We start from the raw sequence: 57,250 nt of genomic DNA, 5'->3' as shown, positions 1-57,250 counted from the left end.
GGACGCTGGGATGATCCCGGCGCCCCGCTCATAGGATAGAGATGGAGTTTTTTGCGGGTCGGTTCAGACCACAGCTTTTCTCAGCACGTCCCGCAAAAAGGGATTGAGGATGCGCAGATAGGTCCCCTTCATCCCGAGGGACCGACTGTCCACCAAACCGGCGCTTTGAAGTTTGCGCACGGCGTTGACCACTACGGAGCGGGTGATCCCGCCTTCGTCGGCCACTCGGCTGGCTACGATCACGCCGTCGTCGCCCTTGAGCGCGTTCATGATCGACATGACCGCCTGCACTTCGGAATACGACAGGTTATCGAAAGCGAGTTGCGCCATCATGCGCTTGCGGGCTTCCTCCTGCCGCTGAATCTGTTTCGCGCGAAGAATCTCCATGGCCACGATGGTTGCGGCGTATTCCGCCAAGATAATGTCTTCGTCGGTAAACTTTCGATCCAGTCGGGCAAGCAACATCGTTCCCAGGCGTTCTCCCCCGCCGACCACCGGAACGATCATGATGTTCTTCTGACGGAACGTCTCGTTTTCTTCTTCGGAAAACACATATAGCTTCTCTTTGTTCTGAAGGTTGACCGCCGTTTCGCTGAAGCTGAGCAATGTGTCGTTGAATGCGCCGGGGAACCGCCCGTCGACATTCATGATGCGTTCCCATTCCGCAGTCAGGGCGTACTCGGCCATGCCGTAACCCAGAATCTTGCCGCTTTTGCTGACCACGTAGACGTTGGCCCGCAAGGTTTCACTCAGGAGTTCCGACATCTCTTTAAAATCAATGGACTCGGCTGCCGATTTCTGCAACAGCACGTTCATTCGATGAACCTTTTCCAACATGCTACCCACTGTGATCCACTCCTTTATAAAATCTCATTTTCTTTTCGGCGAAGTGTCGGGGGAGATACAAGCCCGATCTATCGAAAGTCTTGAAGACTTCGCGCCAACGATTTCATACAGTATTATAACACAAATCGACAAAATGAATTTGAATATATTGTGTACAATTTTCTGCGCCGCTATACGATGACATCAAATTGTCCTAAGGATCTCATGACGAGGAACCTGCGAGGAGGTTGAGGCCGATGTCTTGTATTGACCGCTACGACTGTCCCATTCATTGGTTCACGCATCCCGACTGTCCGGTTCGCCCGTTTCGTTGGCAAAGGGATTGGAAACAAGAGGGTCTTCTTTGCCCCCGCCCGGAGTTGCGACAAAGTGCGAAGGCGAATCCCGATTCCCCCTTCTCCGACGACTCGCCCCGCTCGGGCAGGCCGTAGTGGGGTCGCGTATCTATATCATGCCACCTGGGCGGGTTTCCAACCCGCGCGGCTCAGACCAAACTTGTATGAGGAACAAACCCCGAGGATATAAATGACGATGGACGACCATTTGAACGCGCGGGCGGTGAGAACGATGAAAAATGAACCTCGTGAAGAGCTGGAAGGGTGGATTCTGGGCGTGGACGAGGAGGGGGCGGTGCATCTGCCTGAGCCGGTGATGAAGGCCCTCGGAATTGAACCCGGCGATCCGGTAGAATGGTCCATTACAGGGGATGGGTTGGAGCTGCGGAGGGGGCGCTTTTGACCCCCGCCCCCGGCGCTCTCTCGCGTCCTTTCGCTTTTTTCGATTATAATGGGAAACGAGAGGGGCGGCCTCTCGCATCAAGAGGAGAGCGGCGTGGGGAGGGGACATCGTGAAGGCCCAAAAACGACTGATTCAAGGCGCCAGCATGCCCTCTGTGTCGCGCAGTTTGTTTGAGGCGACTCAGGAGGTCATTCAACAAGCGTTAAAGAAACTCGGATATTCAGATGCCACATACGAGCTGCTTCGGGAACCCCTGCGGGTTTTAACCGTCCGCATCCCGGTTCGCATGGATGACGGTTCAGTGAAAGTGTTCACCGGTTACCGTGTTCAACATAATGATGCGGTTGGCCCGACCAAGGGGGGAATTCGCTTTCACCCCGATGTGACCGAGGAGGAAGTGAAGGCCCTGGCATTATGGATGTCCCTGAAAGCAGGCATTTTTGAACTGCCTTTCGGCGGGGGAAAAGGTGGCATCGTGTGTGATCCACGGACCATGTCCTTGGGAGAACTGGAACGTTTATCCCGGGGATATGTCCGGGCGGTGAGCCAGATTGTCGGGCCCGCGAAGGACATCCCGGCGCCGGATGTGTACACCAATGCCCAAGTGATGGCTTGGATGTACGACGAATACAGCCGGATCCGGGAATATGATTCTCCATCCTTTATCAGCGGTAAACCGATCGTACTCGGGGGTTCGAGGGGGCGGGAGAAAGCCACGGCTCTCGGTGTGGTCATCGCAACCCGGGAAGCGGCGAAGACTCTCGGGATGGAACTTGCTGGATCCCGGGTGATCGTCCAAGGATTCGGGAATGTGGGTAGCCATGTCGCAGAGATCTTGCACGCAGAAGGGGCAAAGGTGGTGGGGATCAGTGACGCCGGGGGCGCGCTGTATAAGCCCGACGGCCTCGATATTCCCCATTTGCTCGATCGCCGGGATTCTTTCGGCATGGTGACGAACTTATTCAAGAATGAACGCATCCCGAACGAGGAATTGCTGACAAAGGAATGCGATATCTTGATTCCCGCGGCGATTGAAAATCAGATCCGGGAAGACAATGCCGACCAGATTCGGGCCCGGATCGTGGTGGAAGCGGCGAACGGCCCGACGACTCTGGAAGCGACCCGCATTCTCGACCGGCGAGGGATTCTCGTGATTCCTGATATCTTGGCCAATGCCGGGGGGGTAACTGTTTCGTATTTTGAATGGGTGCAGAACAACCAGGGGTTTTATTGGACCGAGGAGGAAGTGAACCGGCGGTTGGCCCAGATGATGGTGGCAGCCGTACATAAAGTGTTGGGCATGGCGAAAAGTCATCAGGTTGATACCCGGTTGGCGGCCTACATGGTCGGGATTCGGCGGTTGGCGGAAGCGGTACAACTGCGCGGGTGGGTTTGACGATGGGCGTGGAATCGGTGGCTCGGTTGATCGCCGGGCATCTGTTGGATATCGGTGCTGTATTCTTGCGCCCGGAGGAGCCTTTTGTCTGGACATCGGGGATCCGCTCGCCGATTTATTGCGATAACCGTCTGATCATCTCGTATCCCCGGGTGCGGGAGGCTGTTGCCGACGCCATGGTGGAAGAAATTCGCCGGCGCTGGCCGGAGGCGCAGGGAGTGGCCGGCACGGCCACGGCGGGGATCCCCCATGCAGCCTGGGTGGCCGATCGCCTTCGTCTCCCCATGGTATACGTCCGGGATAAAGCGAAGGGACACGGTACCGTCAACCGGGTTGAAGGACGCCTTGCTGCGGGGTCCAAAACGGTGGTGGTGGAAGATTTGATTTCCACTGGAGGCAGCGCACTCAGTACCGTGTCTGCCCTTCGGGAGGTCGGTTATGTTCCCATGGGGGTGGCGGCGGTGGTTACCTATGAGTTTCGTGAAGCCAAGGAAGCCTTTGCCCGGGCCGGGGTGCCGTGGTTTGCGTTGACCGATTACTCCACGTTGATTGAGCTGGCCACGGAGCGTGGATTTGTCACCGAGGATCAGCGAAGGATTTTAGAGGAATTTAGGTCAGACCCACACCATTGGCCTCCCTCTCGCCCTCCACAGTTTTCCTGAGACCAAACGGGAAGGGGAAGAACGTTGTCGACAACACCGTCGAAAGAACTGGAAGTCGTACCGAACCCGCACCCGGATCGGGACTATGAAGTCCGGATCGAGTGTCCGGAGTTTACAGCCCTGTGTCCGAAAACCGGACAACCCGATTTTGCCGTGATCTATTTTCGCTATATTCCGGGGCCGTCGATCGTCGAGCTGAAATCTTTAAAACTGTACCTCTGGAGTTTTCGCGATGAAGGGCATTTTCACGAAGACGTGACCAACCGGATTCTGAAGGATTTTGTTGCGGCGGCCCAGCCGCGTTGGTTGGAGGTTATCGGTGAGTTCAATGTCCGGGGGGGAATCTACACCACCGTGAGGGCAGTTTACCAAGATCCAGGGTGGACGCCGGATCCCTCTGTCGCCCAGAGCCTGGCTGCCCCTGCTTGGCCCCGGCGGCGCAGTGGTTGATGCAACAGGGCGGAGTTGAACAAAAAAAGGCCGCGAAGGATTAAACCTCGCGGTCTTTTGATGTCTGTGCTTGCTGTACAGTAGGTGTCTCCTGTTTGTCGTCAGTACTGGTCACATCCCGCACCGAATCTTTGAATTCCCGCAGCCCTCGTCCTACGGCCCTGCCGATCTCCGGGAGTTTGCTCGGACCGAAAACCACCAAGGCAATGATGAGTATCAGAATCAAACCGGGAAAACCGATGTTTGACAGCATGGCGTTCACCTCCCGGGCCATCGCCACTCATAGGCTTATGTTTAGGATATACCCAAAAATCCCGGCTGACAACCGTTCCGGAGGGTGGAAACTGTCGATTTTACGACACATCCCGTTGGTCTTTGCGTCGCGGGGGAGTACAATGACAATGGGCGAACCGGTGGGAAGGAGCGTGAGCATCGTGCGGGTGAACGTGTTATGGTTTGCGGAGCTGGCAGATCGAATGAACGAGCGGGAGACCGTGATCGAACTCCCCGAAGGAGTCGCAGTCCGGGATCTCCGGGATCGGGTCGGGGATCAATTCGGTCATATCGCCGATCTCTTGGACCGCTGCATGGTGGCGATCAATGGGGAGTACGCCGGGCCGGAACGCGTCCTGAAATCGGGGGATCAGGTGGCGTTTATTCCGCCGGTCAGTGGAGGCTGAGGTTGATGTCGGAAAGGATGCTGCGGGAGGAACGGTTTCGGGTCGTGACGGAACCCATCGACGTTTCTGAGGTCATCTCCTGGGTGACCGGCCCGGACATGGGGGCAATCGTTCCGTTTCTCGGGACGGTTCGGGAATGGACGGAGGGGAAACGGACTTTGTATTTGGAATACGACGCCTATGTGGGGATGGCCAGGCGGACGCTTTTTCAGATCGGTGACGAGATCGAAAGCCGTTGGCCCGGAGCGAGGGCGGCCATTGTTCATCGGATCGGCCGTCTAGAGGTCGGGGATATCGCCGTGGTGGTGGCGGTGGCGTCCCCGCACCGGGAGGACGCTTTTGAGGCCAGCCGATACGGCATCGAGCGCATTAAACAGGTTGTGCCGATATGGAAAAAAGAACATTGGGAGGATGGTACGGCCTGGATCGGGCACCAATCCGGACCGAGGTGATACGGGGAATCCCCACCCGGGGTTGGGGCATCCTAACACGGGAAATTTCATTCGCTGGAGGAAGACGGCATGGGAGAACAAACGTTTCGCGAAGGTCTCGAAGACGTGGTTGTGGCCGAATCGCAGATCTGCTTTATTGATGGGAAAAAAGGTCGGTTGATCTATCGCGGATACGATATTCACGATTTGGCGACTCATTCCACCTTTGAGGAAGTCGTGTTTCTGTTGTGGCATGGTCGATTGCCGAAAAAGAGTGAGCTGGATGATCTCAAGGCCCAGTTGCACCGACATCAATCATTGCCTGAGCCAGTGGCTAAGGCCATGAGCAGCTTTCCGCAATCGGCGTCCCCTATGGAGGTGTTGCGGACCACCGTCTCCTTGTTATCGACGTATGACGCCGAGGCGGGAGAAACTTCCAGGGACGCGAATCTGCGAAAAGCGGCCCGGCTGGTGGCACAGTTGCCGACCATTGTCGCGGCCTGGGAGCAGCTCCGTCATGGCCGGGATCCCATCGCTCCCCGGGATGACCTATCGATCGCGGGGAATTTTTTGTATATGCTGTTTGGTGAAGAACCGAGCCCCGCCCATCAGCGGGTGTTTGATACGGCCCTGATCCTTCACGCAGACCACGAACTGAATGCCTCCACCTTCTCTGCCCGGGTGACCGCCGCAACCCTCTCCGACCTGTATTCGGCCATCACCTCGGCCATCGGCACGCTTAAGGGCCCCCTTCATGGAGGGGCCAATGAACAGGTGATGAAGATGCTTCTGGACATCGGGGAGGTCGACCGGGCGGAATCTTGGGTGAAACAGGCTCTGGCTGAGAAAAAAAAGATCATGGGTTTCGGTCACCGCGTCTACCGAACGGAGGATCCCCGGGCGACCCATTTGCGCAAAATGTCCGAGCAGATGGGGAAAGAGGCCGGGGATCTAAAATGGTACGAGATTTCTCAAGCGGTGGAACGGGTGGTGCGGGAAGAGAAGGGTTTGTACCCAAATGTCGATTTTTACTCTGCTTCTACGTATTATTCCATGGGGATCCCCGTGGATTTATTCACGCCGATCTTTGCAGTGAGCCGAATTGCCGGGTGGACGGCCCACGTGCTGGAGCAGTACGAACACAACCGGCTCATTCGTCCCCGGGCGGAATATGTCGGGCCTCAGGACCTGACTTACGTGCCCTTGGATCAGCGTTAAAACTCAAGGCTATCTCGATGCACCTGGAGCCCCAGATGAAAACCCCCCACAGCGCCAAGTGGGGGGTTTTTGTGACCGATAGAATACCGTTCGTTATTGCCGGCCAGCAAGTTGCTGTTCAGCCAAGGCAACGAGTTTTCGCGTGATGTTTCCTCCGATGGCACCGGTATCCCGGGTCGTCATCGTTCCCCAATACCCGTCTTGGGGGGTTGCGATCCCCAACTCGGAAGCCACTTCATACTTCAGCTGGTCCAGGGCTCGGGTCGCCGCCTGCACGACCAGGGCATTTCGTTTCTGTCCTTGAGCCATCTCGTTCACCTCCTTTGGTGGTGTGATCTTATTGTTCCCGGGGTCTACGGGCCTAGCCTAACACTTTCTTCCTCTTCTACAAAAGTTGTTTGCGTCACGGCGTGCAAGATGCACATCAAAAGTGGAGATCTCTTCTCACCATCGCACCCCGGGGAGGTGTTATCGCATAGGGTGGGAAAAAGGAACAGGAAGGAGGGACCGCCGATGGACCCCTGGTGGGTACCTCTCGCCAATCAGCTGGTGTTGTTCGTGTTGCAGTTTTTGGCGGCCCTGGGTTTGGCCTTGCTTCACCTGGCCGGGCGGAAGGTGGCCGATTATCTTCGGATGCACGCGACGAAGGCACAGAGGGATTTGCTGGCTTGTCTGGCCGCCGAGGCCTTTTCCTTTGCTGAAACCGTGTATAGGGACTCCGATGGTCCGGCTAAACTGGAACAAGCTATGGGATATCTCAGCCAGCGTCTGCGCCAGCACGGGGTGACGGTTACGCCCGAGGAAATGCGGGCTGCCGTGGAACAAGCCTGGCTTCAGGACCGCCGCAATCACGGGCCCGGGACCCTGAAACAACAGCGTCCCGAGACGGTACCGGCGGGGGACTTGCCGGGAGGAAGCGGGAATGGCTCCCCGACCCCTCCGGGAAACGGCGGGTCGGTGAATCCCGTACCGGGGTGGGCCATTGCTTATGATCCCCCCGGTGGACAGGCCGGACCGCCCGGACTCAAGCTAAGAAACTCTGTCAACAAAGGAGGACAGGGGCTCGCGTGAGTCCCTGTCCTCGGGGTTGGGCCATGAACGTGTTAATGGACGCCCTGGGAAATGCCGCTCAGCGCTTCGCCGGCCTCGTCCTGGTGAATCGCCGTGACCGCCAAGTCCCCGATGGCCACCATGCCCACCAGTTTGCCCTGGTCCACCACGGGCAGCCGGCGGATTTGATGCTGAGACATCAGGTCGGAGGCTTGATGCACATCCATATCCGGGGTTCCGGTGATGGGGTTGGTGGTCATGCAGTCTTTAACCGCCGTGGTGGCGGGATCTTTCCCCGCGGCGATACATTTTAAGACGATGTCCCGGTCTGTGCAGATACCCACCAGTTTATCTTTGTCCACTACTGGCACCGACCCTACGTTGATATCGTTCATCACCCGGGCGGCGTCCTTACAGGTGGAAGCCGGGGATACGTAGGACACTTGGGTGGTCATCAGGTCTTTTAGCTTCATGGATTCATCCCCTCCCGCTTTTAATATGTCCTCCCCACCCGGCAAAATTACATGCCGCTAAGCCCGCGAGGGCGGTGGCTGCCTCCCAGGGAAGGGTGCGGCCCGCAGGGTCGAACCATGTGGCGGTTCCGGGCCACCAAAGGGCGATCACCGGATGCACCAGGAAGAAAATGCTCATGATCAATACGTACCATACCGCTGCGGCATCCCCGAAACGACAGGCGACCATTCCCCCGATACCCATGACGATCAGGGGGACGTTCCGCAGGCAGAGGCCTGCGCCAAAGCACAACCAGGCGAGCAGTCTCCCGCCGAAAACCGGACCTGGCAATCGCCGCCCCTCCTTTCGATCGGCTGTCGTCCTATTTCTATACGGACGAACGCGAGACTAGACGCGGGACCGGGGAGCAGAGCTGGCGGGTCGCCCATAGGGTCTCCTCCTTGTCTGGATCGACAAAACAGGTTAGAGTAGGGGCAGCGACGTGATGCGGGTGAAGCTCGAGGGAAAGGGCGATGGAGGGTTTGAAGGAAAAACGCACGGCGGCTCAGCATTTTGTCCACGGCACCTTGTTCCTGAGTGCGGCCGTATTCTTTTGTAAATTGCTCGGGCTCATTTATATCGTACCCTTGCAGCATCTGATTGCCGATCGGGGTGTCGGGATCCATAACGCCGCTTACCCGATTTATAATATTTTTCTTCAGATCTCCACCGCCGGTTTGCCCTTGGCCATTTCGAAATTCGTTTCCGAGTACAATGCGAAAGGCGATTACCGCACGAGCGAGCGCCTATACCGGGCACTGTTGGTCATGATGTGGTTCAGCGGCCTGCTGTTTGCCGCGATCCAATATTTTGGTGCCCCGGCCTATGTACGATATTTTGCCGGGGACAACAAAGACGTGATCCCAGCCGTTCAGGCCATGGCCCCGGCTCTGCTCGTATTCCCGGTAATCGCCATTATGAGGGGATATTTTCAAGGATGGCAAATGGTAGAACCAACTGGCTACTCCCAGGTGGTGGAGCAGGTCGTGCGGGTGGTGACGGTTCTTGGCATCGCTTATGCGATGAGCAAGTGGGGGGCCCCGGTGGAACAGATTGCCGCCATCAGCACCCTGGGGGCTTTCACCGGCGGGTTGGCGGCCTTGTGGTGGTTGGTGGGGACCTCTCGTAAGCATCGGCCCGGCGTGCGGGCATTGCTCCGGAAAAGCATGGTGTCCACCGCCGTGCCCATTGGACGGCTTCTCGCCCGGGTGGTGGTTTACGCCATACCGATCAGCTTGGGAGCGCTGGTGGTTCCGCTGTTTAATCAAGCGGATGTCTCCACCGTCACGATGTCTCTGGTTCACCAAGTGGGCCTTTCTCAAGATGAGGCGATGGCCCAATTCGGCATTTTGAGCGGGCGGGCGCAGAAAATCATCGCCATTCCCGCCACGTTTGCCACGACGGTGGCGCTGACGATCATCCCGCTTGTATCCGAGGCGTATGCAATAAGAAATTATGCGGGGGTTCAGAGGTTCGCCGCTTTATCTTTGCGCGCCTCTATTCTCATCGCTTTGCCCGCCGGGGTGGGACTTGCCCTTTTAGCGGGTCCGACCAACATCTTGTTGTTTGGGAACGATGCCGGCACTGCCGCCATTGCCATCCTGGCGCTTTCCACCGTTTTCAGCACTCTCGAATCGGTTTCCTCAAGCGTCTTACAAGGGATGGGGATGACCGTCCGCCCGGTGGTGAATCTCTTTATCGGCTTGATTCTTAAAGTGGTACTAAACCTGTGGTGGGTCCCTTTGTGGGGCATCGGAGGTGCCGCGGCGGCGTCGGTGGTCTCGTATTGGGTCGCTGCCGAATTGAATCTTTACCAGATGAAACGGTTGACTTCCCTGCGCCTATCTCCCATTGCCCTCTGGGGAAAGCCAATGTTGGCAACGGTAGGCATGGTGGCTGCCGTCCAATTGTGGCAGTGGGTTTTCGGGGGATGGATGGGGGATCATCACTCTCGATGGGTGTTGGCTTTGGAACTGGGCAGCGCAGTGATGATCGGCGTCGGGGTGTTTGCGGTGTTGGCTGTTCTTCTCGGGGCGGTGGCGCCAAAGGAAGTCGAGTCCCTGCCCCGGGTCGGGCCTGCGGTGGCGCGGCTGCTCCGTACGGTGGGACCGCGGGGGGTTCAGCGTTAAGGAGCCGAGAAATCGGGCACAGTAATACCGGGAGGTGGCGTCAAAATGAATGAACGCGTACCCGCCGGGCAAAAGGCCGAACAGGATGCCAGGTGGCGGGAGACTCCCTTGGATTACTGGAGTATCTACGTCGACCCCGCAGCCTTGTCGGGGCAGCAGTGGGTCGACAATCCACGAGACCCTGGGTCGCAAAGAGAAGAGAACGAGGAGACCCGGGAGGATATAGAGCGGAGGCTTCAGAGAGGGGAATTGTTCATGCATCCAGTCCGGGACGTCACCCACCGAAACGAGTAAAAACCACAAAACGGGGGTCATCCCCCCGTTTTTTTTTTCGCCCAGGGTCCCTTATCTTTTTGTCTGTTTCCGTTCCTCCCGCTCCCACTGAACCAAGTTGGGGTAGGGATTAACCGGCCATTCTTCGCTGCCTGCGTCGATGTACATGCCGTAATGAAGATGGGGAGGGAATTTTCCCGATGTGCCTTTTCGACCGTATCCAGAGCTTCCCACATACCCGATGACCTGTCCGGGTTTGACGATTTGACCGATGGACAGGCCTTTTGCGTATCCCGAGAGATGGGCGAAATAATGGTAAGTGTTGTCGACATCCCTAATGCCGATTCTCCATCCCCCGTAGGGATTCCATCCTTTTGTTTCCACATATCCCCAGACGGTGCTGCGGACCGGGGTGCCGTAGGGTGCAAAAAGGTCGGTCCCCACGTGGATCCGGCGTCCTCCCCATCCCCGGGCCTGACCCCAAGTATTGCGATAAGTATATGAGCTTCGCAACGGGAGGGGAAAGGCGTGCCGGGACATTTCCGCAGGGGTGTGGGTGGCGAATAAGGTTGAAAACAGCGTGATCCGTTCGACGATGACACTGTCCTCGTACCATTGCCAGAGGCTGCGTCGAATTTCCGGGGTGGCGGTCCCTCCGTTTCGGGACAGCCAGTCCAGCACCGAGCAGGTGCGGTCGCGGGCACTCCGGATATCGCATCGCCCGTCCCCATCCCCATCTCGTCCCACGCCATCAAACACGAAAATGGAAGGTGCGTCCTCAAGACCCGGGTTACCGAGACCGAGCCACAGCGGCCGATCCGGGCCGTTGAGTTGGGTAAATTTACCGATATGAATATGGCTTTCATAGGCCCACACCGCCTGCACCCAGGCTTTCGGCACCCGGTAGGCCCTGGACCACTGTTCGACAGGCGCTTCCCGGACGAAGGCCGGGCTTTGTCGGGTGGCCACCGGACCTCCCACCTCCGCCTCAGCCGTGGCGACTCCAGCGGCAGGGCGAACACTCGATAGAGACATCAGCAGGGTGCAGACCATGAGGAATCGGCGCCCGGTCATCAGGACATCCCGCCCTTCGCATCAGTACTCGTCATTCCGCGTCAACTCCCCGATGAGCTGTTCAGGCGTCTCCCGGTGAAGGTACTTCGTAATGCGGGCATGTGAGGGGTCGGCGATATCAAAATAAAAATATTTCACTCCCCGATAGTGCCGGCGCACCGGTTTTTTTCGCACGAAAAACGTCCTCCTCTCCGGTTTGGTTGCCCGGGGCAGTGCTGGTCTTTTGTAGTATGGTTCACAACGGTAAAGAATGTGTTAGGGAACTTTTGTCTTTCCCTTGCCTGGCAAAAGGTGTCCTCGGTACAATGAAAGAGGAATCGATCAACCGTTCGGTTAGCGAAGGGTGGACGTTGACAGGGGGACTCTGCGATCATGTTACATCTCGGGCCGCGGAACGATGTTTTTTTTGACCTTCTCGAAAAAGAAGTGGCGAATCTGTACGAAGGGGCGCGGCAGTTACTCAGTTTAGTGAACGATTACACCGATCCCCAAACAAAGGTGGATCGCCTGCTAGAAATTGAACATCGAGGAGATGACATAACCCGGGAGATCATCGAACGACTCAATAAGACCTTCATCACGCCCATCGAACGAGAGGACATTTCGGGCCTTGCTTTTACCATTGACGACGTTCTGGACATGGTTGCCGGGGTGGGAGACCGCATGCTTTTGTATGAAGTAGGCCACCCGACCCCTGAGGTGGTGGAGATGTGCAAAGATATGGAGCGGGCGACGGGGGCCCTGGTCAAACTGATACACGAGATGCGAAGGCTGTCTTTTGATTCGGTTCGTTCTTTATGCGAGGAAGTGAAACGCTGGGAGATGGACGCGGACCAGCTGTATCGGCGATCGGTGGCCAAGCTGTTAAACGAACCGGGATATGATCCAATCTATGTAATTAAATGGAAAGAGATTTATGAGAAACTTGAAGATGGTATGGATTTTTGCGAAGATGTCTCGAATTTGGTCGAAGGAGTCATTTTAAAGAATGCCTAGTGCCGACATCGCTCTGGTCGCTGTGGTTGTCAGCCTCGCTCTTATTTTCGACTTCATCAATGGGTTTCACGACACGGCGAACGCTGTGGCGGCGTCGATTTCGACCCGGGCCCTAAGACCCCGGACCGCGGTGGTTCTGGCGGGGCTGATGAACCTGCTAGGGGCGCTCATGTTCACGGGAGTGGCTCAGACCGTCGGCAAAGAAATCGCCAATCCCTTTGTTCTGAAAGACGGCCTTTGGATCATCGCTTCTGCGATGATTGCCGGCATTGGCTGGAATCTCGCCACGTGGTATTATGGCCTCCCCAGCAGTTCTTCCCACGCCCTCATCGGTTCTGTCGCAGGGGCGGTGCTTTCTTCTCACGGCCTGGATGCTCTACACTGGTCCGGTTTTCTGCGGATTATCCAATGGCTGATCCTCTCGCCCGTCCTGGCCTTGGTTTTCGGTTTCGCCTGGATGACCAGTCTCTTGTGGTTGGTGCGAAACGTGGCACCGTCCCGGGTGACCCGGGGTTTCCGTCGAGTTCAGGTCCTTGCCGCAGCGTTTCAGGCGTTCATGCACGGGACCAACGATGCTCAAAAAACCATGGGTGTCATCACCTTTGCCTTAATCTCCGCCGGCCACCTCCAAACGGCGGAGATTCCCTTGTGGGTGAAGCTGGTTGCAGCCACATCGATGGCGCTGGGCACGTCGGTAGGAGGGTGGCGCATCATTCGGACGGTGGGGCGTGGTATTATGAAGATGCAGCCGATTAATGGCTTTGCCTCCGATTTAACCTCATCTCTGGTCTTGTTGTGGGCGACGATTGCGAAACAGCCGGTCAGCACCACCCATGTCATCGCTTCGGCCGTGATGGGCGTAGGAGCGGCCAAGGGGGTTGCCAAGGTGAAATGGGGTGTCGCCGGGAAGATCGTGTCCGCCTGGGTGGTCACTTTGCCGGTCAGTGCCCTTCTGGCCGCATTGGTGTATCAAATCCTGGCATTGCTCATCTACATTCCCCGTTAGTCGGGCCGGGTGTTCGTGAACCGGTGGACCAGACCGGGATTGAAATGGAGAGGGGATGGTCATGATCGTCACGGTGGTCGGGCGCGCCAAGGAGAATGCTTTCGTGTATACCGACGCCGAGAATGATGCACAGCTGACGGTGGCCCGATTGTCGGTGGAGCCCTTCCTGTTAGAGGGGCACCGGGTGGAGGAGGTATTGTTGCTCCTTGCTGAAGGCGATTCGGTGCAAAGGGACAGATGGTATCAAGTATCCGGCCGAATCGCCCGGCGGCGGCTCGTCACTCGATCGGGGAAAACGCCCCGACTGCCCATCTGGGAGGTCCGGGTTTCGAGTCTCCAGCCTTTGAACGAAACAGAGAAACGCCCCCAATCCGACGGCTGACCGGATGGGGGCGTCTTGTATTCAAAGGAAACGCCTCAGATGTGCAACGCTCGCAGGCGTCGCACCCTCTCCTCGATGGGGGGATGGGTGCTGAACAGGCCGGCGATGGTCGAGCCCTTCAAGGGGTTGACGATGTACATGTGAGCGGTGGATGGGTTGACGAAAGACGGAATCTGTTGAGCGGCGGCCTCCAATTTCAAAAGGGCCGAAGCCAAGCCGTCAGGTGTTCCGGCGATCCTCGCCCCGGTGGCATCTGCCTTGAACTCCCGGGCCCTCGAGATCGCCAGTTGAATCAACGTGGCCGCGATGGGAGCCAGGATCGCCATAAACAGCCCGCCGAGGAGCCCTGGTCCCTCCTCGTCGTCCTGCCGACCAAAACCGCCAAACATCGCCCCCCACTGAATGGCGTTGGCGATCCAGGTGATGGCACCAGCCAACATGGCCGCCATACTGCTGATGAGAATGTCGCGGTTGCGCACATGGGCCAGTTCGTGAGCCAGGACGCCCTCCAGTTCGTGGGGTGTCAGGAGTCTCAGGATCCCTTCGGTGACAGCCACAGCGGCGTGTTGCGGGTTGCGGCCGGTGGCAAAGGCGTTGGGCTGGGGCGACGGGGTGATGTACACCCGAGGCATCGGCAACCCGGCCCGATCCGCCAGCCGTCGAATCATGGCGTGGAGCTGGGGGGCTTCCGATTCGGGTAGCTCTCGCGCCCCGGACATGTGCAGGGCGATGGAATCACTGAAGAAGTAGCCCACAAAATTCATGGCCACGGCCAGGATCAAGAACATCAGCGCCCCGGACGGTCCCCCCACCCATCGACCCAACAGGACCAGCAGGACCGTCAATACACCCATCAAAAACCATGTTTTCAGCGAATTCATCCGCGGCACCTCACAGGTTTAGCCATTGAGAATCGTAGATAAACAGCAAAAGCGCCTGAGCCAGGGACAGCCCTTGTGCCAATGCGCGTTGAACTGTCGTTCGCTGAAACGAATCGGACAATCGAGTGGCGCATTGGCGAAGTTCGGGACGGAGATCGGACAGTTCGGTTTCGAGCTGTTTCATCAACTCCTGCAACTTTTCCATTCGGTGTACCGTGTCGGAGGGAGGGGTTTGACGGTCCATGGCATCGAGCCGGTCGCGAATCTCCTCCAGGGTATACTTCCGCTTTTTCAACTCCTGGATGTATAGGAGGCGCTTGAGCGCGTCTTCCCCGTATAGCCGGTAATTGCCCTCGGTTCGCTCCTCGGGAGTCACTAACCCCATGCGGGTATAAAAATCTACCGTCCGCCGGCTGACCCTCGCTGCTTTCGCCAACTCTCCAATGCGATAGAGGCCGTCCGATTGCATCGAGTCCCTCCTTTCGAAGGTTGATTTTTGATAAGCGACCTTCCAATCTTATTGTACGAAAAGATAACCGTACAGTCAAACGTAACGCAGACCGTTTCGCCCCGGGGGTCCCAAGCGAAAGGGGGACTGGCCCCCGCATTTCTGTTAGAATAAAGTCGCGCCGGTGTGGGCGAATATCACGAGAGAGGGTCGAACCTGAATGAATTCCCTCCTTACATATGTATCGAATCTGGATCGCCGGGTATTCACCATTGACAATTTGCCGGAGGAAGTCATCGCGGTCGTTTTTGCTTATGTCAGCCGCAGTCCGAAGGGGTTTCGGGAGAATTTGGCCAAGCTCCTGGAGGAAGGGCAGTTACAGGGGGTGCGGGCTGTCTCCGGGGATGCCGGGGCGGAACGAGCGCAGAAAATTGCTGGAGATTTTCACGAGCGCTGGGTCATCGGGTATGGGCATTCCAGTGTAGCCGAACATGCTGTCGTCCATGTTGGTATTGAGGGGATCAGTCGGTTGGCCTCGGCGGAATTGGAGTTGGGGTCGCGATTTAATAGCTTTACCGAGTATAGCCAGCGGTATCAGCGCCCTCGCCGGGGGGCGGTCTACTTCCCTCCCGAATTACAGCGCGATCCCGAGGCCCTGAACCTGTACAAAGGCCTGCAGGACCGAGCCTTTGACGTTTACGAAGCGTTGTACAAAGGCTTGGTGGGGGAGTTTGCCCGACGGGTTCCCCGCCGGGACGGTGAGTCGGAACGGTCCCATCGGATTCGAGTTGAGAAGGCCGCTTTTGAGGACGCCAGGTACGCGCTCACCCTGGCCACTTTGACGAATTTGGGTCTCACTGGGAACGGGCGGGCACTTCGGGATGCCATTGTTCATCTTTTGTCCGGTCCCTACGCGGAATGCCGGGATTTGGCGGTGGAACTCGCTCAGGAGGTGGCGGGTCGATTACCGACGCTGTTGCGGCACATTTCACCCAGTGACTACCTTCGCGGTTTGGCGCGGACGTGGGCAGTCGGGACGCATGGGCAGGACAGCGGTGGCGCGAGAAGTGGCCCCGAAGTCGAGTGGTTATCGCTGCCGGACTATCGGGAATCGCTGGTGGCCCTCGTTACGGGGTTGTGGCTGGCGCATGGGGGATACGATTTTGAAGAAGCTCGCCGCCGGGCCGAAGGGATGGACTCGGAAGATTTGGAGGACATGATTCGGTTGTCATGGGAAAAGTTAACGGTTCATGACCATCCTCACGGGGCGTTTAAAACAGTGGTGTACCGGATTCTTCTCCGGGTTTCCGAAGCGAATTGGCACCAACTGCTTCGACACAATCGCGGGGCGGATTTTACCTACGGGGTTCCGGGAGGTGCGGGCGGGTGGGTTATCCCTCCTCGGGTGGAAGAAGCGGGTTTGGCGGGATTGTTGACCGATTTTCTGACCTATAGTGACGAGGTGCGGGAGAAGATCCGGGGCCTCTGTCCCGAAGCCGTTCCTTACTGCGTCACAAATGCCCATCGGCGGGAAGTGGTCATGACCGTTAATTTGTGGGAACTGTACCATTTGATTAACTTGCGTACCTCCCCGGAGGCGCAATGGGACATTCGGCAAGCTTTCGAGATGATCGATCGAGAATTGCGGGATCGTCACCCGGCGTTGATCGGGGGTGCCCGTCGCCGGAGTGGGGTAGAGGCGGGACCCGGGGTCGGGCGATGAGCGGGCAGAGATTGAAAGGATGAGGTGGATGGAAGGGATTCGATTAGAACGCAGGGGGCCAGCGGCGATCATTACTGTGGATCGGCCCGAGGTGCGCAATGCCATTGATGAGTCGACGGCAGAAGCGTTGGCCGAGGCGATCAGGGAGTGCCGGCAGGATCCGGCGGTGCGGGGAATCGTCATTACCGGTGCGGGGGATCGGGCGTTTATTTCGGGTGGGGACGTCAAGCAGTATTTGGGGAAGGGTGGGGGACGGGCGGCGATCTACGCCGTCATGTCCAGAATGCGCTACGTGTTGGAGCAGATCTATTTTTGCCCGAAACCGGTGGTGGCGGCGGCCCGGGGGGCGGTACGGGGCGGCGGCGCCGAGGTGCTTGCAGCCTGCCACTGGCGGCTTGGGACACCGGACGTGTCCGTGGGCTTTGTTCAGGTGACTCTAGGGATTGTGCCGGGGTGGGGGGGAGGCTCGATTTTGGTGCGGCGACTGGGGGAAGCCCGGGCGTTGCCGGTGTTGTTGGACGGGGAAGTCTACAACGGAGAGGAGGCCGTGGAGCGCGGACTGCTGGATGAGCTTGTGCCCGGGGATGAACTGCTGGGAAGGGCGGTGCGCCAGATTGAGCGGTGGGCTCGGTGGGATGCCGAAGCTGTGGCGGGCATCCTTTCCATCGTGCGGTCCTCGGGGAGTCTTGCACAAGCGATGGACTTCGAATCGAAAACGTGTTCATCGCTGTGGGGTCGAGAGGCGCATTTAGAGGCGATGCGCCCATTTTTGTCGAAACGGGGCAAAAAATGAGGAATAGGACAGAATTTCAAGTTGCAAAGCCGGGAGGAAAGCCTTATACTATCTTGCGTATACTTGCCGAAGAGGTGAGGAATTCATAGGAACCAGCATCCACTTAAAGGGTTAGGACCTCATGCCGGGGCGAGTTTTCGTGTTGGATTCGCCCGGTTCGCGCGTGTCTGCGTGATGGACTAACTTTCCCCCGTGGTGGATGGCGTAGGTCCCGCATGCCTGAGAGGGCATGAGATCAGCTTTAAAGGGGGATTCAACATGGACACGATGGGTCGTCATGTGATTGCTGAGCTGTGGGGCTGCGATCGGGAGAAGTTGAACGACCTGATGGGAATTGAACGGATCATGGTAAGGGCGGCTCTAGAGGCCGGGGCAGAGATTCGAGAAGTGGCTTTTCACAAGTTTGCGCCGCAGGGCGTCAGCGGCGTGGTGATTATCTCCGAATCGCACCTGACGATTCACAGTTTCCCCGAACACGGGTATGCGAGTATCGATGTATATACGTGCGGGAATCGCATTGACCCCAACGTGGCCTGCGACTACATCACGCGGGCGCTAGGCGCCGAAACGCGGGAGTCGCTGGAGGTACCACGCGGCTTGGGACCGGTGCGCGTGGCGGAACAACGCGTAGAAGCGGTGGGTTGAAAGCTGAGGGTTTTTGGCGTTTTGACCTGGGTGAGGCGGGCCGACTGGACGAGGTCACCTGGTGGTCGGCGGGCGTCAATTGGGAAGCGACGAAGGAAAGTTCCGGGCGGTCGAATCGCACCGCCCGTTTCCGTTCAAAACCCCTTGCAAGGATCTGTAGGATGACGTATAATAGCAACTGTCCGCCGCGAAGGCGAAAAGGCGGCAAGTGAGAAAGGCAGCCGTCCATCGGGCGGAGAGATGTGGGACCGTAGCTCAATGGGAGAGCACTGCGCTGGCAGCGCAGGGGTTGAGGGTTCGAATCCCTTCGGTTCCACCATTTTGTTGGGCGGTTAGCTCAGCGGGAGAGCACCTGCCTTACAAGCAGGGGGTCGGCGGTTCGATCCCGTCACCGCCCACCAGAAGTAGAAGACGGAAGGGCATGGACGGTCGGAGAGGCGATCGTCCTTTTGTTTTCGCGAACGGGGGACAGGTGGATGTCGAAAAAACATCGGCACGATGACGCGCGCAAGGACAAACCGTCTAAGTGGGACGCCGGGGAGTCCAGAGGTGCAGAAATTGGCGGTCTCCCGCCCGCTGTATCCGAGTGCCACAACAATGAGGGGCATGTTGACCAGAACCCTGACAATCACAAACGAATGTATCCGCTCTACGTCGAGCTGGTCAAATGGCAGCGCCATTTGATTCAGGCGGATGAACGGGTGGTCATCTTGATCGAGGGCCGGGATGCCGCGGGGAAAGACGGCATGATCAAAACTTTCGTGAAGCACCTCAGTCCCCGGGAAACCCGGGTGGTGGCCCTCGGCAAACCGTCAGACCGCGAGCAGACCTGTTGGTATTTTCAACGCTACGTGCCCCATCTACCCGCCTCCCACGAAATGGTCATTTTCAATCGCAGTTGGTATAACCGGGCGGGGGTGGAGCGGGTGATGGGTTTTTGCACTGAGGAGCAATATGAAGAATTCATGCAGACCGTGCCGCTTTTCGAACAGATGTTGGTGCGTTCGGGCATCAAGTTGTTCAAATATTATCTCGATATCTCGAAAGGTGAGCAGAAAAAGCGGCTCAAGGATCGCAGAGAGAACCCCTTAAAACAGTGGAAAGTGAGCCCTGTCGACGAAAAAAGTCAAGCCCTGTGGGACTCCTATAGCCGGGCCCGCAATGCCATGTTTTCCCGCACTCACCACGCCCTCGCTCCGTGGATTGTCGTCCGGGCAGACGACAAACGAGCCGCCCGGGAGAACTTAATCAAGGACTTTTTGTCTCGTGTTTCCTATGAAGGGAAAAACGAAGCGTTGGCGCGCCCCGATCCCCATGTGGTGTTTCTGTACCACGAGGCTTATCTCGCTAACGAAATGATCGCCCCTTGAATGGAAAAGGATGCCCGAACGGTCGAGAGTCGTCCGGGCACCCTTTTGTAGAGTTGAGCTTCTGTTCTTTCCGCTCATTATGCGTCTTACCGCACCCGCCCGAATCCGTACAGGTGGTTACGCCAATATCCCGACGTGATCGAGCGAATTCCCACTCCCGCATTGTCCGCGCTCAGCATTCGGCCGTTGCCGAGGTAAATCCCGACGTGGGTGATGGTGTCGGACGTGTCGTAGGTCCGGGTGAAAAACACCAAATCCCCGGGCTGGGCCTGGCTCTCTCCGATGTGTTGGGTGGCGTTGTACTGCCCTTGGGCCGTTCTCGGCAAACCGATGCCCGATTGCCCATACACCCACTGAACGAGTCCGGAGCAATCGAAACTGGTCTGGGGGCTTGCTCCTCCAAAGACGTAAGGGTTCCCTATGTATGCCATCGCGGCTTGCGGGATCGACGTCAATCCCCGGGCGGAAAGGCTCGGCGCTGCTGCTCCCCCGCTCCACGAAGCCTGACCCGGACCTACCATGGCATAGACTGTCCTGGGAGCCGATTGCTGGGAGAGTTGCCGCTGTACTTGTCCGAGTTGATTCTCGCGACTTTGTTTCTCAGCCACAAGTTTTCGCAAGGTGTCCGACAAGATCATGAGGGCCAACTGTTGCTGTTGCTTTTGGCTCTCGAGGTCTCTTTTCAAAGCTTGAACTTCATCCCGCTTCTTTTTGGTCTCGTCGAAAATCTGCCGATTCTGCATGGCGATCCTCGAGAGTGCGTACATTCGGTCGACAAAATCGCTGAAACTTGTGGATGAGAGAAGCACCTCCAGGTAGCTGACCGTGCCGTCCTCGTAGATGGCCCGTAGCCTCTTGTTCAGCAAATCTTGCTGAACCTGGAGCTGCTTCTCTGCGGCGGTCAATTCCTGTGCTGTACCCGCAATCCGGGCATCCAAATTCACCAACTGGTCTTGTAAGCTCGCAATCTGTCTTTGTGTGTCGTTCGCTTGGCCTTGCAGTTGCTGGATCTGTATCTGCAAGGTATGGGACTGATTGGTTAAGTCCCGAAGTCCGGCGGGTGGTTGGTAAGGGGTAATCCACTCCGCTTTGGCCGCAGGCAGTGCGACGCCGGTGAATAAACACCCTGCGACGATTGCCGTAAGCATACGTCGGCGCAACGCGTCTCCTCCTCTCGGCATAACTGAATCAACCGGTTCGCTCCGGCGCAATTCGCAAAAACCGGTGGTACTAATTCGACGCGGATCGTCATAATTCCTGCCGATTTGTCGAATGACACAGATTTTTGCTATTTGGTTTCCCTTACTCCCTCTGTCATACGCACGCCCCTTTGCACATATCGTGAAGAGGCGGGAGGGGCGTCCATGAACACGGTGAGCCTTTGCATGATCTCACGAGTACCTCGAGATCTGGGAACGATTTTGCACAGCGATGTGATGGTGACCCATCGGCCGGTGGGCGGCCATTCCGCGAGAAATCTTCGGATTTATGAACGGAGATGGCAGGGCTTCTCGGTTTCTAATTCATAGCGACTGGCAGGAATCGAACGTTTCAGTGTCGAATGGATTTCATGGATCGGAAAAAATAACTTTAGACCTGCAATTAGGGCTGACGGCGAAAGGATCAGAAGCGATTAGACGGGAGTGACTGTATTGCCGACCAAGCGACCGTCGACGGAAGATTGGATGGAGATGTTGGAGCAAGGTGGATACATCGCGGATATGAGCTTGGCCGGGATGGTTAAACTGGCGGTTGAGCTACGGCGGCCCCTGTTATTGGAAGGGCCGGCCGGCGTCGGGAAAACATCGCTAGCTGACGCGGTTGCCCTCGCCCTGCATAAACCCCTTGTTCGCTTGCAGTGTTTTGAAGGTTTGGATGCGAGCCAAGCGCTCTACGATTGGAACTATCATAAACAGATGGTCGATATCGCCCGGGGGGACGCCCGGGAGGTTTTCGGTGAGGAATACTTGTTGGAACGGCCGTTGATGCGGGCTTTGCGAACGCCCGGGGGTTGTGTCCTCCTGATCGATGAGGTGGATCGCGCGGATGAAGGGTTCGAGGCCCTTTTATTGGAATTTCTCGCCGATTATCGGATTACGGTACCGGAATGGGGCACGGTGGCCGCCCGGGAGCCCCCTGTGGTTTTTCTCACGTCCAATCGGACCCGGGCCCTCAGCGATGCGCTTCGCCGGCGCTCTCTTTATGTTTACTTGAGTTGGCCGGACACGCACAGGGAGTCAGCGGTGGTGCGAAGGCGCGTCCCCGGACTGACGGAGGAAGCGGTTTCACACATCGTCCGGGCGGTCCAGATACTGAGGGGTTGGGATTTATTGAAACCGCCGGGCGTAGCGGAGACGCTGGACTGGGCCCGGGCCTATGAGCTGGGAGGCCAGTGGAGTGAAGATTGGATCCGGGAGACGCTGGGCTGCGTGATCAAAGAAATTCTCGACATGGATGTTGTCACATCGAGAATTCCGGAGCTTTTAGATGGGACTTGACTGAGCCGGCACAAGAGGGTCCTCAATAAAACAGGCGGGCAGTCTAGCCCTGCTCGGGGACAACCCGGGAGGTCGCCCGAGGAGGGTCTCAATGAAGGAGGCCGGACGGCTGGTGTCGGACCGGGCCAGGGGGTTCCGGACACGCGCGGCAACCCTCCGGGGTGGATTCGACGAATGGGGCGTCGTTTCTCTTTGACTCCCGATGTGCCCAGCCGGAAGAGGGAGCAGACCGGGCCGGGCCACGGGGTGGATCTTCAGGGCACAGCCCGCCTCTGGGCCTGGCGAGGGGGGGCTATTCCGAAGTTTGCCCCCAGGGTTTTCCCCAGGCAGCCCGGCCGCCTCGCCGTGCTTTGGGATGTGTCCGGTTCCATGGAAGAGTATGTTGAACTTTATCTACCCTGGCTTTATCAGCTGGTGCACCGTTTGCCCCGGGTAGGCGTGTTTCCTTTTGCCGCAGAATTGGTCGACGCCACCGAGGTGCTACGAGGTCCTTATGCGGTCGCCAGGGTACGTCTGGGCCAGTTCAGCCGGGTGTTCTCCGGGGGCACCCGTATTGGAGAAGCGGTTCGCGAATGGCTGGATCGATTCGGCGCCCAGTGGCTCGGAGGCGGGCGTTTGACATTGTTGATCATCAGTGACGGATGGGATGCCGGCGATCCCGAGGCACTTGTCCTTGCGCTCCGGACATTGTATTCCCGGGGTGTGGTGATCGTCTGGATGAACCCGCTTATGGCCACCCCGGGTTTTTCCCCCCACACCCGGGCGCTGCGGGCGGCCAAGCCCTTTGTGCGCCTCATGATATCCGGCCATTCTCCGAAGGCCCTGTTAACCTTATCGACATAAGGTCATTCTCGGCCGTTGCGGGTAGCAAGACCGGGCGGCCAGTTGATTACACCACATATGGATGGAGGGGTCGAGATTGAAACCGGCGGCTTTTGACTATTACAGTCCGACCAGTTTGGACGAGGCCCTGCAACTGCTTCGGGACATCCCTGGGAGCAAAGTGATCGCCGGAGGGCAGAGCTTGATCCCGCTGATGAACTTTCGCCTGAGCCGCCCATCGGCCTTGGTTGATTTAAACGCCGTAGATGGCTTGGATCGGATTCAGGTGGTGGGTGGTGCACTTCGCCTGGGCGCACTGGTGAGACACGAGGAGTTGCATCGAAATCCGGAGGTGCGTTCTCACCTCCCCGTCCTCGCTGAAGCCGCGGGGCATATCGGCCACTGGGCCATTCGCACCCGGGGGACGTTGGGGGGCTCGTTGGCCCACGCGGATCCAGCCGCCGAGCTGCCGGCCGCACTTACGGCACTTGGGGGGGTTATCGAGCTATCCGGCCCTGAGGGGCAACGCAAAATTCCGTCCGAGGAATTTTTCCTGGGCTACCTCATGACCGACCTCAGGGATGACGAGATTCTCACGGCGGTGGAGATTCCAATGCAGCGGGATGCTTCCTGGGGTTTTTGTGAATTTGCCAGAAGGCCGGGGGATTTTGCCCTGGCGGGGGCTTTTGTCGAAGTGCGGGGGGACGCCACCGGAAGCGTGACCTGGTTTGGTATTGCAGGGCGACCGGAACGGCGTGCGGTGACCTTCTCCGGGGATGAGGCGGAGAGGCATCGGATGTGGGCCGAGACCCTGGAGATGGTGGATGTGGAGGAGGAGTACCGTCGGCGCCTGGCCAGTGAAGCGGCCGAAGCGGCGTATCGGCAAGCCATGGGGAGGGGACGGCAATGATCGAGAACAGCGGGGGAAAGACGGTACCCATTACTTTAAAAGTCAATGGGCAATCCTACAGTATCGATGTGGAGCCGCGGTGGCTGTTGTCCGACGTCCTTCGGCACCGCCTCGGGATGACGGGCACCCACGTTGGGTGTGAACAGGGGGTTTGCGGTGCCTGTACCGTCTTGGTGGATGGGAAGCCCGAGCGCAGCTGTCTCATGTTTGCAGTCCAGGCTGCTGGTCGGGAGATCACCACCGTGGAAGGATTGACCCCTGCCGATGGGTTGAGTCCGGTCCAAGAAGCTTTTCAAAACCATCATGCCCTTCAGTGCGGATTCTGCACGCCGGGAATGGTGGTCACTGTGGAAGCTTTGCTGCGGGACAATCCCCATCCTAGCGAAGAGCAGATCCGGGAGGCCCTGTCTGGGAATTTGTGCCGGTGCACAGGTTATCAATTCATCGTCGATGCAGTCCTGGATGTGGCGCAAAAGGGGGTGCGTTAAGTGGCCGGTGAGGTACTGAAACCGAGGTTTACCGGAGCCCGGGTGACCCGGCTGGAGGACGCTCGGCTTCTTCGGGGCCAGGGGTCTTATCTGGACGATATCGACGTCCCTGGAATGTTGGAGGTGGCTTTCGTCCGATCGACCCGGGCGGCGGCTCGGATTGTATCGGTGGACACCACCGAGGCCCGGAAAATTCCCGGCGTTCACGCCATTTTTACGGCAGAGGATTTGGGCCTGTCCCTCAAATTCAATCCATACGACGTGGTTCAGCCGGTTCTGGCTAAAGATGAGGTTCGTTTCGTCGGTGAGCCCATTGTGGCGGTGGTGGCGGACAACCGGTATATTGCCGAAGATGCGGCCGAGCTGGTGAAGGTAGAATACGAAAATTTAGAGCCCGTTCTCGATATGCGCCGGGCGTTGGAGGATGGTCCACGTCGGGTCCACAGCCATCGGCCCAATCTGTTTGACCACCGGGAGATTATCAGCGACGGATTCTCCGAAGCGTTTTCCTCCGCACCTCGGCGGCTTCAGTTAACGTTTCGGGTTCACCGGCAAACCGGCGTGACTTTGGAGACCCGTGGCTGTGCTGCGGCAGTCGACCCGTTGGGCGGACGGCTCACCGTTTACGTCGGTCATCAGTCCCCCCACAGCGTTCGCTCTCTTCTCGCCCGGGTTTTGGGAATACCGGACAACCGGATCCGCGTAGTGGTGCCCGAAGTGGGCGGCGGATTTGGCATCAAAGCCATGTTTTATCCGGAGTATGCCGCGGTGGCCCAGATGGCCAGGCGGCTTGGGAAGCCAGTCAAATGGGTGAGCGACCGGACCGAGGCTTTGTTTACGGACGCCCATGCCCGGGACAGTCTTCACGAGGTGGAAGTGGCTTTTGAAGAAGACGGGCGGATCGTGGCTATCAAAGATCATGTGATTGGCGACACGGGAGCCTACCCATTCCCTGGGTTTCCAGGAGCTGTCGGGGAGTCGAACTGGGCGACGGAGATGATCACAGGACCGTACAAGATCCCCCATGTGTCTATTTTTATCGACAATGTCTTCTCGAATAAAGCGCCCCTCGGGCCGTATCGGGGGGTGGGAGGGCCCATCGGCGCCCAAGTCCAGGAAGGGATTGTGGATGCTGTGGCCCGGGCGCTCGGCAAAGATCCTGTAGAGGTTCGCCGCGTGAACATGATCGGACCCGAGGATTTTCCCTATCATACTCCGACGCGAAATGTCTACGACCCGGGGTCTTACCAGGAGTCTTTGGCACGAGCGGTTCAAATGCTGGAATACGATGAGTTTCGCAAAAAGCAGGCGGAGTGGCGCCAGGAGGGTCGATACGTGGGGGTGGGGTTCTGCGTGTTTGTCGAACCCTCGGCGATGGCGGAGTCCGAGGCCGGATCGACGCCTTATGAGGCAGCGACCATCCGTGTCGAGCCCTCCGGTACCGTCACAGCGGCTTTTGGGCTCGGGCCGACCGGACAGGGCCACGAAACCACCATGGCCCAGTTAATTGCCGATCGGCTGGGGGTTGATGTCAAAGATGTGGTGGTGCTTCACGGCGACACGGACAGTGCTCCTTTTGGCGGGGGAACTGGGGGAAGCCGCTCGGGAACCATCGGGGGCGGCGCGGCGCTTCGGGCCGGGGACGAGATGCGCAAGAAGATCGTGAAGCTCGCCGCTCACATACTGGAAGCTGCGGAGGAGGACATTGTCCTAGAGGGCGGTCAGGCGTATGTGGCCGGGGTCCCGGCCAGGGCAATTTCGATTCGTCAAATCGCCCGAGTTGCGTACACCGACGTCGCTCGGCTGCCGAAAGACATGCAGCCTGGCCTGGAGGTGACCATCCGCTATCGGCCCCCTCTACCGGCGACTTATTCCAACGGCACCCACGCTGCCGTCGTGGAGGTGGATGTCCGGACGGGTTTCGTGAAAGTTCTCGACTACGTGGTGGTGAACGATTGCGGGCGACTGATCAATCCCTTGATCGTGGAAGGACAAATTCACGGAGGGGTGGCCCAGGGGATCGGAAGCGCCTTTCTGGAAGAGCTCCGGTACGATGAGGACGGGCAGTTGGTGACAGGATCTCTCATGGATTATCTGTTGCCCGAAAGCGTCGATGTCCCCCGGGTTCGGGTTGAACATATTGAGACCCCGTCTTCCAGCGAGGGCGGGTTCAAAGGGATGGGCGAAGGGTCCCTGATCGCCGCCCCGGGGGCGTTGGCCAACGCCGTCTCCGACGCCCTCGCGCCCTTTGGCGTATTTGTCACCGAGTTGCCTATCCTGCCCGAGCAGATCACCGCATGGGTTGAGGCGGCAAAGCGGATTGCGGCGAAAGGGGCTTGACCTTTAGGAACGGGAGTGGGCCGCTGCTTGACGGTTCGCCCGACAGGCGGCGGTCCCAGCCCGGATCAGATGCGTCGTCGTTTGGATGAATCTATTGGGGTGAATAAGGGAACGTTAACCGCTGCATCCAGTGGGTCCAAAACCATATGTGCCCGCTCTCGTCGGATGCCTTGACACAGTTGCCCGTATGGCGATATGCTTAATTTTGCCCGGTCAAGGTCAAAATCCATGGCCGGCGTACAGGTATCGGGCCGAAGCCCTTCGGATCTTAAAATGTAGTTTTGCAGCAGATGTGCCGGGATGGCGGAATCGGCAGACGCAACAGACTTAAAATCTGTTGGGGCATAGCCCCGTGCGGGTTCGAGCCCCGCTCCCGGCACCATTTTGAAGAATGCTGTGATGATGCGCCATGATCGATCATGGGTACAATTGGGAATGGATGCGTTTTCGCGTTTCTTTGTTGGGTGTCTGTTACTAGTTAAATGCAGTCGTCAACTCTTAACAGACGCTGGCCAGTCAACCCTAAAAGATGCTGCTTAGGGGAAGGGGCTTGGACCTGTTCAAGATCCTTCCCTTGTTTTTGCAAGTGTTTTCGAACCTATTGCTCACCTTGTTTCACGAAGGTGTCCGGCATCAACACGGCGATGACTTCGCCCTTGGCGCAGAGGGTATCGCCCGCATAGACTTCCGCGTCCACCTTCCACTTCGTAGGGCTGATTTCTTCAACCGTACCCACAGCTTTTAACTGAACCCCCTGAGGCGTCGGACGGATAAATTTTACTTTTAAGGAGCCGGTCACAAAACGTGGCGGTTCCGCTCCGTCACCGACCTCGTGTCCGTTCTTCCGGTGCAGCGCCAGGGAGGCGGATCCGGTTCCGTGGCAATCGATGAGGGAAGCAATGACTCCACCGTACACAAAACCCGGTATTGCAGTGTGTTCCGGTTCCGGAGTAAAGTAGGTGACCGTCCGGTCCCCCTCCCATCCAGTGCGAAAATGATGCCCCTTCTCATTCAGTCTTCCGCAGCCGTAACACCACGAAAAGGCGTCTGGGTATTCGTCTTGGATAGCTTTGACAACGACTGGTTCCATGAATTTCACTCCTTGTCCGATTCAAAGATAAAATGGGTGGCATTCTTGAGACTAAGTCTATTTTACATGTTGGACGACTTGACCGATACCACCTGCGGCGCGGCGGGTGATTTCATAAAACAGGAGTTTTTGCCGGGGCGTCGAAAGATTAATGCAGATCCTTCGATGGACCAGTAAAAATTCACGTTCAGGGAGGTGTGCTGTGTGATCACAGGTGTCAATAATGTCGGGGTCGCGGTTCGGGACCTACAGCGTTCGCTGTCTTTTTATCGGGTTCTCGGCTTTGAAGTTGTGGGGGAGGATGAGACACCAGGGGCGACGATTCGTGCGGGCACGGCGGTGCTGTACCTATTTCAGACGTCCGGGCCAGCGCCGGTGGGTCACCGCCAGCCGGATTTGGTCGGTAATCCAACGGGGATCGACCACATTAGTTTTGACGTTTCAGATGTGGATCGCCTGTATGAAGCACTCCGGGGCCAGGTGGATTTTGAAGGGGTGCCCGAAGACCAGCCTTGGGGGTACAGAGCGGTCAGCCTCACCGACCCGGATGGGAATCGACTGTATTTTCTTTCTGCTATCCAAGGTGGTCAATAACTGGGCCATCGGTGATGAAGTGAGTTTGACAGTCCTTGCATAAAAATGTCGCCCACTTCGAAGGCTACGAGGGAAAGCCGAAAGGGGGCGGCGAGGATATGTCGAATCGCAGTCGAGTGGAAGGACGACCGGGGGGTACCGAGTCTCAGGAAAACGAGTGGGGCCCTGGCACTTGGCGTTTGTTGCAAGATGAAGCCGAAAGTCTTCTTGAAACCCACCGTCAGGTCATGGACAGCTATCGGAGCGGGACCATCGATCATTTGAACGGGCAGGGGGGCACATCGTCCGGAGAGCGGACGCCGGCGGAGGACGGTGACAGGTTCAGCGAAGAGAGCTCATAGACTGGAAATTCGTCCTTGACAAGAATTTAAGTGCAACTTATAATTCAACCAGATAGTGCTATGTCGTGTATGTGGGGTTCAACAACTCGTATTGAGAGACGATTATTGGACGATGTGCGAGTCGCGGTTATGCTGTGGTCGATGAGATTACCCCAAAACCAGATGCGCAAGGCATCAAATCCCCGTCCCAAGACGGGGATTTGATGTGAATTGACATCCGGTGGCACGATGTTTATAATACGGCCCCAGAGGATTAACTTGTATCTCAGGTTCTGAATGGATCAGTGAGAAAAGGCGATGACCGAGGAGAGTACCGGCGGGATCGGGCCAGAGAGAGGAGCCGCTTCGATACGTGGGCGGGTGGAAGCTCCTTGCCGAGGAACGTTTGGGAAAACCCCCTCGTAGCCGCGCGCCCAACCCGTCCTGACGTGGGGGCGGCAAGTAAGCGCAGCCGTGGCCGGCGTTAACGGCGAAGGAGGACTTGTGAGGGGAACGTGGGCGACCAAGGCGACCCCTTACAAGTTAAAGTAGGGTGGAACCACGAACGAGCGTCTTCGTCCCTGCCGATTCGGCGGGATGAAGGCGCTTTTTTGATGTGTGGTGTTGACAACAAACAAGGAGGAAGTTCGGATGAGTGTAAAGGTTACAGATCCTGTAAGGATCCGCTTGAAGGACGGTTCGGTTCGGGAATTCGAGAAAGGGGTCACTCTGGCAGAAGTGGCCGGGAGTCTGTCCCGGTCCCTGGGCAAAAATGCCGTGGCGGCCAAGTGGAACGGGAAGCTGGTAGACCTTTCGACGCCTGTGCAAGAGGATGGGGAGGTGGAATTCGTCACCCTCGACGATCCCGAGGGCCTGGAGGTGTACCGGCACACCTGTGCTCACGTGATGGCCCAGGCTGTAAGCCGCCTGTTTCCGGGCACGAAGTTCGCCATTGGACCGGTGATCGAGGACGGATTCTACTATGATTTTGCCGATCATGAATTTACCCCCGAAGATCTCCCCAAGATCGAGCAGGAGATGGAGCGGGTGGTGAAGGAAGATCTGCCAATTCGCAGGGAAGTGCTCGGCCGGGACGAGGCGTTGGCGATGTTCCGGGACCGGGACGACCGGTTCAAGGTGGAGATCATCCAGGACCTGCCCCCGGATGCGGTGATCACGGTGTACCATCAAGGGGAGTTCACCGATCTGTGCCGGGGACCGCATCTTCCCTCCACCGGCCGAATCAAAGCGTTTAAACTGTTGTCTTTGGCCGGTGCATACTGGCGAGGGGACAGCAACCGGGAGATGCTCACCCGCATCTACGCCACTGCTTTTCCCACCCAGCGACAACTTGACGAGTATCTGCGCCGGGTGGAGGAAGCCCGGAAGCGCGATCACCGCCGGGTGGGACGGGACTTGGAATTGTTCTTTTTCGCAGACGAGGCCCCGGGGATGCCTTTTCTTCTCCCCAAGGGCATGGTGATCCGCAATGAACTGGAGCGGTTTATGCGGGAGTTCCTGAATGAATACGATTATGAAGAGGTCAAGACGCCGATCTTGATGGACCGGGTGCTCTGGGAGCGTTCCGGCCACTGGGATCACTACAAAGAAAACATGTATTTCACCGAGGTGGATGAACGGGAATTTGCCTTAAAACCCATGAATTGTCCCGGTCACGCCCTCACCTTTAAACACCGGGTCCGGTCTTATCGGGATCTGCCCATCCGGATGGCGGAGTTCGGGTTGCTGCACCGCCATGAGTTGTCCGGCGCCCTGCACGGGTTACTTCGGGTCAGGGAGTTCACCCAGGACGACGCCCACTTGTTCGTGCGCCCGGATCAGATCCAAGACGAAGTGTTCGCCTGTATGGACTTGATCGATCGCGTGTATGCCACGTTTGGTTTTCCCTACCGGGTGGAGTTGTCGACCCGGCCAGAGAATTCTACCGGCTCTGATGAACTGTGGGAGGCGGCCACCGAGGGATTGCGCCAGGCCCTGGAGAGCCGAGGCCTAGAGTATCAAATCAATGAAGGAGATGGAGCCTTTTACGGGCCGAAGATCGATTTTCACGTGAAGGACAGCCTTGGGCGTTCCCACCAATGCGGAACCATCCAGTTGGATTTTCAAATGCCCGAGAAATTTGATCTCACCTACGTCGGCGAGGACAATGAACGCCACCGGCCGGTGATGATTCACCGGGCTGTACTGGGGTCGTTCGAGCGGTTTTTCGGGCTTCTCATCGAGCATTACAACGGAGCCTTTCCCGTGTGGCTGGCACCGGTGCAAGTTCGGATCCTGACCATTGGCGCCGGACACCTGCCCTACGCCAAGGAGGTGCAGAGCCGGGCAAGGGCCATGGGTCTCCGAGTTGAAGTAGATGGGCGGGCTGAAAAAATCGGCTACAAAGTCCGGGAAGCCCAGGTGCAGAAAATCCCGTACATGCTGGTCATCGGGGATCAAGAGGCTCAAACGGGTGAAGTCTCGGTTCGCAAACGGGGACAGGGTGACCTCGGCCGGAGATCCGCCGAGGAGATCCTCGCCGCGATTGCCGAAGAAGCCCGGACCAGAACCCCTTGACCGGTGAGCCCGGCTATGGTAGGATGGTCCTCGTCAGAAGAATAGGGAACTCCAAGTAGAAGCTGTCCGCTTCTCACCCGTCGGCGTCGAAGCTGACTGCTGCCGGGTTTCAAAGATGCCAGTCACACCTGCGGGTGACTTCATCATGCATAATCGGCGCGGACAGAGTTCCGCGCTTTTTTATGGCCGCCCATTCTCGGGCGGAAGGATCATCACTGGAGGTGACAGATGATTAGCAAGGAAGATCTGCAAGTGAACGAACAGATTCGGGCCCGGGAAGTGCGGTTGATCGATGTGGACGGCGAGCAGTTGGGAATCGTTTCGTTGCGGGATGCCCTTCGCATCGCAGCCGAAAAAAACCTGGACCTGGTCAACGTTGCGCCCACGGCCAAGCCGCCGGTTTGTCGAATCATGGATTATGGTAAGTATAAATACGAACAGTCCAAACGCGACAAAGAAGCTCGGCGCAACCAAAAGATCGTGAGTCTCAAAGAAGTGCGGCTCACTCCCAACATTGAAGACCACGATTTTCAAACCAAACTCCGGGCGGTGGTCCGTTTTCTGGAGCAGGGGGACAAGGTGAAAGCCACGGTTCGTTTCCGCGGCCGGGAGATCACCCACACCCGGATTGGCCAAGGGATCCTCGAGCGCATGGCGAAAGAAGTGGAGAACCTGTGCGTGGTGGAGCGGCCTCCGAAGTTAGAGGGGCGGAACATGATCATGATTCTTGCCCCCAAGCAGTCGAACCACTGATCACGGAATGGAGGAGCAGGAATGCCGAAGATGAAAACCCAACGGGCCGCGGCGAAGCGGTTCCGGAAAACGGGATCCGGGAAACTGAAGCGGTTTCACGCGTATCACAGCCATTTGTTTACGGGGAAGACGCCGAAGAGGAAGCGTAAACTGCGTAAAGCCGCTTTGGTTTCCAAGGGGGATTTTAAGCGGGTCCGGCAATTGGTGACCTATTTAAAATAATAAAAGAAGCCGAAGCGGGAAGAGACAGGACCAAAAACAGGGGGTTTGAGTCATGGCACGAGTTAAAGGAGGGCCGGTCACCCGGCGCCGCAGAAAAAAGGTGATTAAACTAGCCCGGGGGTATTTTGGGGCGAAACACCGCTTGTACAAGATGGCGAATCAGCAGGTGATGAAATCGCTGATGTACGCCTACCGAGATCGGCGGCAGCGCAAGCGGGATTTTCGCAAACTGTGGATCAGCCGGATCAATGCGGCGGCTCGGTTGAACGGCCTTTCTTACAGTCGCTTGATGCATGGATTGAAAATGGCAGGGGTGGAAGTGAACCGCAAGATGTTGGCGGATTTGGCCGTCAACGATGATAAAGCTTTTACGGAATTGGCAAACCTGGCCAAAACCAAATTAAATGCTTGATTTGGGAAAGACCTACCTGGTAGGTCTTTCCTTATACGAGAGCATATAGTTTTCCCTATGTAGAGTGATGATACATACTATCAGCGGACAAGCAGTCGGTACCTGGAGGCGAGGGGACCAGGGATTATACGGAATCAGATGGGTGGGTGACAGGGTTGTCGAGCCGGCCTTCAATATGGACCCCAGCCCGGGTATTGGTGTTGGGATTTGCTGCTGTTATCTTTGTCGGGGGGGTCCTTCTCAGCTTGCCCATCTCCTCCCAAAGCGGGCAGGGGCTGGACTTTCTGGATGCGCTGTTCACAGCGACGTCCGCGGTGTGCGTCACCGGGCTGGTGGTGGTCGATACCGGAACGTACTTCAGCCATTTTGGACAAGTGGTTATTCTTCTGCTTATTCAGATCGGCGGTTTGGGATTTATGACCGTGGCGACTTTCCTGCTCATCATGTCCCGGCACCGAATCGGTCTCAAGGAACGGCTGGTCATTCAGGAATCGCTCAATGTGGGCACCCTTTCTGGGCTGGTCAAATTTAGTCGCAATGTGGTGTTGATGACTTTGACGGTGGAGGGAATCGGCGCCCTCATCCTCGCTGCGCGTTGGAGTTTCGATATGCCGTGGTGGCGGGCGCTGTATTTCGGGGTTTTTCACGGCGTGTCCGCTTTCTGTAACGCCGGGTTCGATTTATTCGGGGATTTTCGCAGTTTGTCGGGTTATGCTGAGGATCCCGTCGTGAACCTGACCATCATGGCCTTGATCATCCTCGGGGGCATGGGCTTCACGGTGATCGTGGATCTTATGAAGCGTCGCCGGAGTCGGCGGCTGAGTCTTCATACGAAACTTGTGGTGATCACATCACTGGGGCTGCTGCTGGCGGGTGCGGCGGCGTTTTTGGCTTTAGAATGGAACCGGCCTCAGACTTTTGGACTATTGGATTGGAAGGGAAAGATCTTTTCGGCGTTATTCCTCAGCGTCACCAGCCGCACGGCGGGGTATACCACGGTAGATATCAGCCAGTTGTCCACTCCGTCTTTATTTTTGGATATCGTGTTGATGTTCATCGGCGCTTCGCCCGGTTCGACCGGCGGGGGAATCAAGACGGTCACTTTCGCCGCCATTGTCCTGTTTACCTGGTCCGTCATCACCGACAAGGAGAACGTGGTGTTGTACGGACGAACGATTTCCACAAAAACGATCTACAAGTCGTTGTCGATTGCGATTATGTCGATCATGTTGATCGCCACGTGGACCTTTATCCTGACGTTAATGGAGCCGGTCAATTTTATCCGTTTACTCTATGAGACGACATCGGCTTTCGGTACGGTGGGACTCTCCACGAATCTGACCCCCGAATTGTCCCCTCCGGGTCGGTTTATGATCTTATTGATGATGTATATTGGTCGGGTGGGGCCTCTGACCTTGGGGTTGGCTTTGGCGCAGCGGGGGAGGAAAAAGGCGGTCCTGCGGTACCCGGAAGAGAATTTGTTCGTGGGATAGGAGGTGGCTTTATTGAAACAATTCGTCGTCATTGGACTGGGCCGGTTTGGTTCCAGCGTGGCCAAGACGCTGTATCAAACGGGACACGAAGTGCTGGCGATCGACGGAGACCGGGAAGTGATCGAAGATATTATGGATTCGGTGACCCACGCGGTTCAGGCGGACGCGACGGACGAACAGGCGCTCCGGGCTTTGGGCCTGCGGAATTTTGACGTGGCCGTGGTCGGGATCGGTGGGGATATCCAGGCCAGTATTCTCTGCACCTTAATTGTCCGGGAGTTAGGGGTGCCTTTTATAGTCGCGAAAGCCCAGACCGAACTGCATGGGAAAGTTCTGTCCCGGATCGGTGCGGATCGGGTGGTGCACCCGGAACGGGACATGGGATTGCGGGTCGCGCATAATCTGGTCTCGCCCAACATTCTCGATTACATCGAGCTTTCGCCCGATTACAGCATCGCTGAAGTGGCGGCTGGTAAAGGAATGGTGGGGAAAACTTTGCGCCAACTCGACATTCGGGCCAAATATGGCTGCAACGTCATGGCCATTAAACGGGGGGAGAATATCAATATCTCGCCTCTCGCCGACGATCGGTTGAGGGAACAAGATATCCTCGTGGTGATCGGGAGTAATGAAGACCTTCGCCGATTGGAGGAGGAAGCATAGGGGGTGAAGGGGTGGGGGAGGAAGAGATCCGCTCCTTGCAGAACGCCCGGGTGAAAGAGTGGGCGGCCCTTCGGCGCGGCAAGGAGCGTCGGCGCCGGGGACTTTTTTTGGCCGAGGGCCCACATCTGGTGGGCGAAGCCTTACACTCCGGATTGGGGATTGAGGTCGTGTTGTTCGACCCTCGAGATCAGACGCCGGAGGTGGCCTCCTTGGTGGAGGAGGCCCGGGGGAAGGGATGTCCGGTACAGCCGGCAGACCGCCGGGTCTTGGAGCGAGTGTGTGAGGTGATCACACCCCAGGGGATTGCGGCGGTGGTGCGAATCCCCGAATGGCCGATACCCGGTTTTGCGGTGGAAGCGCCCGAGGAAGACCCGGTCTTGATGGTGGCTTTAGATGGCATTCAGGATCCGGGCAACGTGGGGGCGGTGCTGCGAGTGGCTCGGGCCGTGGGAGTCGCCGGAGTTTTGTGTGGGGAGGATACGGCAGATCCTTTCTCGCCCAAGGCAGTGCGGAGTTCTATGGGGGCCGCGTTTACAGTACCGATTCGACAGGGCCGACTGGTGGACATGATTGGCGAATGGCATGCTAAAGGTGTCGAGCCGGTGGAGACGGCCGTGGGCGAGGGAGTCCGCTATGACCGATGGAACTGGAACATCCCTGTGATGATCGTGCTGGGGAACGAGGGACGGGGAATCAGTCCGGAGGTTCGTCAGCTGTGTCGCGGGAAGGTCCACATCCCCATGCCTGGGGGAGGTGAGTCGTTGAATGTGGCGGTGGCAGCTGCCTTGCTATTATATGAGGCGCGGCGCCATCGAGGAGCGCTGTGAGTTTGCGGTATAGAAGGCAACCGGATCCGCCATCCTAGGGGAGAGGGGGGGATGCGGATGCGGGCACTGATGATCGGATTCTGGCGGGTGGCGGCCGCTTTTGCGAGCCTGTGGTTTATTCAGTTGTTTTTTCCATTATATGGATCGTTTTGGCTGGTTCACCTCGTGGCCGGAACGGTGGTGTTGGCGGGGGTGGGGTACTGGACCGATCGGTATGTGATCCTCAGGTGGAACGGGTTTGTCGCGGCCGTGGTGGATTTTGTTTTGGCCTGGGCGACGGTGTATCTCGTGTACGCGATTTTCCCCGGGGCGGTGATTACCGTCACCTTTGCGCTGCTTGTTGCGTGGCTGTACGCCTTCGTCGAGCTGCTGGTTCACTACTGGGTCTATCGGCGGGAGGACTGGGAGGGCCCGGATCGGGCCGAAGCGAAACAGCCCGGTCCCTGATTGGGTATCCGTTGCGATTGTCCCTTTCTTTCGCAGCTGGAATTGCGTATAATGAAGGCATTGAGTGGTCGGAACTGACGCGGGGATCATGATTCCGCGAGACCTTCGTTTGTCTGCGAAGGTTTTTTTGTTGTAAAAGGGAGGCCGGGTTGTGGAAGAAACCTTACGCGAGTTGGAAAGGCGCGCGTTACAGGAATTGGAGCAGTGCGAGGATTCGAACCAACTAGAGGCGTGGAGGCTGCGTTTTCTCGGGAAAAAAGGGCAATTGACCGCTGTTTTGCGCGGTATGGCCAAGCTGTCCGAGGATGAGCGGCCCCGGATCGGTCGACTGGCCAATGAAATCCGGGACGCTTTGGAAGAGGCCAGGGTTTCCCGGCAAGACGCGTTGAAGGAAAAAGAGCGGCGGCGGAGGCTGGAAAGCGAACGATTGGACGTTACTGTTCCCGGATGGCGCTTCACTGTGGGCGGCCTGCACCCATTGACCCGGATTATTGAGGAGATTGAAGAGATTTTTCTCGGCATGGGGTTCGAAATTCGAGAAGGACCGGAGGTCGAGCTGGACTACTATAATTTTGAAGCTCTCAACATTCCGAAAGATCATCCGGCCAGGGACATGCAGGACACCTTTTACATTACCGAAGAGATTCTGATGCGAACCCATACCTCGCCGATGCAGGCCCGGACGTTGGAAAAGACTTGTCCTTCCGTTCCGGTGAAAATCATCGTGCCCGGCCGAGTATACCGAAGGGATGAGGACGATGCCACCCATTCCCACTCCTTTGTTCAAGTCGAAGGGCTGATGGTAGACCGGGGGGTCCGCATGAGCGATCTCAAGGGCGTGCTCACCGTTTTTGTCCGGGGGATGTTCGGAGAAGATCGGCAGATTCGCCTGCGACCGAGTTATTTTCCGTTCACTGAACCCAGCGCAGAAGTGGACGTCTCTTGTCCGCTGTGCGACGGTGCGGGTTGCCGGGTCTGTAAGGGGAGCGGGTGGATTGAGATTCTGGGAGCGGGAATGGTCCATCCTTATGTGCTCGAGAAAGCGGGGTACGATCCCGATGAGGTGTCAGGCTTTGCCTTCGGTTTAGGGGTGGAACGGACCGCCATGCTGAAATATGGGATTGACGACATCCGCCATTTTTATATGAACGACTTGCACTTTTTGCGGCAATTCCGCCGGGGATTGTGAGGAGGTCTGGCAGTGAAGGTATCGTATCGGTGGTTACAGGAATGGATCGATCTCGACGATCTCAGTCCGGAGGAAGTGGCAGAACTCCTTACCCGGCACGGCGTGGCGGTAGAAACGGTGCGGCAGCTCAATCCCGGTCTTTCGCAGGTGGTGGTGGGGGAGGTGCTTGAGGTTCGGCCCCACCCGGAGGCTGACCGGTTGCGGGTTTGTCGGGTGGATGTCGGACGGGGGGATCCCTTGCAGATCGTCTGCGGAGCGCCCAATGCGGCTCCGGGCATGCGGGTGCCTACCGCTTTGGTGGGGGCCACGCTCCCGGAGACAACGATCGGGGAAGCGGTGTTTCGGGGTGTGGCTTCCCAGGGAATGCTGTGTTCCGCCAAGGAGATCGGCATGGAAGTGCGCCTTTTGCCAAAGGATCAGACAGAGGGCCTGTACGTACTCCCGCCCGATAGCCCGATAGGGAAGGACATCGTGGATGTGCTCGGGTGGGACGATGCGGTTTTGGAACTGGATCTCACCCCCAATCGGTCCGACTGTCTGTCGATGGTCGGCGTGGCCCATGAGTTGTCCGCGATTCTCGATCGCCCGCTCAAGTTCCCGGATTGGACCGAGGGCGGTGTGGCGGAAGGCCCGTCTCCGGTCCGGATCACTTTGGAGACGCCCCTTTGCCGGCGATATATGGCCCAAGTGATTGAGGGAGCTCGGCAGGCGTCCTCCCCACTTTGGATGCAGATGCGTCTCTTGGCGGCAGGCATTCGCCCGATTGATGCCATTGTCGACGCGACGAACTATGTGATGTTGGAACTTGGCCAGCCTTTGCACGCCTTTGATTTTGACCAGGTTAAGGGCGGGCATATTCGGGTGCGCACCGGGCATCCTGGAGAGCGGCTCAGGACCTTGGACGGCGTGGAACGAACGCTGGATCCTTCGATGATCGTCATTGCCGATGAGGCGCGTGCCATCGGTCTGGCCGGGGTGATGGGCGGCGAGAATTCCGAGATTACCGCCTCGACTACTCGAATCGTATTGGAATCCGCGTGGTTTGATCCAGTGAGTGTGCGGAGAACGGCTCGGCACCTCGGCCTCAGGTCCGAAGCAGGACTCCGTTTTGAAAAGGGCGTGAATCCCGAAGTGCTCCCCTTGGCCTTGGCACGGGCTTCCCGTTTCATTACAGCACACGCCGGCGGTCGGCTGGTGGGCGCTCCCGTGGACAAAGGGGACTTACACGAGGACCGGAAGAAGATTGTTCTTCGCCCGGATAAGGTCAATGAATGGTTGGGCGTGAAGGTAGAGCCGGGGGAGATGGAGCGGATTTTTGAACGCCTCGGCTTTGCCGTGGATCGGTGGGACATGAGGACCTGGCAGGTGGAGGTGCCTTCGCGGCGGCGTGACATTTCCCGGGAAATCGATTTGGCGGAAGAGGTGGCCCGGTTGCATGGGTACGATAACATCCCGGCGACGATGCCCGAGGGTCGGGTCACGGCCGCCGGCCGCACGTTACCGCAGCGGGTTCGGGGGGCCATCCGCCGCTTCTTGACTGATCTCGGGTTTTTCGAGGTCTGGACTTACACTTTGCAAAATCCGTCGGTCATAGGTCGGTTGAATGAGGGACGATCCCAGGAGTACCTGGCGGTTTTACACCCGATGTCCGAGGAGCGAACCGCCCTGCGCACGACGTTGTTGCCGGGATTGTTGGATGCGGCGGCCTACAATGTGCGACGTGACCAGCGGGAGATTGCAATCTACGAGATCGGCCGGGTTTTTCACCCCCGGGGCTTACCCGTCACCAACCTTCCCGATGAGCGAGAGCAAGTGGGGGCGCTCATCCTCGGCCGTTTCGGTCCGCACGGGATCGGCTGGGAAGGACGTCCGGCGGATTTTTACGCGGCCAAGGGGGTCACAGCTGCCGTGCTGGAGCGGCTTGGCGTTCAGGCGGACTTTGTCCCCGGGGTTCGCGAAGGTCTTCATCCCGGACGCACGGCACAGATCCAGGTTAACGGAGGGAAGATCGGGTGGGTGGGGGCACTTCACCCGGAGGTGGAGGAACGGTGGGGAATACCAAAGGGTTATTATATCGAACTGGATATGCAGGGCATCGTCAAGGGCTTACCTGGAGCAACCACCTATCGTCCGTTGCCTCGCTATCCCGGGATTTTACGGGACCTGGCACTTCTTGTTCCCCGGGAACGGGCCGCCCGGGAGGTGGAGGCTGGGATTCGGGAAAGCGGCGGCCCTTGGTTGGAGAATGTGGAGCTGTTTGACGTTTATGAAGGGGCTCAGGTCCCTCCAGGGTATAAAAGCTTGGCATTTCGTCTGTCCTACCGCGCCGAAGAACGGACGCTGACAGACGAAGAAGTGAACGATGCCCTCCGGCGGCTGATCGATACCCTGAGGGAGCGGGGCGTTCAGTTGCGGTCGGAGTGACGGGAGGGGGTGCTCCCGATGAGCACAGGGCAGGGGCAGAAGGAACCTGAATCCAATCGCGTTCGCGTGGATATTTACGGGCAGGATTATGCGCTGAAGGGACAGGCATCGGTGGAGTATCTCAGGCGGGTCGCGCGATTGGTGGACGAGCAGATGAAGGAAATCGGCGAACAAAATCCGCGCCTTGATTACAGCCGGATCGCTGTGTTGGCGGCGGTCAATATTGCGGACCGGTATCTACGGCTATGCGATGAATATGAGGACCTTTTAAGAAGTCTGGAGCGGGAGAGCGAGCCCCGCATCCGGGAAGAATCCTAAGAGAAAAGCCCAGGAGCTCCCTGGGCTTTTCTCGAAGGGCGTCCGGCCCGGACTGTGAGTTATGTTCGGTTTTCTTGGCGACTGAACTGGGTCGGGACAAACAAGTCGATAATCCCGATGACCAGGGATGCCAATAAAGCACCGAGGATGGTGACGCGCATGCCGGGCACAAAGAGTTGGGCCAGGTAGATCACGACGGCTCCGGACAGAAAGCCGATGATTCCCCGCCCATAGGGTGTCATTCGTTCCCCGAACAACATTTCGACGACCCAGCCCAATGCGGCGATGACCAGAGCGGCCAAGAGCGCACTCCAGAAGGTGAGTCGTCCGAATCCGGGGACGAGATAGCCCACCACCATGAGGACCAGTGCGGACACCACAAAACGAACCACAGCGCCGATGATGTTCACCCGTTCTGCCTCCTTTCGTGGGCGGTGCGGGTCCTGCGCCCATAGTATTCCCGGCGTTCGGTGAATCATGAGAGTACAGGTCGATTTCGGTGAACGAAGGGAGTTGTTGCCGTGGAACCGCGGACTTTGCGGGTTCTCGAATTTGAAAAGATTTGCCGGATCTTGGCAGACCACGCGCAAACGGACATGGGTAGGACCCTGGCTCTTGAATTGCTTCCTTCCTCCGACGAAGAGGAGGTTAGGTCTTGGTGCAGAGAAACGGACGAGGCTCAAGCTTGGGATCGGTTGGCGGGGGGAGTCTCTTTACAGGGAGCCACAGATGTCACCGAATGGGTACGCCGGGCTGCCCGCGGGGGAGTGCTGAGCCCCGAACAACTTTATGCGACAGCGGAACTGATGCGAGTTGGACGGCGGGTGCAGCGTTCTTTGGAACAGGTGCAATCCAAGGCCCGGACCCCTCAGTTGCAGGCCCTGGCCGACGGGATTCCCGAGTTGCCCGAGTTGGAGAAGGTGATCCGGGACAGCGTCGGGGAGGACGGCTCGATTCTGGATGGCGCCAGTTCGGAGCTGGCGGCCCTGCGCCGCCGGAAGAGGACGCTCGCCGAGCGAATTCGCGGGGCTCTGGATGAGTTGATTCGCAATCCGAACACACAGAAGTATCTCCAGGAACCCCTGGTCACCGTCCGTGATGGAAGATACTGTGTGCCTGTCCGGGTGGAGTTTAAAAACTCCTTTCGGGGGATCGTTCACGATCAATCGGCCAGCGGCCAGACCTGGTTCATCGAGCCCGCCGCCATTGTGCCGCTCGGCAACGAGTTGCGGGGACTGGAAGCTCAAGAGGAACGGGAAATCGAGCGTATTCTGATCCGGTTGAGCGCCTTGGTGGGGCAAGAAGAGGCTGGACTGTCCAAGGCGGTAGAATGTCTAGGCCGCCTCGATTTTGCGCTGGCGAAATCCCGGTTAGCCCAGCAGATGGACGCCGTGTCCCCGCACTTTGTGGGCGGCGGAAAATTGCGGTTGCGGCGGTGTCGGCATCCGCTGATTCCGAAGGAACGAGTGGTGCCCGTGGATGTCCTGATCGGCGACGAGTATCACGCCCTGATCATTACCGGGCCCAATACCGGCGGGAAAACGGTGGTGCTCAAAACGGCGGGACTGTTGACGTGCATGGCTCAAGCGGGGTTATTCATCCCGGCTGCAGAGGGAAGCGAGCTCTCGGTTTTTGAACGGATTTTTGCCGACATTGGCGACGAGCAGAGCATTGAACAAAGCTTGTCAACCTTCTCCGGGCATATGAAGCACATCATTGAGATTTTGGACCAGGTCAACGAGCGGAGTCTCGTTTTGCTCGATGAGATCGGCGCCGGGACTGACCCGGCGGAAGGAGCCGCCTTGGCCGAGGCGATTTTGCAGTTCTTAGTGGATCGCGGGATTCGGACCATTGCCACGACTCATTACGGCGATCTAAAAGCTTTTGCCTACACGACGCCAGGGGTGATGAATGCCAGTGTCGAGTTTGATTCCGAGACTCTGCGCCCGACTTATCGCCTCTTGATCGGCGTGCCCGGGCGGTCCAATGCTCTGGCGGTGGCGGCACGCCTGGGATTGGGGCAAGAAATCCTCGATCGCGCGCGACACCGGCTCGGCGCTGATGATGTGAGGGTGGAGGACATGATTCGGCAGTTGGAGACGGCCCGGAACCAGGCGAGGGAGGAGGCGGACCGGGCGCGCCTGGATCGGGAAGAGGCGTCCCGGCTTCGACAGCAGTGGGAGTCGGAGGTTCGCCGTTGGGAGGCAGAGGCGGATCAGCGGACTGCCCAGGCGGAGGAGCGCGCCCGGCGGATTGTGGTTCAGGCGGAACGGGAGGTCAAGGAGGTCCTGGAAGAGTTGCGCCGGCTGAGCCGCGAAGATCGATCCTCCCTTAAAGAGCACCAGTTTACCGAGCTGCGCCAGCGACTGGACCGCGTAAAGCCGGCCTTCCGCTATGGGCGCAGGGTTCCCTCGTCCAACGGGGAAGACTTCGGTACTCCGGGACCGGGAGACGCCGTGGAGGTGGTGTCTTTTGGACAAAAAGGCACGGTGCTGGAGATCCAGGGGAAGGAAGCTTTGGTGCAGATCGGGGCCCTGAAGACCCGGGTGCCAGTGGCCGCGCTGCGAAAGCAGAAAGCGCCTACCCCGGCGGCACCGGTGTCTGTGGCGGTGCGCCGGGGGGCAGACGGCGTGGGCATGGAACTGGACCTGCGAGGGAAGACCGTCGAAGAAGCCATACCCGAGATTGACCAGTACCTGGACCGGGCGGTGCTCGCCGGACTTGCCACCGTTCACCTCATCCACGGAAAGGGCACCGGGGCCCTGCGCAGTGGGGTGCAAACCTATCTTCGAAGCCACCCCCACGTGCGCTCTTTCAGAAACGGTGGGCCTGGGGAGGGCGGGCTCGGGGTGACGGTGGTCGAGCTGAAATAACGGTGGCATTTGAGCCGTATCACTCGTTTCCGGCTCCCGGCGTCGTCCCTGGTGGGTGGCCTGGTGCACCGCCATTTTGTTCCTGTTGGCCGTTGCCGTTCCCCGAGTTGGTACCTGGCGCGGATTGACCCTCCGAGGGGGTGGGCTGCGGCGTGTCGCCTCCCCCCAGAGGCAGCACTTCGCCGCCCCGGGGGTCTGGTGTTGAAGGTACCTCCAGTCCCGCATCTGTAGGAGCGGGCCCCGGGGGATGGGCCTTGCGTTGAATAAAGATCCCCCACCGGATCTCATCGGGCGGAGTGGCCGTGGTTGCCCGGTATTTTTTGCCGTCTATGACCGTGTAAGCTGCCCGAACGTGCACATCGCAGGCCGTTTTGGGCTCGGTTCCCTTCACAAACAACTCGCTCACCACGGTGCCCGCTGCCCGGCAAAGGGCGGTGGGGAGTTCTCCAGACTTGCTGCACACACTCACCCGGACCACACCCGACGGGGCGGAAGGGAAGCTGGCCGTGTGCAGCCACGGCCCGCCCCGGGCACGCTGAAGGATGTCTGCGAACACCTGAACGGCTCTGGGCCTTTCATCCCGTGGCGAGACACCGGGTACGGGATGTAACGGGAACGGGTAATTGTATCCCACCCAGACCCCGATGGTCACATCCGGGGTAAAACCGATGAACCACGAGTCGCGGTCGTCATCTGTCGTGCCTGTCTTGCCGGCGACGGCCATGGAAGGAAAGCGCCGTCCCACCGCGGATCCAGTACCCCGGCGTACCACGTCCCGAAGCATATCGGTGAGGATGTAGCTGGCTGCCGGCGAAAAAACCTGGGTTGTCTGATTGGCGTGCTGGTACACCGTACGCCCATCCCGATCGACAATCTTGGTGATCAAGTGAACCGGGTGTACAGACCCTTGGTTGGGAAAGACGGTAAAGGCGTTTGTAGCTTCTTCCACCGTCAATCCCCTGGACACCCCCCCGATGCCGGCACTGATCACGGCGTCGTCGGGCGTGAGGGTGGTGATCCCAAGTTTTTTGAGGTATTCCATCCCCACCCCCGGCCCCAGGCGGCTAAACACTTGCAGAGCGGGGATATTGTACGATTGCACCAAAGCCTCCCGAACCGTCATCATCCCGTGGAAACGGTTGTCAAAATTGTTTGGGCGGTAGCCCGGCCAGGAGGTTGGTACATCGTCGACGCCGCTTCCGGAACCAATCAATCCCCGGTCTACCGCCGGGCCGTACACGCCAATCGGTTTCATGGTGGATCCCGGTTGTCGCGGGAGCCGGGCATGATCGATTTGATCCCGGTTGTAATCCCGACCGCCGTATACAGCCAGGATACTCCCGTCCGAATTGTTGACGACCGCCGCCCCGACCTGCTCCATGGCATTTTTGATCGGGGTCGGTCTGCCGTTCAATAACGCGGAATAACCGATATCGGGTCGGTAGGATTGCCCGGACACCGCCTCGTTTACTCGATCTTGCAAATCTCGGTCGATGGTGGTTTCGATTCGGAAGCCTCCGGTGGCTAGAAGTTCCTTGGCTTTATCCAGGTCCGGGGCGAGGCCGCGTTGTACCAGCAGGGAAGCAGCGTCGTCTTGGACCTCATCCAGGATATACGGATATTTGGCCGCCGAGTGTTGGGATATCGGCCGCAAGGCCTTCTGGATGTCGAAGGCGAGGGCTTGGCGATACTGCTCCTCGTTGATATAATGCTGTTCCAACATTCGACTCAGGACGAGACTCTGTCGTTCTTTGGCGGCTGAAAAATGGCTGTACGGCGAGAACAGGGAAGGATTGTTGGGCAACGCGGCGAGCATGGCCGCCTCGGCCAGATTCAAATCTTTGGCGTTTACGCCAAAAAATGTATGTGCCGCTTGTTCGGCTCCGTATACGTTCATCGTCCCAACCTGGCCAAAGTAGGCCCAATTCAAGTAAGTGGTGAGAATCTCGTCCTTGCTCAACTTGCGTTCCAATTCGATCGCGAGTAGCGCTTCTTGAATCTTGCGGGTGAGGGTACGGGCTTGGTCGGGGAAAAACACGAGTTTCACAGTCTGTTGGGTGAGGGTGCTCGCCCCGCTGACAATCTGTTGGCCGCGGATGTTCTGCCAAAGAGCTCGAAAGATAGCTTGAATATCCACTCCGGGATGATGATAGAAGTCCTTGTCTTCTACGGCGATCACGCCATGGACCAGGTCAGGCGAGACCTCGGCCAAGGATGAGATGGGCTCCCGGGACCCGTCGGTCATGAGTAACCCTAACGGGCGACCTTCACGGTCGACCACCGTTGTGATTTGAGATAATTGAGACAATCGAGCCAAATCCAAGGGCGGGGCGGCCCGGGTGACCCGAACGGCGTACGTCACACCGCTTGCAAGAATGCCCAAAAAGGCCGCACCCGCTAAAATAGCTGCCCATAATAGCCATCTGCGTCGTTTAGGTTGTTCGGGAATCTGTACCTTTTCTTCCACATGATTTCCTCCTCGTCCGATGCATTTATTATAACAAAACCAGGGAGCGTTCTTGTGATTTTGTTTCGTTGACACTGGATATTGAGCTGAGGTACAGTGCGGAGGAGAAGGAGGATGGACGATTGATGGAAGCGTTCGACTTGTCCGCGGAACAGGAGGCGGAAGTGGCCAGACAACTCGATGTCATTCGCAGGGGTGCCGCGGAGATTGTACCCGAAGAGGAACTGGTGGAAAAGGTGCGCCGGTCGGTGTCCAGCGGAAAGCCGCTGCGGGTCAAATTGGGATTGGATCCCACCGCCCCGGATATTCATTTGGGGCACACGGTGGTGCTGCAAAAGCTACGCCAGTTCCAGGATCTCGGACACGAAGTGTATTTGGTGATCGGGGATTTCACCGGCCGCATCGGAGATCCTACAGACAAATCGGAGACGCGCCGCCAACTGACCGAGGAGCAGGTGCGGGCCAACGCGAAAACGTACGAGGAACAACTCTTCAAGGTGCTCGATCCCGGCCGTACCCACGTCGTGTTCAACTCGACCTGGCTGGCGCCCCTCACCTTCGCCGAGGTGATTCGGCTGGCGGCTTCTACCACAGTGGCGCGGATGCTGGAGCGGGAGGATTTTCACAAACGATTTTATGGGAGTTTGCCGATCAGCCTGCACGAGTTTTTCTATCCGCTCATGCAGGGATACGATTCCGTCGCCCTGCGGGCGGACGTGGAGCTTGGGGGAACAGATCAGAAATTCAACCTGTTGATGGGCCGGACGCTTCAGAAGGAGTTTGGGCAGTCCCAACAGGCGGCGGTGATGGTGCCCCTGCTCGAAGGGCTCGACGGCGAGAAAAAGATGAGCAAAAGCCTCGGCAATTACATCGGCCTGGATGATCCGCCCCGGGACATGTACGGGAAAGCCATGTCGATCCCGGATTCGTTGACGGTGAAATATTTTGAGCTCGTGACGGATCTGTCCAATGACGAGTTGGACCGGTTAAAAGTAGATTTGACAGAAGGACGGCTGCACCCGAGGGATGCCAAGATGCGCCTCGCCAAAACTTTAGTCCGCATGTACCACGGTCCGAATGCCGCCGAAGATGCGGAAGATCATTTTCGAACTATTTTTCAGGAACGACAACTTCCCTCAGACATTGAAGAGCGGCAAATTCCCCCAGGGCCTGTCTGGATTGTTCGCCTTCTGGTGGAGAACGGGCTAGCCGGATCTAACGGAGAGGCCCGGCGGTTGATCGAACAAGGCGGAGTGCGGGTAGACGATGAACGGATCGACAGCCCGGATCGGGAGATCGAGCCGCGGGAGGGCATGGTGGTCCAGGTCGGCAAGCGCCGGTTTCTGCGTTTCCGCATCCGGTCTTGATCCGTGCGACGGGAGGATGTGGCATGCAAGCTGTTCGGGCCCGGGAGCCATGCTAGGAGTGGTCCACGTGATCAAAAAGGGAGGGAGAGCCAATGCCACTTCCGTTGCCGGTGGACCCCCTGCGTCACCTGGAGTCTTTCCGGCGGGACGTCGGACGTTTACTGGACCCCGAGGTCTGGCGTACCGGTTGGGTCTCAGGGGCGCTTCCTCGGGTTGACGTGTACGAAACCGGGAATCAGGTGGTGGTTTCCTGCGATATTCCCGGTCTGCGCAAAGCGGACGACCTTGAAATCGACGTCGACGACGATCGGGTTCATTTAAGCGGGGTTATTGAAGGAGACGAGGAACGCCGGGACGACGATTTTCTCCAAAGAGAACGGTTTTATGGCCGTTTCTCCCGGACCGTCGCCCTGCCGGTGGAAGTCAAGCCAGAATCGGCCCGGGCGTCGTACCGCAATGGCGTTCTCGAGATCCGCATGGATAAGGCGCAGCCGTCCCGGGGGCGCCGGGTGAACATTGAGTTTCATTGACGGTCATGTCGGCCATGCGGGATGGGCCGACACAAAAGGGGAGGGCGCGCGCCCTCTTTTTTTGTGCCGCGATGCGGTCATAAATCGAGGGTCAAGCCATGCTCTTTCAGCCAGGCTTTGGCGTCGGCGTACGTGGGCAGCACCGATTCCACAAGTTCCCAAAAGCGGGGCGAGTGATCGAAATGGCGCAGATGAGCCAGTTCGTGAACAATGACGTAGTCCACAACGTGACGGGGTGCCATGAATATTCGCCAGTTCAAATAGATCGCACCCTTTGATGTACAACTTCCCCAGCGGGTTTTTTGATCCCGAATGGCCACCTTCGCCGGGAAACAGTGAAGCTTTTCCCCATAAACAGCGATTCTGCGCAGTGCCCAGTGATACCCGGCCCTCTGATACCACTCGCGAAACAGATGCGATAAACGTTCCCGGCGGGTTTCGGCATCCCAGGATGGGTTGATCTCCGCACAAAAATGCCCTTCACTCAGTTGCAGGGACCCCGGGGTGCCCACAAGGGTCTCTTTGATGTGGAGCGGGTAGGGTTGACCGAGAAAGTGAAAAACGTCTCCAGGGGAGTAAGTTTTTTTCGGAACACTCGCCCTAAGCCGGGCAAATTCCGTCCGTTTGGCGAAGATCCATTTTGCCTTTTGGCGGAGGAATTCCTCGATGGTTCCGATGGCGACCCCCAGGGGAGCCGAAACGCGAATGGTCCCGTCCCAACCCACGCGAAGGGTGAGGCGTTTTTTATTGGGGCGGAAAATCAGCGAGTATTCCAGGAGTTCGCCGTTCAAGTCGACAAAAGGCATGGATACACGTCCTTTCCCGGTTCCCGCCGGCCCTGCACCCCCCCCGGCACAATCTTCTGGCGTTTACCCGGTTTCAGTTCCTTCGCCGAGCAGGGGCATGCGCCCGATGGGGCTGGCATACCTATGCAGCGGGAGGAGATGTCCGTGCCCATGCGATTTGGCCGCCGTTTTCGCGCTGGATTTCGGCGCCGGGGCCCGGCCGGCCGCCGGTCGTTGGTACTGGCCGCCGCGGGAATTCTCGGCTTTCTGGTTCTGGCGTTCTACGTACTTGATTATAATATTCGTCCCGTTTTTGTGGATATCGCGAAAGGGATGGCCCGAAGGTTGGCTGCGGATGCCATCAACCGGGCGCTCGTGCAGACGGTCCAGCAAGGCGTCGATTACTCGAGACTCGTTACTTTGCAAACGGACAGGAACGGCCGGGTGATCGGAGCCACGCTGAACGAACAAGAGGTGCTTCGCCTGCAGACGGATGTCACCACCCGGGTGCAGGCGGTGGTCGATCACCTGGCCACCCAACAGATCAATGTCCCCATCGGGCAGGCGATGAACAGTTCCATTTTCTCGACCTTCGGTCCGATGATTCCCGTGTCGATCGTGCCCTTTGGCAGCGCAGAATCGGAAGTCCAGCAGACCACGAAACAGGCGGGGATCAACCAAACCATTCATGAGGTGGACATTAAAGTCCAAGCCCGTATTCAGATCCTCGCACCTTTTGTGGCGGAACCGCTGGACGTTCAGACGAGTGTGCCAGTGGCGTATATGGTCTTGGTCGGTGAAGTTCCCCAGTATTTCTTCGACGCCCGGGGACTGCCATTTTATCCACCCGGATTCGGTGTGGTCCCGCCGATTCCCGGGACGTCGTCCACGGGGGCGGGCGTGCCCCCGGCGGGCTCGAACACCCCCCAGGCGGGTTCGAATCTTCCATCGACGGGCTCAACGCCCCCTGAGAGCCCGGGTTCCACTTCGACGGGAGGGAGGGCCTCGGGGGGATCGGGGCCCTCCGGTTCGAGCAGTGCGCCCTCGGTGCCACCTCTTTGAACGACACAGACTCCAGTTGACGGCCACCCGGTTCACGGGCGGCATATTTCTTCTCACGGCGGTTTTCCCGCTTCGTATTTACCTCGGCTGCCGCCGTCACTTTTTTTATGCTGACCCTGTTTCTTGATCGCGGGCGAGGCCTCGCGCCGACGTCTATGGGTGGATGACGGCAACGTGAAGGGGAACGGAACGCATCCGGCTCCCCTTGATTTGTATGAATTTAACGATATAATCAATAATAGTCCGAGGATTACGCCTTTGTGGCGGGGAGGTGCGCACGTGAAGGAGCGGTCATGGCATCGGCATTGGCCGAAGGGATTGCCTTGGTCCTTATCATATCCCGATGTTTCGGTGGGGGCCATCTTTAAGGGAAGTGCCCGACGATTCGGACAGAAGGCCGCCCTGGTTTACAGGTCCCAGGTCTACTCGTTTTCGGAATTATACCGGGATTCCCTTCGCTTTGCATCAGCACTAAACAGGATGGGTCTCGGCAAGGGGGATGTCATTGCGATCCATCTCTTTAACATGCCTCAATATGTGATCGCGTATTATGGAATCCTGTTGAGCGGGGCTGTGTTCACGCCGATCAGTCCCTTGCTGCCAGTGGACGATGTCGCATTTCAGCTCCGGGATAGTGAGGCGTCGGCGCTGATCACCCACGAACGTCTGGCCGGGGTGGCGCGGCAGGCCGTAGAAGGTACCGGAGTGAAGCGGGTATTTGTCACGGGGGATGAAGAGATGGGTCCACCCTTCCGACCGATCGATACCGGATCTTTGGATGACGGCTGGCTGAGTCTTGGGAAGGTGTTATGTCAAGAAAGTCCTATGGAGCCCGATGTTCCCTTTCGGCCGGGGGAAGATCTGGCTCATTTGGCGTACACCGGGGGCACGACGGGCCGCCCCAAGGGGGTCATGTTGACTCACCGCCATGTCGTGGCCAACACGGTTCAATATGCCGCCTGGGGAACGGGTTGCCTGCCCAGGGTCGAGGACGGCGGTTTGGTACTGGAGCCGGTTGACCCAGCCCTCATCGGTGAGAACGCCGAATATCGCACGGCCCTTGGTGAAGCCATTCTCGTCAATATTACGCCGTGGTTTCACGCCATGGGGACGATCGGCTACCTGAACCACCCGATTCTAACCGGGACGACGATCGTGTTGCACTCGAGATTTGACCCAAGGACCTATCTCGAGGATGCGCGCCGGTATCAGGCGACCACTTTGGGAGGCGCGCCAGCCGTTTTCCACGCCCTCCTTCGGCAAATCGACTCAGGAAACGAGGTATTTCCCTCTGTCCGTCACATCAGCTCCGGAGCGGGCCCCTTGCCGGTGGAAACGATTGCTCGATTACAGCAGCATTTTCCGGAGGCCGTGGTGGTGGAGGCATATGGGATGACCGAAGTCACCATGGGTGCGACGTCGAATCCGTCGGGCCGCAGCGGTTTGCGCAAACCCGGCAGTGTCGGCATCCCGGTTTTTGACACCGATTGCAAAATTGCCCCAGTTGGCCGAGGGGAAGGGTCGTTGCCTGCGGGGGAGATCGGCGAGGTTTGCATTCGAGGTCCTCAGGTGATGAAAGGGTATTATCGCAAACCTGAAGAAACGGCCGAGGTTCTTAGGAACGGGTGGATGCACACGGGAGATTTAGGGCGGCTGGATGAAGACGGTTATTTATACATCGTGGATCGGATCAAAGACATGATCCTGTATAAAGGTTATAACGTCTATCCCCGGGAACTGGAAGAGCTTCTGCACAGCCATCCGGCGGTGGCCCAGGCCGCGGTGGTGGGCAAGCCGGATCGCGAAGCGGGTGAGATCCCCAAAGCTTACGTGGTTCGACGCCCGAATAGCGGGGTTTCGCCGGAGGAGTTGATGGGCTTTGTCAACGCCTCTGTCGCGCCTTATAAAAGGCTGCGGGAGATCGTATTTGTCGGTCAGTTGCCCGTGAGCGGCGCAGGCAAGGTGTTAAAGCGGGTCTTGCGGGAACAGGAAGAACAAGGAGGTCATATCTGAGAATGTTGCTGTCTTATACGCGCGAGCACGAGATGTATCGAGAATCGCTGAGAAAATTCCTGCAAAAAGAGGTTGAGCCGTATTTTCGGGAATGGGAGAAGGACCGCCAGGTACCTCGGGAGGTGTGGAAGGCGTTCGGAAGGCAGGGGTTTTTGTGCCCGTGGTTACCCGAGGAATACGGGGGCAGCGGAGTCGGATTTGAGTATGCGTTGATTTTGATTGAAGAAATGTCCCGGGCGGATGTGGATATCCCGATTTCTCTGCATTCCGAGGTGGTGGTCCCGTACTTGTACTCCTACGGGAATGATGAACAAAAACGCCGGTGGTTGCCGGGGTGTGCCTCCGGGGATTTGATCACCGCGGTGGCCATGACCGAACCGGACGCCGGGTCGGATTTGGCAGCCCTTCGTACGACCGCGGTACGGGATGTGGATACGTATATCTTGAACGGGCAAAAAGTGTTTATCACCAATGGCTGGGATTGCGACCTCGTGATCGTGGCTTGCAAGACCGGAAATGACCCGAAACCCCACCGAAACATCAGTTTATTGGTGGTGGAGGAAGGAACTCCGGGTTTTATCAAGGCGAAAAAACTTAACAAGATGGGACGCCACACGGAAGGGACTGCGGAACTCGTATTCGAAGACTGCCGGGTGCCGGCCAGGAATTTACTGGGTCAAGAAGGCAAGGGATTTTATTATTTGATGGAAAAATTGCAGCAGGAACGGTTGATCGCATCGATGGGATCGCTGTGCGCGGCCGAGAAGATGTTTCAGGAAGGCCTGGAGTATGCGAAGACGCGCCGGGCGTTCGGACAACCCATTGGATCTTTTCAGCACAACAGCTTCAAATTGGCTGAAATGGCGACGGAGGTCGAGATCGCCCGTACCTTCGTGGAACGGCTGGTGATGGAACACATTCAAGGTCGGGAGTTAGTGATGGAGGCATCGATGGCAAAATGGTGGGTGTCAGAGATGGCCAACCGGGTGGCCGCCCAGGTGCTTCAGTTGCACGGGGGGTACGGGTACATGGAAGAGTATCCGATCTGCCGACACTATCAAAATGTCCGGGTGGATACGATTTATGCCGGGACGAACGAGATCATGAAAAGCATCATTGCGAAACGGCTGGGTTTGTAAAACTCGGGATAACGGTTGACAGAAGGGCTCGGAGTTTGCTATGATGAATTCCGCTCGATGCGAGGTACGGTCGGGCGAAGGACGGCAGCGATGCGGGTTGGATTTCCCTATTGCACGTCTTGCGTAGATGTGATAGAATAACATCTGTCGCCGCTCGAAGCGGCACCTCGATCCTTGAGAATCAAACAGTACGCCATTCCAATCCCGGATGAATCTTTTCACGGAGAGTTTGATCCTGGCTCAGGACGAACGCTGGCGGCGTGCCTAATACATGCAAGTCGAGCGGGTCGCCCCGGGGCTTGCCCCGGGGAGGCCAGCGGCGGACGGGTGAGTAACGCGTGGGCAACCTGTCCGGCAGACCGGGACAACGCCTGGAAACGGGCGCTAATTCCGGATAGGCGCAAAGGGCGCATGCTTTTTGCGGGAAAGGGGAAACCCGCTGTCGGGTGGGCCCGCGTCGCATTAGCTGGTTGGTGGGGTAACGGCCCACCAAGGCGACGATGCGTAGCCGGCCTGAGAGGGTGGGCGGCCACACTGGGACTGAGACACGGCCCAGACTCCTACGGGAGGCAGCAGTAGGGAATCTTCCGCAATGGGCGAAAGCCTGACGGAGCGACGCCGCGTGAGGGAAGAAGGCCTTCGGGTTGTAAACCTCTGGCTTTGGGGACGAGGGCACCGAGGGGACTCGGTGAGGGACGGTACCCAAGGAGGAAGCCCCGGCAAACTACGTGCCAGCAGCCGCGGTAAGACGTAGGGGGCGAGCGTTGTCCGGAATCACTGGGCGTAAAGGGCGCGCAGGCGGCGATGCACGTCCGAGGTGAAAGGCAGCGGCTCAACCGCTGAGGGGCCTCGGATACGGCATGGCTTGAGGGTCGGAGAGGCAAGGGGAATTCCTGGTGTAGCGGTGAAATGCGTAGAGATCAGGAGGAATACCGGTGGCGAAGGCGCCTTGCTGGACGACACCTGACGCTGAGGCGCGAAAGCGTGGGGAGCGAACAGGATTAGATACCCTGGTAGTCCACGCCGTAAACGATGAGTGCTAGGTGTGGGTGGGGATGCCCATCCGTGCCGAAGGAAACCCAATAAGCACTCCGCCTGGGGAGTACGGCCGCAAGGCTGAAACTCAAAGGAATTGACGGGGGCCCGCACAAGCGGTGGAGCATGTGGTTTAATTCGAAGCAACGCGAAGAACCTTACCAGGGCTTGACATCCCTCTGACACCTTCAGAGATGAGGGGTTTCCTTCGGGGACAGAGGAGACAGGTGGTGCATGGTTGTCGTCAGCTCGTGTCGTGAGATGTTGGGTTAAGTCCCGCAACGAGCGCAACCCTTGCTCTGTGTTGCCAGCACGAGAGGTGGGCACTCACAGGGGACTGCCGGCGAGGAGCCGGAGGAAGGCGGGGATGACGTCAAATCATCATGCCCCATATGTCCTGGGCTACACACGTGCTACAATGGGCGGTACAACGGGGAGCGAAGGGGCGACCTGGAGCGAATCCCTGAAAGCCGTTCGTAGTTCGGATTGCAGGCTGCAACTCGCCTGCATGAAGGCGGAATCGCTAGTAATCGCGGATCAGCATGCCGCGGTGAATCCGTTCCCGGGCCTTGTACACACCGCCCGTCACACCACGAGAGTCGGCAACACCCGAAGTCGGTGGGGCAACCGACCGAGAGGGCGGAGCCAGCCGCCGAAGGTGGGGTCGATGATTGGGGTGAAGTCGTAACAAGGTAGCCGTATCGGAAGGTGCGGCTGGATCACCTCCTTTCTAGGGAGCAAGGCAAGGAGAAGGGGTTGGGGTGCGCGTACTGTTTGATTCTGAGGGAGCGAGGGCTGCAGGCGGTATCATGGGCCTATAGCTCAGCTGGCTAGAGCGCACGACTGATAATCGTGAGGTCAGTGGTTCAAGTCCACTTAGGCCCACCATGTGGGGGCATAGCTCAGTGGGAGAGCGCCTGCCTTGCAAGCAGGAGGTCAGCGGTTCGAATCCGCTTGCCTCCACCACGGAAACGGTTAAAGGGTGAGAACCGAAGAAAGGATTTAGACCACTCCTCGGAGTGGTTTTTTGTTGTGCGATGATTGCCTTTTGGCAAGGTCTTTTCACATTGTTGCCCCGGTTCTGTCAACACTTTTCGGCAACACTGCGGTTATAATAAAGATGCAGCCGGTTGCGGAAGAAAGAGCAGGGGGGAGCCTATGATCAGCGCAGTTCTCGGATTGGTAGGCGTTTTGACCGGCGTAGTCGAACAAACCCTCGGGACGTTGCTGGGTTTCCTTTTCTAATCACCTTCTCTCCTTGACAGGCATACGTGAGCCGAGAGAGTGCACCCCTTGCACTCTCTCATTTTTGGTTTTTCGGCTTTTCCAGGTGAGAGCGGTCCGGCGGGTTTGCCGCTGGGGCGATTTCCTCGAGGAGGGAGGAGAGGCTCAAGAATTCCCAGTTGACATTCTTGGCGCTATGTGCGATGATAAATATCGCGTCGCGAGATCGACGCACTCGTTCCTTGAGAACTGAAAAGCCACGCAGCGAGAGAAAGTAGGAAAGGCGCACGGTGGATGCCTGGGCGCTGGGAGCCGAAGAAGGACGGGGCGAACGCCGAAACGCCCCGGGGAGCCGTAAGCGGGCGTTGATCCGGGGGTGTCCGAATGGGGGAACCCGCCGTCTGGGAGAGGCGGCATCGGCGGCTGAATGCATAGGTCGTCGAGGGCAGACCGGGGGAACTGAAACATCTTAGTACCCCGAGGAGAAGAAAGCAACCGCGATTCCCCAAGTAGCGGCGAGCGAACGGGGAGGAGCCTAAACCGGTCTTTAAGGGGGCCGGGGTCGAGGGGCGTCCCATGAGGAGTGAGAAACCGGGTTGGTAGGAGAAGGGTCTGGGAAGGCCCGCCGGAGAGGGTGAGAGCCCCGTATCCGAAACCGACGCGGCTCCGGGGCGGACCCCGAGTAGGGCGGGGCACGAGGAATCCCGCTTGAATCCGGGAGGACCACCTCCCAAGGCTAAATACTCCCCAGCGACCGATAGCGGAGAGTACCGTGAGGGAAAGGTGAAAAGCACCCCGGGAGGGGAGTGAAAAAGGACCTGAAACCGTGTGCCGACAAGCAGTCGGAGGGCGTCACAGAGCCTGACGGCGTGCCTTTTGTAGAATGAACCGGCGAGCGGCCGTATGAAGCGAGGTTAAGGCCTTCAGGGCCGGAGCCGAAGCGAAAGCGCGTCTGAAGAGGGCGAGAGTTTCATGCGGCAGACCCGAAACCGGGTGATCTACCCCTGACCAGGGTGAAGTGGCGGTGAAACGCCATGGAGGCCCGAACCTGTTGGTGTTGAAAAACCATAGGATGAGTTGGGGGTAGGGGTGAAATGCCAATCGAACCCGGAGATAGCTGGTTCTCCCCGAAATCGCTTGAGGGCGAGCGTGCGGCGAAGAAGGCGGGGGCGGTAGAGCACCGATTGGGGGAGGGGCCCGCGAGGGTTACCGAGCCGAGTCGAACTCCGAATGCCGTTGTCGGATGCCGTGCAGTGAGACTACGAGTGATAAGATCCGTGGTCGAGAGGGGAACAGCCCAGACCGACGGCTAAGGTCCCCAAGGGCGGGTTAAGTGGGAAAGGAAGTGGCCGTGCGAAGACAACCAGGATGTTGGCTTAGAAGCAGCCATCATTGAAAGAGTGCGTAATAGCTCACTGGTCGAGTGCGGCTGCGCCGAAAATGAAACGGGGCTGAAACCCGCGACCGAAGCCTCGGACAGGAGACTGTGGTAGGGGAGCGTTCCCGCGTGGGGGAAGCACGACCGCAAGGGCGTGTGGACAGGCGGGAAGTGAGAATGCCGGTATAAGTAACGAAAGACAGGTGAGAATCCTGTCCGCCGAAAGCCGAAGGGTTCCTGGGGAAGGTTCGTCCGCCCAGGGTTAGTCGGGACCTAAGCCGAGGCCGAAGGGCGTAGGCGAAGGGCAACGGGTGGAGAATCCCGTACCACCGAGGTCCGTTTGAGCGAAGGGGGGACACAGGAGGACAGGGGAGCGGCCGGCTGGAAGAGGCCGTCCAAGCGGCGAGGGTGTTGTGCAGGGAAATCCGCACAACGGGCGCCTGAGCCGTGAAGGGGAGGGAAGCATGAGTACCGAAGTCCCTGGGTTCACACTGGCGAGAAAAGCCTCTAGCGAGGACCTGGGTGCCCGTACCGGAAACCGACACAGGTTGGCACGGAGAGGATCCGAAGGCGACCGGGAGAACTCTCGTTAAGGAACTCGGCAAAATGGCCCCGTAACTTCGGGAGAAGGGGCGCTCCGGTAGGGTGATGGGCCCCGCCGGCCTTGGCGAAAGCCATGGGCCGGTGGGACAAAGCCCGAGGGAGCCGCAGAGGAGAGGCCCAAGCGACTGTTTAGCAAAAACACAGGTCTCTGCGAAGCCGGAAGGCGAGGTATAGGGGCTGACGCCTGCCCGGTGCTGGAAGGTTAAGGGGAAGGGTGAGAGCCCTGAACCGAAGCCCCAGTAAACGGCGGCCGTAACTATAACGGTCCTAAGGTAGCGAAATTCCTTGTCGGGTAAGTTCCGACCCGCACGAAAGGCGTAACGACTTGGGCGCTGTCTCAACGAGAGACCCGGTGAAATTGTAGTCCCTGTGAAGATGCAGGGTACCCGCGGCTAGACGGAAAGACCCCGTGGAGCTTGACTGTAGCCTGATATGGGAGATGGGTCGGTCATGTACAGGATAGGTGGGAGGCAGGGAACTCCGGGCGCCAGCCCGGGGGGAGCCGACGTTGGGATACCACCCTTGGCGGATTGATCTTCTAACCTGCGGCCGTGAACCGGTCGGGGGACAGTGTCAGGTGGGCAGTTTGACTGGGGCGGTCGCCTCCTAAAAGGTAACGGAGGCGCCCAAAGGTTCCCTCAGCGCGGATGGACATCGCGCGGCGAGTGCAAAGGCACAAGGGA

Annotated in this window: 55 protein-coding genes, 5 tRNA genes and 2 rRNA genes (1 of these 62 running past the window's edge); 48 read left to right on the top strand and 14 right to left on the bottom strand. The window is 58.2% G+C overall.

Annotated features, from left to right (window positions below; translation table 11 throughout):
- Positions 1-63: 63 nt before the first annotated feature.
- Positions 64-837, bottom strand: coding sequence for a GTP-sensing pleiotropic transcriptional regulator CodY (gene codY, locus CVV65_RS11865; RefSeq protein WP_041305860.1), 774 nt, complete (start codon positions 835-837; stop codon positions 64-66).
- Between the two features lie 540 nt (positions 838-1,377).
- Here codY and CVV65_RS11860 point away from each other — a divergent pair.
- From CVV65_RS11860 to queF, 4 genes are all read left to right on the top strand, one after another.
- On the top strand, positions 1,378-1,584 hold the full coding sequence (locus CVV65_RS11860) for an AbrB/MazE/SpoVT family DNA-binding domain-containing protein (protein ID WP_157935505.1): 207 nt from the start codon (positions 1,378-1,380) through the stop codon (positions 1,582-1,584).
- Positions 1,585-1,729: 145 nt separating this feature from the next.
- The gene (locus CVV65_RS11855) at positions 1,730-2,980 is read left to right on the top strand and encodes a Glu/Leu/Phe/Val family dehydrogenase (RefSeq protein ID WP_100669466.1); all 1,251 of its coding nucleotides are present in this window, start codon (positions 1,730-1,732) and stop codon (positions 2,978-2,980) included.
- A 2-nt stretch (positions 2,981-2,982) separates the two neighbouring features.
- A complete protein-coding gene (gene pyrE / locus CVV65_RS11850) occupies positions 2,983-3,642 on the top strand; it encodes an orotate phosphoribosyltransferase (protein WP_100668302.1) in 660 nt (219 codons plus the stop codon).
- A gap of 24 nt (positions 3,643-3,666) precedes the next feature.
- The gene (gene queF / locus CVV65_RS11845) at positions 3,667-4,092 is read left to right on the top strand and encodes a preQ(1) synthase (RefSeq protein ID WP_100668301.1); all 426 of its coding nucleotides are present in this window, start codon (positions 3,667-3,669) and stop codon (positions 4,090-4,092) included.
- Positions 4,093-4,132: 40 nt separating this feature from the next.
- Here queF and CVV65_RS11840 read toward each other — a convergent pair whose 3' ends face one another.
- Entirely contained in the window at positions 4,133-4,345 is a 213-nt protein-coding gene (locus CVV65_RS11840) for a twin-arginine translocase TatA/TatE family subunit (protein WP_100669464.1), read from the bottom strand.
- A 148-nt stretch (positions 4,346-4,493) separates the two neighbouring features.
- On the opposite strand from CVV65_RS11840, the gene moaD reads away from it, so the two are divergent.
- The 3 genes from moaD to CVV65_RS11825 all read left to right on the top strand — a co-directional run bounded on the left by moaD (position 4,494) and on the right by CVV65_RS11825 (position 6,421).
- Entirely contained in the window at positions 4,494-4,772 is a 279-nt protein-coding gene (gene moaD, locus CVV65_RS16800; RefSeq protein ID WP_157935504.1) for a molybdopterin converting factor subunit 1, read from the top strand.
- A gap of 20 nt (positions 4,773-4,792) precedes the next feature.
- A complete protein-coding gene (locus CVV65_RS11830) occupies positions 4,793-5,224 on the top strand; it encodes a molybdenum cofactor biosynthesis protein MoaE (protein WP_407928406.1) in 432 nt (143 codons plus the stop codon).
- A 69-nt stretch (positions 5,225-5,293) separates the two neighbouring features.
- Entirely contained in the window at positions 5,294-6,421 is a 1,128-nt protein-coding gene (locus CVV65_RS11825) for a citrate synthase (protein WP_100668299.1), read from the top strand.
- A gap of 93 nt (positions 6,422-6,514) precedes the next feature.
- On the opposite strand, the gene CVV65_RS11820 is transcribed toward CVV65_RS11825, so the two are convergent.
- Entirely contained in the window at positions 6,515-6,730 is a 216-nt protein-coding gene (locus CVV65_RS11820; protein ID WP_100668298.1) for an alpha/beta-type small acid-soluble spore protein, read from the bottom strand.
- A gap of 204 nt (positions 6,731-6,934) precedes the next feature.
- Between CVV65_RS11820 and CVV65_RS11815 the strand changes: the two genes are divergently transcribed.
- Positions 6,935-7,492, top strand: a complete 558-nt coding sequence (locus CVV65_RS11815; RefSeq protein WP_157935503.1) for a phage holin, LLH family — start codon at positions 6,935-6,937, stop codon at positions 7,490-7,492.
- A 32-nt stretch (positions 7,493-7,524) separates the two neighbouring features.
- Here CVV65_RS11815 and CVV65_RS11810 read toward each other — a convergent pair whose 3' ends face one another.
- Positions 7,525-7,944: a CBS domain-containing protein gene (locus CVV65_RS11810; RefSeq protein WP_100668296.1), complete on the bottom strand. Its 420-nt coding sequence runs from the start codon at positions 7,942-7,944 to the stop codon at positions 7,525-7,527.
- Positions 7,945-7,948: 4 nt separating this feature from the next.
- Positions 7,949-8,275, bottom strand: coding sequence for a hypothetical protein (locus CVV65_RS11805; protein WP_100668295.1), 327 nt, complete (start codon positions 8,273-8,275; stop codon positions 7,949-7,951).
- A 182-nt stretch (positions 8,276-8,457) separates the two neighbouring features.
- Here CVV65_RS11805 and CVV65_RS11800 point away from each other — a divergent pair, with 182 nt between their 5' ends.
- Both CVV65_RS11800 and CVV65_RS11795 read left to right on the top strand, forming a co-directional pair.
- Positions 8,458-10,113, top strand: a complete 1,656-nt coding sequence (locus CVV65_RS11800) for a putative polysaccharide biosynthesis protein (protein ID WP_100668294.1) — start codon at positions 8,458-8,460, stop codon at positions 10,111-10,113.
- A 45-nt stretch (positions 10,114-10,158) separates the two neighbouring features.
- Entirely contained in the window at positions 10,159-10,407 is a 249-nt protein-coding gene (locus CVV65_RS11795) for a DUF3905 domain-containing protein (protein WP_100668293.1), read from the top strand.
- 51 nt (positions 10,408-10,458) lie between these two features.
- Here CVV65_RS11795 and CVV65_RS11790 read toward each other — a convergent pair whose 3' ends face one another.
- Positions 10,459-11,460 carry a M23 family metallopeptidase gene (locus CVV65_RS11790; RefSeq protein ID WP_100668292.1) on the bottom strand — a complete coding sequence of 334 codons (1,002 nt, stop codon included), beginning with the start codon at positions 11,458-11,460 and terminating at the stop codon, positions 10,459-10,461.
- Positions 11,461-11,481: 21 nt separating this feature from the next.
- Positions 11,482-11,634 carry a hypothetical protein gene (locus CVV65_RS16795; protein ID WP_157935502.1) on the bottom strand — a complete coding sequence of 51 codons (153 nt, stop codon included), beginning with the start codon at positions 11,632-11,634 and terminating at the stop codon, positions 11,482-11,484.
- 198 nt (positions 11,635-11,832) lie between these two features.
- On the opposite strand from CVV65_RS16795, the gene CVV65_RS11785 reads away from it, so the two are divergent.
- From CVV65_RS11785 to CVV65_RS11775, 3 genes are all read left to right on the top strand, one after another.
- On the top strand, positions 11,833-12,456 hold the full coding sequence (locus CVV65_RS11785; protein WP_100668291.1) for a DUF47 domain-containing protein: 624 nt from the start codon (positions 11,833-11,835) through the stop codon (positions 12,454-12,456).
- Positions 12,449-13,462, top strand: a complete 1,014-nt coding sequence (locus CVV65_RS11780) for an inorganic phosphate transporter (protein ID WP_100668290.1) — start codon at positions 12,449-12,451, stop codon at positions 13,460-13,462. Before CVV65_RS11785 ends, CVV65_RS11780 begins: the two co-directional genes overlap by 8 nt.
- A gap of 61 nt (positions 13,463-13,523) precedes the next feature.
- Positions 13,524-13,844, top strand: a complete 321-nt coding sequence (locus CVV65_RS11775; RefSeq protein ID WP_133121295.1) for a hypothetical protein — start codon at positions 13,524-13,526, stop codon at positions 13,842-13,844.
- 35 nt (positions 13,845-13,879) lie between these two features.
- Here CVV65_RS11775 and CVV65_RS11770 read toward each other — a convergent pair whose 3' ends face one another.
- Positions 13,880-14,725 (bottom strand): zinc metalloprotease HtpX, encoded by an 846-nt coding sequence (locus CVV65_RS11770; RefSeq protein WP_100668288.1) that lies wholly within the window; start codon positions 14,723-14,725, stop codon positions 13,880-13,882.
- Positions 14,726-14,735: 10 nt separating this feature from the next.
- Positions 14,736-15,194, bottom strand: a complete 459-nt coding sequence (locus CVV65_RS11765; protein WP_100668287.1) for a MerR family transcriptional regulator — start codon at positions 15,192-15,194, stop codon at positions 14,736-14,738.
- A gap of 199 nt (positions 15,195-15,393) precedes the next feature.
- On the opposite strand from CVV65_RS11765, the gene CVV65_RS11760 reads away from it, so the two are divergent.
- The 6 genes from CVV65_RS11760 (at position 15,394) to ppk2 (ending at position 19,704) form a co-directional block, all read left to right on the top strand.
- Positions 15,394-16,896, top strand: a complete 1,503-nt coding sequence (locus CVV65_RS11760; RefSeq protein ID WP_100668286.1) for an FAD-dependent thymidylate synthase — start codon at positions 15,394-15,396, stop codon at positions 16,894-16,896.
- A 28-nt stretch (positions 16,897-16,924) separates the two neighbouring features.
- Positions 16,925-17,689, top strand: coding sequence for an enoyl-CoA hydratase/isomerase family protein (locus CVV65_RS11755; protein WP_157935501.1), 765 nt, complete (start codon positions 16,925-16,927; stop codon positions 17,687-17,689).
- Between the two features lie 258 nt (positions 17,690-17,947).
- Complete coding sequence (speD, locus tag CVV65_RS11750; RefSeq protein ID WP_100668284.1) at positions 17,948-18,334, top strand: adenosylmethionine decarboxylase; 387 nt, start codon at positions 17,948-17,950, stop codon at positions 18,332-18,334.
- 244 nt (positions 18,335-18,578) lie between these two features.
- Positions 18,579-18,653 (top strand) — tRNA-Ala (locus CVV65_RS11745).
- Positions 18,654-18,660: 7 nt separating this feature from the next.
- Positions 18,661-18,735 (top strand) — tRNA-Val (locus tag CVV65_RS11740).
- 75 nt (positions 18,736-18,810) lie between these two features.
- Positions 18,811-19,704: a polyphosphate kinase 2 gene (gene ppk2 / locus CVV65_RS11735; RefSeq protein WP_100668283.1), complete on the top strand. Its 894-nt coding sequence runs from the start codon at positions 18,811-18,813 to the stop codon at positions 19,702-19,704.
- An 86-nt stretch (positions 19,705-19,790) separates the two neighbouring features.
- Here the strand turns inward: ppk2 and CVV65_RS11730 are convergent, their stop codons facing one another.
- The gene (locus tag CVV65_RS11730) at positions 19,791-20,864 is read right to left on the bottom strand and encodes a C40 family peptidase (RefSeq protein ID WP_157935500.1); all 1,074 of its coding nucleotides are present in this window, start codon (positions 20,862-20,864) and stop codon (positions 19,791-19,793) included.
- Between the two features lie 492 nt (positions 20,865-21,356).
- Between CVV65_RS11730 and CVV65_RS11725 the strand changes: the two genes are divergently transcribed.
- From CVV65_RS11725 to CVV65_RS11700, 6 genes are all read left to right on the top strand, one after another.
- On the top strand, positions 21,357-22,202 hold the full coding sequence (locus tag CVV65_RS11725; RefSeq protein WP_232059710.1) for an AAA family ATPase: 846 nt from the start codon (positions 21,357-21,359) through the stop codon (positions 22,200-22,202).
- A 174-nt stretch (positions 22,203-22,376) separates the two neighbouring features.
- Entirely contained in the window at positions 22,377-23,045 is a 669-nt protein-coding gene (locus tag CVV65_RS11720; protein WP_100668280.1) for a VWA domain-containing protein, read from the top strand.
- Positions 23,046-23,121: 76 nt separating this feature from the next.
- Positions 23,122-23,934 carry an FAD binding domain-containing protein gene (locus CVV65_RS11715; RefSeq protein ID WP_100668279.1) on the top strand — a complete coding sequence of 271 codons (813 nt, stop codon included), beginning with the start codon at positions 23,122-23,124 and terminating at the stop codon, positions 23,932-23,934.
- Positions 23,931-24,422 (top strand): (2Fe-2S)-binding protein, encoded by a 492-nt coding sequence (locus CVV65_RS11710; protein WP_100668278.1) that lies wholly within the window; start codon positions 23,931-23,933, stop codon positions 24,420-24,422. Before CVV65_RS11715 ends, CVV65_RS11710 begins: the two co-directional genes overlap by 4 nt.
- Entirely contained in the window at positions 24,423-26,762 is a 2,340-nt protein-coding gene (locus CVV65_RS11705; RefSeq protein ID WP_100668277.1) for a xanthine dehydrogenase family protein molybdopterin-binding subunit, read from the top strand.
- 294 nt (positions 26,763-27,056) lie between these two features.
- Positions 27,057-27,144 (top strand) — tRNA-Leu (locus tag CVV65_RS11700).
- A 216-nt stretch (positions 27,145-27,360) separates the two neighbouring features.
- Here CVV65_RS11700 and CVV65_RS11695 read toward each other — a convergent pair.
- A complete protein-coding gene (locus CVV65_RS11695) occupies positions 27,361-27,852 on the bottom strand; it encodes a PaaI family thioesterase (protein ID WP_100668276.1) in 492 nt (163 codons plus the stop codon).
- A gap of 204 nt (positions 27,853-28,056) precedes the next feature.
- Between CVV65_RS11695 and CVV65_RS11690 the strand changes: the two genes are divergently transcribed.
- From CVV65_RS11690 to zapA, 13 genes are all read left to right on the top strand, one after another.
- Positions 28,057-28,446: a VOC family protein gene (locus tag CVV65_RS11690; RefSeq protein WP_100668275.1), complete on the top strand. Its 390-nt coding sequence runs from the start codon at positions 28,057-28,059 to the stop codon at positions 28,444-28,446.
- A 98-nt stretch (positions 28,447-28,544) separates the two neighbouring features.
- Positions 28,545-28,787: a hypothetical protein gene (locus tag CVV65_RS11685; protein ID WP_100668274.1), complete on the top strand. Its 243-nt coding sequence runs from the start codon at positions 28,545-28,547 to the stop codon at positions 28,785-28,787.
- A gap of 630 nt (positions 28,788-29,417) precedes the next feature.
- A complete protein-coding gene (thrS, locus tag CVV65_RS11680) occupies positions 29,418-31,343 on the top strand; it encodes a threonine--tRNA ligase (protein WP_100668273.1) in 1,926 nt (641 codons plus the stop codon).
- Positions 31,344-31,571: 228 nt separating this feature from the next.
- A complete protein-coding gene (infC, locus tag CVV65_RS11675; protein WP_013076260.1) occupies positions 31,572-32,096 on the top strand; it encodes a translation initiation factor IF-3 in 525 nt (174 codons plus the stop codon).
- A 21-nt stretch (positions 32,097-32,117) separates the two neighbouring features.
- Positions 32,118-32,318, top strand: a complete 201-nt coding sequence (rpmI, locus tag CVV65_RS11670) for a 50S ribosomal protein L35 (RefSeq protein ID WP_013076259.1) — start codon at positions 32,118-32,120, stop codon at positions 32,316-32,318.
- 52 nt (positions 32,319-32,370) lie between these two features.
- Positions 32,371-32,730 (top strand): 50S ribosomal protein L20, encoded by a 360-nt coding sequence (gene rplT / locus CVV65_RS11665; protein WP_100668272.1) that lies wholly within the window; start codon positions 32,371-32,373, stop codon positions 32,728-32,730.
- A 155-nt stretch (positions 32,731-32,885) separates the two neighbouring features.
- On the top strand, positions 32,886-34,223 hold the full coding sequence (locus CVV65_RS11660) for a TrkH family potassium uptake protein (protein ID WP_100669460.1): 1,338 nt from the start codon (positions 32,886-32,888) through the stop codon (positions 34,221-34,223).
- A gap of 12 nt (positions 34,224-34,235) precedes the next feature.
- A complete protein-coding gene (locus CVV65_RS11655; protein WP_013076256.1) occupies positions 34,236-34,886 on the top strand; it encodes a potassium channel family protein in 651 nt (216 codons plus the stop codon).
- Between the two features lie 11 nt (positions 34,887-34,897).
- The gene (locus tag CVV65_RS11650) at positions 34,898-35,713 is read left to right on the top strand and encodes a TrmH family RNA methyltransferase (protein WP_100668271.1); all 816 of its coding nucleotides are present in this window, start codon (positions 34,898-34,900) and stop codon (positions 35,711-35,713) included.
- A gap of 57 nt (positions 35,714-35,770) precedes the next feature.
- On the top strand, positions 35,771-36,160 hold the full coding sequence (locus CVV65_RS11645; protein ID WP_157935499.1) for a DUF2512 family protein: 390 nt from the start codon (positions 35,771-35,773) through the stop codon (positions 36,158-36,160).
- A 151-nt stretch (positions 36,161-36,311) separates the two neighbouring features.
- Entirely contained in the window at positions 36,312-37,349 is a 1,038-nt protein-coding gene (gene pheS, locus CVV65_RS11640) for a phenylalanine--tRNA ligase subunit alpha (protein WP_100668269.1), read from the top strand.
- Positions 37,350-37,361: 12 nt separating this feature from the next.
- Positions 37,362-39,773, top strand: coding sequence for a phenylalanine--tRNA ligase subunit beta (gene pheT / locus CVV65_RS11635; protein WP_100668268.1), 2,412 nt, complete (start codon positions 37,362-37,364; stop codon positions 39,771-39,773).
- Between the two features lie 18 nt (positions 39,774-39,791).
- Positions 39,792-40,091 (top strand): cell division protein ZapA, encoded by a 300-nt coding sequence (zapA, locus tag CVV65_RS11630; protein WP_013076251.1) that lies wholly within the window; start codon positions 39,792-39,794, stop codon positions 40,089-40,091.
- 59 nt (positions 40,092-40,150) lie between these two features.
- On the opposite strand, the gene CVV65_RS11625 is transcribed toward zapA, so the two are convergent.
- The gene (locus CVV65_RS11625) at positions 40,151-40,501 is read right to left on the bottom strand and encodes a phage holin family protein (RefSeq protein WP_100668267.1); all 351 of its coding nucleotides are present in this window, start codon (positions 40,499-40,501) and stop codon (positions 40,151-40,153) included.
- Between the two features lie 111 nt (positions 40,502-40,612).
- On the opposite strand from CVV65_RS11625, the gene CVV65_RS11620 reads away from it, so the two are divergent.
- On the top strand, positions 40,613-42,964 hold the full coding sequence (locus CVV65_RS11620; RefSeq protein ID WP_100668266.1) for an endonuclease MutS2: 2,352 nt from the start codon (positions 40,613-40,615) through the stop codon (positions 42,962-42,964).
- A gap of 19 nt (positions 42,965-42,983) precedes the next feature.
- On the opposite strand, the gene CVV65_RS11615 is transcribed toward CVV65_RS11620, so the two are convergent.
- On the bottom strand, positions 42,984-45,431 hold the full coding sequence (locus CVV65_RS11615) for a transglycosylase domain-containing protein (protein WP_100668265.1): 2,448 nt from the start codon (positions 45,429-45,431) through the stop codon (positions 42,984-42,986).
- A 125-nt stretch (positions 45,432-45,556) separates the two neighbouring features.
- Here CVV65_RS11615 and tyrS point away from each other — a divergent pair, with 125 nt between their 5' ends.
- Both tyrS and CVV65_RS11605 read left to right on the top strand, forming a co-directional pair.
- Positions 45,557-46,798 (top strand): tyrosine--tRNA ligase, encoded by a 1,242-nt coding sequence (gene tyrS / locus CVV65_RS11610; RefSeq protein ID WP_100669458.1) that lies wholly within the window; start codon positions 45,557-45,559, stop codon positions 46,796-46,798.
- A gap of 92 nt (positions 46,799-46,890) precedes the next feature.
- Entirely contained in the window at positions 46,891-47,328 is a 438-nt protein-coding gene (locus tag CVV65_RS11605) for an Hsp20/alpha crystallin family protein (RefSeq protein WP_100668264.1), read from the top strand.
- 77 nt (positions 47,329-47,405) lie between these two features.
- On the opposite strand, the gene CVV65_RS11600 is transcribed toward CVV65_RS11605, so the two are convergent.
- Positions 47,406-48,134 carry a M48 family metallopeptidase gene (locus CVV65_RS11600; protein ID WP_100668263.1) on the bottom strand — a complete coding sequence of 243 codons (729 nt, stop codon included), beginning with the start codon at positions 48,132-48,134 and terminating at the stop codon, positions 47,406-47,408.
- Between the two features lie 150 nt (positions 48,135-48,284).
- Here CVV65_RS11600 and yunB point away from each other — a divergent pair, with 150 nt between their 5' ends.
- The 7 genes from yunB to CVV65_RS11565 form a co-directional block, all read left to right on the top strand.
- Positions 48,285-49,175 carry a sporulation protein YunB gene (gene yunB, locus CVV65_RS11595; protein WP_232796785.1) on the top strand — a complete coding sequence of 297 codons (891 nt, stop codon included), beginning with the start codon at positions 48,285-48,287 and terminating at the stop codon, positions 49,173-49,175.
- Positions 49,176-49,454: 279 nt separating this feature from the next.
- Positions 49,455-51,188, top strand: coding sequence for an AMP-binding protein (locus CVV65_RS11590; RefSeq protein WP_100668261.1), 1,734 nt, complete (start codon positions 49,455-49,457; stop codon positions 51,186-51,188).
- A 2-nt stretch (positions 51,189-51,190) separates the two neighbouring features.
- Positions 51,191-52,327: an acyl-CoA dehydrogenase family protein gene (locus CVV65_RS11585; protein ID WP_100668260.1), complete on the top strand. Its 1,137-nt coding sequence runs from the start codon at positions 51,191-51,193 to the stop codon at positions 52,325-52,327.
- 217 nt (positions 52,328-52,544) lie between these two features.
- A 16S ribosomal RNA gene (locus CVV65_RS11580) occupies positions 52,545-54,092 on the top strand.
- Positions 54,093-54,173: 81 nt separating this feature from the next.
- Positions 54,174-54,250, top strand: a tRNA-Ile gene (locus CVV65_RS11575).
- Positions 54,251-54,253: 3 nt separating this feature from the next.
- A tRNA-Ala gene (locus tag CVV65_RS11570) sits at positions 54,254-54,328 on the top strand.
- Positions 54,329-54,853: 525 nt separating this feature from the next.
- Positions 54,854-57,250, top strand: a 23S ribosomal RNA gene (locus tag CVV65_RS11565); it runs 559 nt beyond the window's last position.
- The 16S and 23S rRNA genes sit together here with 2 tRNA genes alongside, the layout of an rRNA operon.

Origin of the sequence: Kyrpidia spormannii (assembly GCF_002804065.1) — a bacterium.
GTDB lineage: Bacteria > Bacillota > Bacilli > Kyrpidiales > Kyrpidiaceae > Kyrpidia > Kyrpidia spormannii.
The sequence above is the reverse complement of the archived record's forward strand: the minus strand, read 5'-3'. Positions and strand labels throughout refer to the sequence as shown.

Coding starts and splice junctions, on each gene's coding strand:
- codY (WP_041305860.1), bottom strand. CDS start 837: ATGTTGGAAAAGGTTCATCGAATGAACGTGCTGTTGCAGAAATCGGCA.
- CVV65_RS11860 (WP_157935505.1), top strand. CDS start 1,378: ATGGACGACCATTTGAACGCGCGGGCGGTGAGAACGATGAAAAATGAA.
- CVV65_RS11855 (WP_100669466.1), top strand. CDS start 1,730: ATGCCCTCTGTGTCGCGCAGTTTGTTTGAGGCGACTCAGGAGGTCATT.
- pyrE (WP_100668302.1), top strand. CDS start 2,983: ATGGGCGTGGAATCGGTGGCTCGGTTGATCGCCGGGCATCTGTTGGAT.
- CVV65_RS11840 (WP_100669464.1), bottom strand. CDS start 4,345: ATGCTGTCAAACATCGGTTTTCCCGGTTTGATTCTGATACTCATCATT.
- moaD (WP_157935504.1), top strand. CDS start 4,494: ATGGGCGAACCGGTGGGAAGGAGCGTGAGCATCGTGCGGGTGAACGTG.
- CVV65_RS11825 (WP_100668299.1), top strand. CDS start 5,294: ATGGGAGAACAAACGTTTCGCGAAGGTCTCGAAGACGTGGTTGTGGCC.
- CVV65_RS11820 (WP_100668298.1), bottom strand. CDS start 6,730: ATGGCTCAAGGACAGAAACGAAATGCCCTGGTCGTGCAGGCGGCGACC.
- CVV65_RS11815 (WP_157935503.1), top strand. CDS start 6,935: ATGGACCCCTGGTGGGTACCTCTCGCCAATCAGCTGGTGTTGTTCGTG.
- CVV65_RS11810 (WP_100668296.1), bottom strand. CDS start 7,944: ATGAAGCTAAAAGACCTGATGACCACCCAAGTGTCCTACGTATCCCCG.
- CVV65_RS11800 (WP_100668294.1), top strand. CDS start 8,458: ATGGAGGGTTTGAAGGAAAAACGCACGGCGGCTCAGCATTTTGTCCAC.
- CVV65_RS11795 (WP_100668293.1), top strand. CDS start 10,159: ATGAATGAACGCGTACCCGCCGGGCAAAAGGCCGAACAGGATGCCAGG.
- CVV65_RS11790 (WP_100668292.1), bottom strand. CDS start 11,460: ATGACCGGGCGCCGATTCCTCATGGTCTGCACCCTGCTGATGTCTCTA.
- CVV65_RS11785 (WP_100668291.1), top strand. CDS start 11,833: ATGTTACATCTCGGGCCGCGGAACGATGTTTTTTTTGACCTTCTCGAA.
- CVV65_RS11780 (WP_100668290.1), top strand. CDS start 12,449: ATGCCTAGTGCCGACATCGCTCTGGTCGCTGTGGTTGTCAGCCTCGCT.
- CVV65_RS11775 (WP_133121295.1), top strand. CDS start 13,524: ATGATCGTCACGGTGGTCGGGCGCGCCAAGGAGAATGCTTTCGTGTAT.
- CVV65_RS11770 (WP_100668288.1), bottom strand. CDS start 14,725: ATGAATTCGCTGAAAACATGGTTTTTGATGGGTGTATTGACGGTCCTG.
- CVV65_RS11765 (WP_100668287.1), bottom strand. CDS start 15,194: ATGCAATCGGACGGCCTCTATCGCATTGGAGAGTTGGCGAAAGCAGCG.
- CVV65_RS11760 (WP_100668286.1), top strand. CDS start 15,394: ATGAATTCCCTCCTTACATATGTATCGAATCTGGATCGCCGGGTATTC.
- CVV65_RS11755 (WP_157935501.1), top strand. CDS start 16,925: ATGGAAGGGATTCGATTAGAACGCAGGGGGCCAGCGGCGATCATTACT.
- speD (WP_100668284.1), top strand. CDS start 17,948: ATGGACACGATGGGTCGTCATGTGATTGCTGAGCTGTGGGGCTGCGAT.
- ppk2 (WP_100668283.1), top strand. CDS start 18,811: ATGTCGAAAAAACATCGGCACGATGACGCGCGCAAGGACAAACCGTCT.
- CVV65_RS11720 (WP_100668280.1), top strand. CDS start 22,377: ATGGGGCGTCGTTTCTCTTTGACTCCCGATGTGCCCAGCCGGAAGAGG.
- CVV65_RS11710 (WP_100668278.1), top strand. CDS start 23,931: ATGATCGAGAACAGCGGGGGAAAGACGGTACCCATTACTTTAAAAGTC.
- CVV65_RS11695 (WP_100668276.1), bottom strand. CDS start 27,852: ATGGAACCAGTCGTTGTCAAAGCTATCCAAGACGAATACCCAGACGCC.
- CVV65_RS11685 (WP_100668274.1), top strand. CDS start 28,545: ATGTCGAATCGCAGTCGAGTGGAAGGACGACCGGGGGGTACCGAGTCT.
- thrS (WP_100668273.1), top strand. CDS start 29,418: ATGAGTGTAAAGGTTACAGATCCTGTAAGGATCCGCTTGAAGGACGGT.
- infC (WP_013076260.1), top strand. CDS start 31,572: ATGATTAGCAAGGAAGATCTGCAAGTGAACGAACAGATTCGGGCCCGG.
- rpmI (WP_013076259.1), top strand. CDS start 32,118: ATGCCGAAGATGAAAACCCAACGGGCCGCGGCGAAGCGGTTCCGGAAA.
- rplT (WP_100668272.1), top strand. CDS start 32,371: ATGGCACGAGTTAAAGGAGGGCCGGTCACCCGGCGCCGCAGAAAAAAG.
- CVV65_RS11645 (WP_157935499.1), top strand. CDS start 35,771: ATGCGGGCACTGATGATCGGATTCTGGCGGGTGGCGGCCGCTTTTGCG.
- zapA (WP_013076251.1), top strand. CDS start 39,792: ATGAGCACAGGGCAGGGGCAGAAGGAACCTGAATCCAATCGCGTTCGC.
- tyrS (WP_100669458.1), top strand. CDS start 45,557: ATGGAAGCGTTCGACTTGTCCGCGGAACAGGAGGCGGAAGTGGCCAGA.
- CVV65_RS11605 (WP_100668264.1), top strand. CDS start 46,891: ATGCCACTTCCGTTGCCGGTGGACCCCCTGCGTCACCTGGAGTCTTTC.
- CVV65_RS11600 (WP_100668263.1), bottom strand. CDS start 48,134: ATGCCTTTTGTCGACTTGAACGGCGAACTCCTGGAATACTCGCTGATT.
- yunB (WP_232796785.1), top strand. CDS start 48,285: ATGCGATTTGGCCGCCGTTTTCGCGCTGGATTTCGGCGCCGGGGCCCG.
- CVV65_RS11585 (WP_100668260.1), top strand. CDS start 51,191: ATGTTGCTGTCTTATACGCGCGAGCACGAGATGTATCGAGAATCGCTG.